Raw genomic sequence first — 43,886 nt, forward strand, 5'->3', positions numbered from 1 at the left:
CGCATCTGGCCAGCCACGTTCCACATCTGTGCGACCACGTCAATAGTTTTCGCCTCTTCAGCATCAGGGTGATACTCGGTCCGCACTTCCATCCCTGCTGCCGTGAGTTCGTCTGCAAGACGCTCGGCGCTATCAGTCACACTGCGAGCGTGGATAAGGAGGATCTTTGTGCAGGTTGGACGCAGGCCACCGAGAATATGAGCCGCCTGCACACCTGTGCTGATAATGACAGGGTAGGGTCGGTCGCCACCCACTTTAACGATTATTGGCACCGATGCACAGCGCGCAACAATGCGTTGCGCTACCTCAGTGGCTGGACCGTCATCTGATGCCTCAGTGTGGGTTGCCACCGCCTCGTAAAGGTCGCCGCGTTCAGCACGTAGGCGCCTGAGTGCCCCATCGGGGTCGTCACGTAACAGTGGGCGGTGGTTCTTTTGTGTCACGCGACGCAACAACTCGTCGTGCTCAACATCTATATAGACCACGCTGTGGTGGGCAAGGAGCTCACGTACCCGAGCCGACGTGACGGCTCCCCCACCAAGGGATATGACGCCGCCGCTACGCAGTGCGCATTCCACAGCGTCTGCTTCGGCCTGACGAAATACTGCTTCACCGTCGTGCGCAAAAATATCACTGACGCTGCGACCAGTACGCACTTCAACAAGTGCATCCGTGTCAATATGTCCAACGCCCAGTGCCTGGGCCACTAGGCGCCCCACTTTGGTTTTACCGCTTCCAGGCATGCCAACGAAAACTAGTGGCAGTGTCAACGTCATAGCTACCTCCCTAAACGGCTGCCAACATAGGCATTGTATGCGTGAAGGTTACGGCGCATTTCGTCGACGGAAGCACCCCCAGCGTGCACGAATAGCGCGTCAGCCAGGACCAAGGCAACCTCAGCCTCGGCAATGACTGCACCCGGTACCACGTGACACGTGTCCGAACGCTGGTGCAGGGCTGTGGCTGCTTCACCACTGTCAAGGTCAATGGTGCGCAGCGCGTGGGGGATTGTCGAAATAGGTTTGAATGCCGCCCGGGCAACGATCGGTTGCCCATTGGAGGTCCCACCCTCGATACCACCAGCGTGGTTTGCTGCTCGCGTAACGTTCCCCGCCTCGTCACGCAGCAATTCGTCGTGGGCGCAGCTTCCGGGCAAGGCAGCCTGGGCGAAACCGTCACCGATTTCAACACCTTTGACCGATTGAATCGACATCAGTGCTGCAGCAATACGCGCGTCGAGGCGCCGATCAGCTTGAACGTGGCTGCCCAGACCGATGGGAACATGCCAGGCGATCACCTCGGCAACGCCACCGACCGTGTCGCCAGCAGCTTTCGCTTGTTCAATACGAGCAAGGAAACGTTTTTCAGCCTCTGCATCCAAGGTACGCACCGGCGAGGCATTCAATGCCTCTTCATCGCGAGGATGCGGCAGCATAGTGCTCCTGGCACGCTCCTGCCCTACTGCCACCACATGACTGACGAGGCGTATGCCCGCCACCTGCTCCAGCAGGGCTTGGGCGATGGCACCGAGAGCAACACGGGCAGCCGTTTCGCGGGCAGAGGCACGTTCGAGGATATTGCGGGCATCGTCGTGGTCGTAGGAGATCATACCTGGCAGGTCAGCATGGCCAGGTCGTGGCCGCGTGAGGCGCTTATTGCGCGCCACTTCGCGTTCGTCCCCGCTGCCAGCGTCAATCAGGAGCGCTTCAGGTGCCACGGGGTCTGCGGACATCACCACCTCCCATTTCGGCCACTCCGAGTTGCCAATCTCAACGGCAATGGGCGCGCCTGTACTACGTCCGTGGCGCACTCCTGCCAGGATTTTCACCTCGTCCTGTTCCCATTTCTGACGGGCACCTCGTCCAGCGCCAAGACGTCGCCGCTGCAAGGCGCACCGGAGTATATCGGTGGTGATTTCCAATCCGGAAGGCACACCATCAATGGTGGCAAGAAGTGACGGGCCATGTGATTCGCCTGCAGTGAGCCATCTGAGCATGGTCCAAGTTTTTCACAGGAAGTCACCCTTGGCTCACGCTGTCCGTGCCCAGACGACGAATAGCGCACAATAGTCGCTAAGGAGGCGGCACTGCTACTACACGTTGACGCGGAGCGGGCAACTGCTGCACTAAATGCGTCAATGACAGCATGACGGCTACTACCGTTACCCAAGGATGAACTTGCCCAAGGATAAACGCCTTGTTGTCAGAGCCGAACAGGCAGACCTGCCTGTGCCATTGCTGACTTCACTTCTCCAATGCTGAGCGATCCAAAATGAAATACGGATGCGGCCAGAACAGCGTCAGCTCCAGCTTGAGCTGCTTCAACAAAATGCTGGGCGCTACCAGCGCCACCTGAGGCAATCACTGGTACGTTCACGGCGCGACGCACCTGGGCGAGCATGTCAATGTCGAAACCTTCCTGCACACCGTCGGCATCCATCGAGTTCAACAGTATTTCCCCAGCACCCAGTGACGCTGCGCGAACAGCCCATTCGATGGCATCAATACCGGTGGACTTGCGTCCCCCGTGTGTGGTCACCTCAAAACCTGAATCGGTATGCACACCCTGGGGACATCGCCTAGCGTCCACAGAGAGAACAAGTACCTGGTCACCGAAACGGTCCGTTACCCGCGCAATCAGCTCCGGGTCTGCGATGGCTGCGGTATTGACCCCAACCTTGTCCGCACCATGTGCCAAAAGGCGCGCAACATCATCAACACTGCGCACACCACCACCAACCGTGAGTGGCACAAAGACCTGTTCAGCCGTGGCTGCCACTACCTCCAGCATGGTGGCACGTCCCTCAACGGAAGCTGACACGTCGAGGAAGGTAATTTCGTCGGCGCCTTCTTTCCCGTAGCGACCGGCAAGCTCCACGGGGTCACCAGCGTCTCGAAGATTGTCAAAATTCACGCCTTTGACGACCCGACCGCCGTCGACATCTAAACAGGGGATGACTCGAATTGCCACACTCATAGGTAGTTCCCTTCTACTGGGCAGGTGCCTGGGATGTATCAGTGCTCGTCGCTGCTTCATCCGCTGTTTGTTCTGGTGCCGGTTCAGTACCCAAAAGGTCCACTACTACGCACAATATGTCGTCGCCGGTTGCCTGATCGGCAGGTATGGTGATGGCTAGGCGCGAGCCAACCCGCTGATCAACAACAGCTTGACGTAGCCCCGGCATCGCTTGGTCAAGACGTAATACCATCGGTATGCCTGTGCGCCAGGTCGAATCTCGTTCAATCTGGTCGCTCCACCCTGTGACAATAAACTGCATCACGATACGGTCATCGGCTTTCACCTGCTGACCATCACCTCGTAACAGGGTTTGTACAGTGGTTTGGGTAGGCGCCTCGTCACCGTGGCGGATCACAGGGCCCTCCGCACCAAGCGTCACGTCAAGTGGCCCTGTACTGACATCAACGGCGGTACCACGTGCCACAGAATACAAAATGTCGACCACGTCGATTTCAATATTTGAGGTCGCACCTTCAGCACGAGCCTCTTGTGAGACGGGTCGCACATAAATGATGCGGCTACCTTCGGTATGGCCGATGACCGCCTCGGCAAGCTCAGGGCCAAGCCCTTCCGCGCTTGCCGTGCCCACCGTCAACTGAGGGCGTCCATCAGGCGACAAGATTGCACCGCTGCTGCCGTCAAAGGCAGTGACAGAAACCAACACCGGTGAGCCTTCAGTGATTTCACGCCCATCCCCCACAGTGTCCACGTGCCGTTTCACATCAGTGACATTCAGGGTTTGCGTAATATTGACCACCGGGATAGCCCCCACACGCCCAGAGACTTCCACGCCCAGCGGCGTGCTTTGGGTGGTGTCCTCTGCGGCAGTAGTCATCACCGCATTATTGCGGTATTTCTGGATGACAATCGCTGCGCCAATAATGAGCGCAATCACAATGAGGGTGACGAAAAGGGCGCGCGGCCAACGGCGACGCGCCTTGCGGCGACGTTTGTGGGCGTGGGTGGGGACTGTACTCATGCTGGTAACACCGGGCTTTGCGAGTGGATCAGGTCAAGGATGGCGTCGATACGTGGATCGTGTGACGCTAATGGATCTTGTAGTGCAAGGGGCGTCGCAGAGCCTATTTCGAGGCGAAGATGCACCCAGTCGGCAGCCAAATCAACACGCGCATCTTCGGCGGCGCCAATCACCATGCCCCGCAAATGCGCCCGCGTAGTTGCGGGCGGCACTGTGAGTGCGCGCAGTACTTGGGCGTCGGTTGTCAGGCGCCGCATGAGGCCGCTCGCTTCCATGCGTGGCGCGAGACCACCGTTAGTGATGTCGTGGTAGCTCAGGTCGAGGCGGGCCACCCTTGGGTCAGCAAAGGTGGTATTGGCACGCCTGCAGTAGGACGTGAGGAGCTTGTATTTAATGGCAAAATCGAGTTCAGTTTCGACCGTGTTCCACACGCCGCTGGCAAGGGCGTCAATACCGCGCCCCCACAGATCAGCAACATAACGGTGGAGCGGTGACAACGTATCCACGTCCAGTGCGTGAAGGACCCGTCTGCGAATTTCCCGCTGAATATCGGCAGCACTCATCTGGCGGCCGTCAGCCAGATCCAGCCGGTGGGTGCCACTCAGGTCCGTATTGAGTTCTCTGATGGAACGCATGGGGTCAGCCAGCGCGAGGTCTTCAATGTGCAAGCCGTCTTCGACGGCATCCAACAACATTTCGGTGGCGCCCACCTTTAAGGCGGTGGTCGCCTCGCAAATATTGGAATCACCCACGATGACGTGCATCCGCCTATACGACGTGGAATCCGCTAAGGGTTCGTCACGCGTATTAATAATGGGCCGTGATCGTGTGGTTGCGGAAGAGACAGCATCCCACATTTGATCGGCGCGCTGTGACAACCCGTATGACGGGCCACTGGGCGTATGACGAATATGTCCAGCCCCCACCAAAGCCTGCCGGGTAATAAAATAGGCGATCAGCGCATCAGCAACCTGACGGAAATCGCGTCGACGGTGCAGAAGATAGTTTTCGTGGCACCCATAGGAGTTACCCTGTGAATCGACGTTATTGCGAATCAGGTGCAGACGTTCGCCTTTGCCTTCACTTGCCAGGCGTTCATTTGCCTGGTGAGCAAGGTCGGCGAGCATATGGCGACCCGCACGGTCTTGGGCAAGGAGGTCGCTGAGCGTGTCACATTCAGCGGTGGCATATTCAGGGTGAGCGCCCACGTCAAGGTACAGTCGGCCACCATTACGCAAGAATACATTCGAAGAACGACCTCTATGCAGAAGCGGTGTGAATAATTCGCGCGCCGCAGCATCCGCATCCAACGTCGATGGCGTGCCATCTACTGTAGGAGCGGTGAGCCCATACTCTGTTTCAATGCCGACAACGCGTCGCTTCACGTTACTGGCCGCCTTTCTGAACAAAACCTTGGACGAAGGCGGCAGCGTTGGTTTCAAGGACGGCATCGATTTCGTCGAGGAGTGCGTCAATGGGTTGCACCTGGGCACTTACCTGGCCTGATGCGAAATCCTCGTCACCGTCACCGGTTGGTCCACCCGCGTAGATGTGCGTCTGGTCCATCGTGTCATCACCTTTCTTTAGCTTTTATGAGTCTGCCTGAATTGATGAGGCTTCGCATCTGCGGTGTCTCTTAATTGCCCGAAATAATGCGCTCAAGGAGCACGTGGTCGATGGTGTCGGCACTGGGCATAGGGATACGTACAAGGTCACCTGCACCCGGGTCAAAGATCACAGAAGTCCACGATGCTTTCACTAGGTCAGGGCGCGTAGAAACGGCAAGGCCACGCAGATAAGCACGCGTATTGGTCGGGGCGTTCCACGCTGCCTTTTCCACCTGCGTCGGCGTGAAAAGACGCTTGACGAGGCCAGCCGCATCGAGCCGGTCGACGAGCGATTTTTCCGGCCTTAAGTCAGCCCACTGCAGATCCATCGCTGCCAGGCGCGCATCAGTCCAGTCACATCCGAGCCGGTCCTTTTGGCGCATCAACAACTGATATTTGCCCACCCATTCCACTTCCGTAGCCACCGACCACAGGTCGCTTTTCATGCGGTCAAGGATGTCTTGCCACAGGAAAAGAACGTGGGCTGCGTCGCTGTCAGGTTCAATACCGAGCCTTGCATAAGTCTCGAGCACCAAGTCAAGGTAGTGCTGTTGCATATCGATGCCGCTCCATGAGGCACCTGCCACAGTGGTCACATGGTAGTCAAGGTCCGGGTGGTGGCTTATATTCCACGTTTCCCTTACCGGATCGTCCAACGCAAGTGCATCCCATTGCATGCCAATGCCCTGTTCAATAGCCCATAGCACCAAAGTCGTTGTGCCAAAACGTAGGTAGGCGGAGTAGTCAAACAGGTTGGCGTCACCACCGATGACGTGGAGTCGGCGCCAAGCGGAAGGATTCGCGTGGGGTTCATCGCGGGTGTTAATGATGGGCCGGTTGAAGGTCGTTTCCAAACCCACTTCGTTTTCAACGAAATCGGCGCGTTGCGAGATCTGGAAACCTGACACCTCGCTGCGTTGCCCTCGCCCGAGGCGGCCTGAGCCACACAATATGGGACGCGTCACGAAAAAAGGAGTGAGGCCGCGAATCAAATCGTCAAGGTCGACGCGACGGGCCACCTGATAGTTTTCGTGTGTCCCATAAGCGGCGCCTTTACCGTCGGTGTTATTTTTCACCAGCACAATGTCGCCACCTGGCGTGCCACGCAGGGCGTCCATGGCGCGCCGTGCGATCACGTCCCCAGCACGATCCCACAGCACCGCGTCAGATGGGCCTAGGGTTTCAGGGGCTGAATATTCTGGGTGAGCATGGTCAACGTAGACGCGCGCCCCGTTGGGCATTACTGCGGTCGTGGCGGCAGGTAAGGCAAGTTCTTCAGCTGTTGGTCGCCTCATACGTTCTTCGCCACCTGAGGGTGCCAAGTGGTACGGGTCGTCAGTCAGAAGTGACGGGTCCGCCGCCGCACGGGACATGCGCATACCACGCAGGTCGTTGAGCGGATCTTCACCAGTGTAGTCCCAACGCACCGGTGCCCCTACCTGAGCGGGGGTGGCGCTACGGGAAAACCCAGCGACCGCCTCGACAATTGTGGTGGACAGTGCAACAGGATTTGCCCACGTGTTACCGACCTGGTAGATGCCGAATTCCGTTTCGGTACCAATAATGCGCCGCACGCTCACGGTTGGCTCCTTATTGCCCGCACAGCAACAATTTCTTCAGCAAGGCCGATGGTACGCGCCCATTCTTGGGCAGAGGTGGATGCCGCCAGATCAACAGATTGGCGTTTTTCTTCTTCAACGCCAGCCAACAGGTGTGCTGTCGATAAGCCGTATTCGTCACCGACCAGAGCAGCTTTAATGGCATGTTTCTTTGCTCGTTCAACGATGCCTGCAATTAAGGCGCCTGACAGCACATCAGAGAGGTAAATGCGCGTGGTGGCGCCGCTGGTAAGGTCAGCATCAAGGAGGGCATCGGCATCTTCTCGCCGGTACAGCAAGTCCAGTGCCGCCTCAATCATGCGGCTACGGGCCTGCTCCGCTCCGCTCGCCTTACTCACTTCTTCACTGTGCAGGGGCACGGTAGGGCCAAGGTGCTTGTGGAATATTTCAGCGGCCCCTGCACGATCCGGCCGGTCGACCCGGATACGCACGTCCAGGCGCCCTGGACGCAGCACTGCTGGGTCAATCATGTCTGCGCGGTTGGATGCACCAATGATCATGACGTTATCTAAAGACTCCACGCCATCCATTTCCGCCAGAAGCTGCGGAACGATCATCGTTTCAACATCGGAGGATATTCCGGATCCGCGCGTGCGGAACAAAGCTTCCATTTCGTCGAAGAAAAGGACCACCGGCACATCATCTTGTGCCAATGCGCGGGCACGCGCAAAGATCGCGCGGATTTGTCGCTCGGTTTCACCAACAAATTTGTTGAGCAACTCGGGACCTTTAATGGACAGGAAGAAGGTTTTGGTCCCCGCCTTGCTAGATAGTGAATTAGCCACGGCCTTGGCGATAAGCGTTTTTCCTGACCCAGGAGGGCCGTATAGCAAAATACCTTTAGGTGGACGCAACCCAAAGTCACGGTACATATGCGGGTGCCGAAACGGCAGTTCCACAGCGTCACGTACCTGCCGGATCTGTTCACTCAAGCCACCGATGTCGTCATAGGTGACGTCAGGTATTTCTGGTGTGAGTAGCTGTTCGACGTCTGAGCGAACAAGACGTTCAAGGGCAAGCCCAGCTCTGAGGTCAACGACTACTGAGTCTCCAGGGCGAAGGTTACCGTGACGCAGTGGTCCTGCGAGTTGCAGCAAGTATTCGTAGCCGCCTTCACCGGTGACCAGTACTCGGTCAGGTTCCACCATTTCGCGAATCGAGGCCACGGTACCTGTCCGCGGCATTGTATCTGCCGCCACCGCAACCATTTTGTCGTCAACGCGCACCCACTGTCCGACACTCAGGTCACGCAGGTTAAGGTCAGGGGCGGCTGCCAAACGCATATGCCTGCCTGAGTAAACAACCTCAACCTGTCGTTCAGCAATATGTGCTGCAAGGAAAATGGCCATGGATTGCGGAGGACGGTTGATTTGTGTGAGTTGCTCTTGCATCTGGAGGAGCTGTGCGCGCGCTTGAGCCAGCGCGTTGGAAAGACGTTCGTTTTTTCCTTGAAGGGAGTCAACAAGTTTTTCCAGCTCCCTCATGCGGTGTGCTGCATAGTCGTCACTCATCAGCGGCGCTCTCTGCTTCGGCTTCCACCCATGCGCGTGATTTTGCGGCAAGGTCACGCTTGACTTTGCGTACCTTCTTGTCGCTACTGACACGCAGGCCAACAGTGCTTTCAGACCAGCCGTCTTCGTGGTCCCACATGCCTCCTTTACCGTCGGCTGACGGAGAAGGGCGCGTTGTACGATCCTGCGCACTCACCCCTGGGGCAAGACGCCGCGTGGTCACTAAGAAGCCTGTATGTGCCACCATACGGTGGTCTGGCCGCACCGCGAGGCCATCAAGGTGCCATCCGCGCGCCAATGTTTCCCACGCTTGTGGGTCGGTGAAGCCACCATAGCTGCGTAGATCTTCGACGAGACGCGACATTTGCGTCACCGTGGCCACATAGCAGATCATCACGCCGCCAGAGATCAATGCGCGTGCAACAGGCTCAATATTTTCCCAGGGTGCCAGCATGTCAAGGACAACCCGATCGACACTTGCCTCGTCAAGGGTTGCGAGGTGGTCAGCTAGGTCACCAACGCGCAGATCCCACGCGGGATGTGGTCGACCGAACCAGAGGTCGACATTCGCGCGGGCAATGTCAGCGAAATCGTCACGGCGTTCCACTGAAATAAGGCGCCCAGTGGTACCTACAGCGTCCAATAGCGCCAGGCTGAGTGCACCAGAACCAGCGCCTGCTTCAACGACAGTCGCGCCAGGAAATATGTCACCGTAGTGAATAATCGTGCCGGCGTCTTTGGGGTAAACCACAGCTGCACCTCGTGGCATGCCCATGACGTAGTCGTGACGAAGCGGACGCAATACTTGGAATTGGCGACCTTCCTGGGTGGTGATGACCTGCCCGTCGGGCCTGCCAATGAGGTCATCGTGGTGAATATCGCCTCTATTCGTTTGGAAGTAGCCTCCCTCAACCAAGGTAATCGTGTGGAGACGCCCTTTCGGATCTTTAATTTGGACGCGATCACCCACGCGCAAAAGACCGCGGCGCGTTTCTTGTCCTATAGGCCGCAGATGATCGGGCGTAGGCATAGTCTGGCTGTCAGTATTCATCACCGTTGAGTCTATCGCCCACGCTCACGTATGTGCCGCGATATTTCATGCCTGCGGCCCTATTTCACATGCGGATAACACCACTGGTTGCGCATGTGTCACCGGTGTCAACTTCGGCCAATGCCACCGTTGGAGGTTACGGTTAACCTATGACGAATCCAGCTCAGTGGGAACCGGCATTATCTGCGTCACGCGCGAAGGAATATCAGCGGTGTCCTCTGCAATATCGCCTCCACGTCGTTGACGGCATAAAGGAGCCTCCTACACGTGCCACAGCACTTGGCACAATGGTGCACGCCGCTTTAGAACATCTCTACGCCCTCCCACCCGAGCAGCGCACACCTGAGGCTACCCGGCGGCTGCTTGACGAGGCGTGGGCGGAGCTTTGCGAAAAAGATCCCCAGGTACGCGCGCTCTTTGCACCGTCATCCCACGACGACACTGAGCATCTGCAGGAAGCATACGAACTCATCAACTCCTATTTTGGTGTGGAAAATCCGCAGCGTCTCGCGCCATCGGCCTGCGAGCAGCTCACTGAAGCAACAACCCCTGGTGGGGTGCGACTACGTGGCATTATTGACCGCGTAGACCGTGCACCCTCGGGCGCTATCCGTGTGGTGGACTATAAAACAGGTAAGGCGCCCTCTCCCCGCTACATTGAGGATGCGCTGTATCAGATGCGTTTTTACGCGCTCCTCATGCTGTTAAAGGGTGAGCTGCCCGCCCGGCTCCAATTGCTGTACATGCGCTCCCAGCAAGTCCTCACCCTTGATCCGAAAGTTGAAGATATCGAGTCTTTTGGGCTCGGTGTTGAGCGTCTATGGGAACAGATTGAATCCGATGCCAGTCGAGGATATTTTGCACCGAGACGCAATCCACTCTGTCAGTGGTGCGGCGTGCAAGCATCGTGTCCCGTATTTGGTGGCACAATACCCCCGCTCCCCGAAAATGGTATTGCCCGCCTACTTCGTACCCGCGTCGCGCTTTAGGCGGTAGCCACTGTTGATGTGGCATCAATGACGCCGCTCAGCAGTAAAACCGCCAGGACCGCCGCCAATGCCAGGCGATACCACACAAAGAGCGCGTAGGACTTGGTGGACACCAACTTTAAAAACCAAATGATGACAATCCAGCCGACTGCGAAACACACCAACGTCGCCAAAATTGTTGGCCCTACGGGAACCGATTCACCGCCAGTGATGACTTTAGAGAGTTTATACAGGCCCGATGCGAAGACAGCTGGGAGGGCAAGGAGAAATGAGTATCGTGCGGCAGCCTCACGCGTATATCCAAGGGCACGCCCCATGGTGATCGTGCCACCTGAACGGGATACGCCGGGCACAAGTGCCATCGCCTGAGCGATGCCATAAGCAATGGCGTCGCGCCACGACAGGGTCGCCAAGGTTTTTTCTTTGGGGGCGAAGCGGTCGGCTGTACCAAGTAGTATGGCGAAAAAAGCGAGCATAAAGACGGTGACCCACAGGTTTCTGAAAGTCGTGTCAATCCAGTCTTCCAAAAGGAGCCCAAGGATGGCGATTGGCATGGAGCCAACGATGATCATCCATCCCATCCGCACGTCCGGGTCCGATTGCGACACGTCGCGCACCTTTTTGCCGAGAGGTAAAGCGGCAAACCATTTGGACAAGATCCGCACGATGTCTTTCCAAAAGACGATAAGTACTGCCGCTTCTGTCCCAATTTGAATGATGGCGGTAAAGCCTGCACCGGGATCTTGCATACCTGTCAGTTCCCCGACGATCCGCAGATGGGCAGATGACGATATGGGAAGAAATTCGGTGAGGCCTTGTACCAAGCCCATAATGAGTGCGTCGAGCCATGTCATAGTGCCCACTTTAGAGCCTCCAGTGGCACATGCCGTACACATGATCATGCGCGTACCCTGGTAACCATGGACATTCGCCGTTGTGGTACTTCTGGACTTCAGGTTTCTGCTCTAGGCCTCGGCACGCTCACGTGGGGTCGCGATACGCCGCCACACGAAGCTGTCGATATGGCTCGCATCTTCGTCGATGCTGGCGGGTCGCTTGTGGAATGTGCTCCCTGGTACGGCGACGGGCTTGCAGTGGACGTCATGGCTGAAACGCTTGCGAACGTTGGCCGTCATCATGTGCAGATTGCATGGCGAGGCGGCATGCGCCGACTGCCTGGGGACGTCGCGATGCCCAGTGCTGCCCGCGGTGCCCTACTCTATGCCCTTGATGAGGCGTTATCGCGTATGGGCACCGACTATGTTGATGTTTGTCTCGCAGTGCCAGATCAGACAGCACCAGTGGAGGAAACACTAGGCGCCTTGGAGTACATACTTTCTACTGGTCGTGCCCACTATGTAGGTTTGGATGGTTATTCATTGTGGGATACTGCACTGGCCGTAGGTGCTGCATCGCGCGGTCACATCCCAACGATCAGCGTGGTTGAGGCAGATTTTTCTTTGGCAACCACCCAGCGGATGAGTTCCTATGTCGACAAGGTACAGGGCGCCGGGGTTGGTGTTTTTGCCCGATCTCCGCTGGCTGCGGGGGTAATGACTGGCAAGTATCGGCACAGTACTCCCCCGGATTCGCGTGCTGCCTCAGAGCATCTTCAGCACACAGTGGCTCCATACCTTACCGCCAGCAGCACAATCGTTGAGGCCCTCGCTAAAGCAGCGCATGGTCTTGATCGGACGATGGCCGATGTCGCCCTCGCCTGGGTGCGTGACTACCCGGGCGTGACTTCGGCAATTATTGGACCGAGAACGCTACGCCAGGCGGAGCAGTTACTTGAGTTAGACGCTCCCCTGCCTGAGCCAATACGTGATGCGCTGACGGAGGTAAGCCTTAGTCCGTATCAATGACGACGACGTCAAGGTCATCGTCGTCAAAGTCGTCCTCATCAATGTCGTCGTCGTCATCCACGTACATATCGAAAGGCAGCTCAACTTCGAACTGTGTGAAGAGTTCATCGTCGTAGGTGAAAAAGGCATCACGTAACCTACGCTCAGCTGCCTCAAGGACCGACTCGTTAACGTCGGCGCGGCGCGCCACCTCAAGGTGGTACTCGAATGCTCCGATAAGCGTGTCTAGGGCCTGGCGTGGATCTGTGCTCATAGTCACCAGCCTACATTGCTTTGACCTGTTTTACGGCAGGTTGAGCTGAGCACGTATCACAGAAACCATGAGATCTGTGCCCTTAATTTCAGCAGTCTGGTCGGCTCCGAGGATCCGGGTATTACCGTCGGCGTCGAGAAGTTGGGATGCGCCCATCGTGGGGCCAAGCGGGAGGATGACCCATTCTTTGGTGGGGCGATACACCGTGTCTGCGGTTCCACCTTCGAGTTGGGCGGCGATATTTGCGATGACCACACGTGCTTGTTGGCGTGCAGCGTCTGCACGTTTTGATTCACGTACATCCGTAATGTCGCCGACAGCATAGATCCGGTCATAGCCGTTGACCTGCAGATTCGGAGCGACGGTGATGGTGCCATCTGGATGCAAGGCGGACTCGTATTCTGTACCTGCCAGGTAACCTGTATTGGCTCGTGCGCCGTGGCATTGGAACCACAGATCTGCTTCGATAGTGTCGCCTGCGGTTGTTTCTACGGTGAAGTGGCCCAGTTCTCCGACGTTGAATGGTGGCAGGTATGCGAGTTCTGAACCTGTGATCACGCGCACACCCAATTCGGCAAGTTGCGCGGAGATCTCTTCACGTAGTCGTGGCGAATAGCCGGGGGTGGACAGAATATCGGCGTCTTTTTCTACGATGGTGATGTCAAGTTCAGGGAAGGTGTGGGCGAGTTCACCAGTGAGCTCGATACCGACCGTGCCACCACCCACGAGGAGGACCGAACGTGCTGCCGCAAGGTTGTGATGGAGCTGTTCGAGGCGCGCCTTAGCAACGACCGCTTTGGAGGAGGAATATTTCGCTGGGAATGGGTAGGTGGAGCCGGACGCGAGAACCACATAATCGGCTTCAATGGGATCTTGGCCGTAGATGTGAACGGTCTGTCCTTCCACACGCGACACGGTACCTTGTATGAATCGGCCATTGGTCAGCAAGTTGCTGTAAGGCATGAAAATTGAGTGCTCCCATACCTCGTCAACGGCGGCGCGAAGGGCTGCAGCATGGTGAACGAATTGGTCTTTTTGTTCCACCAGTATGACCTCTGCCAGTGGGTCAAGTCCCTTGGCAACGGTTACCCCTCCGTAACCTCCACCGATAACAACGATGCGGGCCATGTGGTCCTCCTTATGTCAGTCGCTGACCTTATGGTCTCATTCTTCGCGATATCGCGCCAAGAGTGAGCATATTCATGAACCATACTTGACGAAGGTCACTGACCAGCGATGGTTGTCACTGGTCGAGGCACCCTGTCCGTCACGCTCATTGCTTACCTATGTCAGCATAGGATGATGCGCATTCTGGCCAAGCGCACGGGAAACGTCCCATCAGTGAGAGTCGTCTAAACCTAATGCACGACGCACATTTGGGGGGAAGAAATTGGGGCCTTTCAGTACTTTGCCGTCTTCACGCAGGCGGACGGTACCGTCTGGCATCAATTTCGACAGATTGGAAGCCTGGACCTCGGCGAGCACGGCGTCAAGGTTGATGCCGCATTCAAGTGCCATCCCGTAAATGACATAAATCATATCCGCCAGCGCATCTGCTGCCTCGACGACGTCACCACTGCCACTCTTGACGTCTCGCGATTTCACCAGCGATTCCTCGATGACGCCACGAGCAGCGTTCCCGTAGACGGCTCCAATAAGTTCAGCGAACTCTTCTGCAATCAGAGCAATACGCATGTCGATGCGATCAATGTCGAGGGTGGGTGCTGCGCCGTCAGCCAGGCGATTCGGCATGGAGTAAGTTGCGTGGAATTGCTCCACGAGGTCGCCGGGCTTTGCCGGGTCTACGGTGAGTCCCGCGGGATAAGGGGACGGGGTTTGTGTCATCGCGTTGTCCTCTACTGACGGTGCACGTGTTCCCACGCATTTGTGATGATATTGACCATTGCTGTGTATGTTTGCATACCTTGAACCAGTAGTTGATGTTCAATGAGCATGGTTGGTACAGCATTCATGCCCATATGTGCGGCCAGCTGGTATTCCGACCAAACGTCATCGCCACGCTGAGGATCCATTAATGCCGCCACCACATCGTGAGCATCAATGCCAATATCTTGGGCACAGCCCACGATGACATCGGGGTGTGAGATATCGAGTGCCATTTCGCATCGTGCCCGCATCAGCGCTTCGGTGAGTTTTAAGGTTGTTGAGTCAGGCCCGCGCGTCGTGTCGTTGGCCCAGTCAATGCTGCGCGCCTCAATGATTGCCCTGAATGCACGTGCACTTGGGGCAAGGATCATTTGATCCAAGTCGAACACTACCCCTTCGGCTTGCCCAAGTTTAATGAGTCGGTCTCGGATCTCTAGAGCTGCGTGCGGTTCAAGGTCATCAGTTTCGATGAGCCGCTGGAGCCAGGGCATATCGTGGGTGCTGTCTTGGTCTGGTTCAAGGAAGAAAGGGCGAATCGTGACGGTTATCTCCATCGCGTGAGGGGATGCTCCAAGTGCTCGCCTCAGATGCCTCAGAGTGAGGTAGGACCATGGACAGCCCAGGTCAATCCATATTTCAACCAGCATCCGTTATCTCATTTCCCCTCACAATTTGCAGTAGGCGCAACCCTCACGCACTTAGTCCACCACTTTATCCGTTGACTCAACGGAGGTCATCTTGTGCCGATGCACACGATGAGTCAGATGTCGATGAGGATACCTGAGTGTTAGCGACGAAAAGTGGTGAAATGGTCGTGGCATACGTGTCTGTCAACACAACCGTATTTCACCGCGAATAGTGCAACTTTCAGCTCACAGAGCGATGCGAAGTAACGCCGATTTGGCATTACTGCCCACAGTCGTGCTAAAGTCATTCCGCCCGAGGGTTGGAAGTCATTCCACATACCTCGTTCCATCCGCGCGGGTGGCGGAATAGGCAGACGCGCTAGCTTGAGGTGCTAGTCCTCGTATTAGAGGGTGGGGGTTCAAGTCCCCCTCCGCGCACAGTGCGATTCCCCGGCTCGTTGAGCCGGGGAATCCTTTTACCTGTTGGTCGTGAGCGAAGTGGCCAGTGGGGCCACAGGACAAAATCCGGGGAGTATAGGACAAAACGTGTTGGTTTCATCCTATTCACCCATAACTCCCAATCCAGCTGTGCCGATCCAACGGGTGCGCTCACGTGGCACCCGCACCGCGACGGCACACCTGTCACACGCGGGTGCCAGCGTCATTGGCAGATGGATATTCCAGGTTTGCAAAGAAGGATGCCAGACAGCTAATAATCTGCTCATTGGCGCCCGACAGTACCATTTCGCGGACCAGCTTTTGATGAATCTCCATCGCCTCTATGGCTTTAGCGAGACCCGCTCGGCTCAGGCGCGCAGTAAAGCCTCGAGCATCGTGTGGACTCAGTTCATGTTCGATCAGCTTTCGGTCAGCCAGCTGGCTCACCAAATAGGAGACGCGCGAAGGAGAATACGAGATTGCTGTGGCAATCTGCCCCATGCGTAAGGTGTGATTCGGGGCATCCCACAGTGCCATAAGGACGTGATAGTCAGCCAGCGTCAAGCTCAACTGTTGCTTCAGGCGGTCCGCAAAGGCTGTTTGAATGGCGGTCATCGTTCGAAAAAAGGCACGCCACGCAACCGCTTGTTCGTTGGTTGCTGCATCAGGGAGGTATTCTTCGCTGAAGTTCGTCATAGCATCTTCCTTTCAGCCCTTTTCAACATAATAGTTGCGTCCATCACGTTTTGTGCGTTTTTCTACAATTTTCTTGCAGTTTGGACATAATGTAATTTTTTGCTACGTATGCAATCAGTATTTATCACTTTTCCCTTCTCTCCCCTCCTTTACTTCCACGCATATTCCGCCGCATAAGCATTGGCCACACAGCTAGAATGAGCAGCATGGCACGCCCTTCCCAGTGGACCTGTGTACTTTTCGACATTGATGGCACCCTCGTTGACTCAGCAGATGTGGTCGTAGATGTTTTCGTCCAGACTTTGGCGCATTATGGCCGCACGATCCCGCCACGCTCAGATCTCCGTCAACATGTTGGCCCACCCCTGTGGGAATCAATGAAAGATCTGGGATTTGACGCCGCCACCATTGAAGATGCCATCGACTACTATCGTCGTCACTATAGTGAGCGTTTCCTTGAGCCACCGCTTTTCCCAGGCATCGCCTCGCTCCTGCGAAGGCTCCACGCGGCAGGCATCCCCCTCGCTACCGCCACGTCAAAGCAAGAAACCCTTGCCGTTGAGCAGATGAATTATCTTGGACTCACCCCCTATTTCACCGCAATTGCTGGCGCCGTAGCGGACCCTGGTTCCACGAAAGAAACCGTCATACGTGATGCCTTAGCCCGTCTGGAACGTCAGGGTGTAGATACGGGAGCACCACTACTTATTGGTGACCGTTGCTTCGATATCGAAGGTGGGCACGCAGCCGGTATCGCTGTAGCAGGTGTGCAATGGGGCTACGCCCAGCCAGGCGAACTCGACCAGGCTGTTGCCATCTTCGACACCCCAGATTCTGTAGAAGCGTATCTGCTCGATATCCGCCAAAGCACGCCATAGCCTCGGCAATTATTTAGCGAAAATCCCGCGAGCGCGTATCGACAGGTAAACGATACCCGCTCAGGTGATGTGCTTTGACGCTATAGGAATCCTCATCGCGTTCGATGCGTCCACGTATATGCACGCATTGTGTTGTCAACCCAACGCGTCGGTATCGTCTCCACATATTGGCGCTGCATGTAACGTTCACAAGGCCACTTTCATCTTCAATGGATAAAAATGTCAGACCCGCCGCGGTCGGAGGGCTTTGTCGGTGCGTGATCACGCCGACAACACTGACCATTTCACCAGCGGGCAGTGTCTTCAGTTGTGCGATGGTGAGGATATGCGGCGGCAGATGTGGACGCAATAAAGTGATGGGATGCGCTCGGGTACTCAACCCCATCACACGGTGTTCAATGACAACAGCATCTGATTCCTCAAGGTCAGGTAAGGGTGGCGCTTGCGCGCTCACCTCTATGCCGGGGATATACGGCTGGTATTCCTCGTGTTGCACTGGGATATTTGGCGATGCCAGTGGTCCGCTGGCCCAGATACCTTCACGTAGCCCCATATTGAGACTGGCGAGCGCTCCTGCCTGTGCCAGCAACGCGAGTTCTTTTTCATTGAGACAGGCACGGCGAGCCAGGTCTGCAGGACTTGTAAAAGGTGCCTCCTCGCGGGCTGCGACGATACGTTGTGCGCCTTTCCCAAGGCCTTTAATGTTGTCCAGGCCGAGGCGTATTTCCCGCTGTGGGTTCACATCAAGCGACACAATGGTGCGTTCAGTTTCCTTTTCGACGGGGAGCGCGTAGGCATTATCAGATACGCGCACATGTGCTGTGATGTGCGAGTAGGACACGTCCGGCCCTTCTACGGCTACACCGTGCCTGCGCGCGTCGTGCACAAGGGATGATGGCGAATAAAAGCCCATGGGTTGATGTGCCAGGATGGCCGCGTAGAAATATTCGGGGTAGCGGATTTTTAGCCAAGCGGAGGCATAGACAATATGCGCGAAAGAAAAGGCGTGTGATTCGGGGAAACCGAAGTCCGCAAATGCGCATAATTTGTCGTAGATCTGTGTGGCCGTAGACTCGTCGATCCCCTGAGCAGCCATACCGCTCATCAGCAAAGGGCGGAGTTTTTCCATACGTTCGGGTGAACGTTTTGACCCCATCGCACGACGTAATTCGTCGGCCTGCGTGGGCGTAAATCCTGCTACATCGACAGCAATTTGCATTAGTTGCTCTTGGAAAAGGGGAACACCCAGGGTCTTTTCTAAAGCATTTTCTAAAAGAGGATGAAGGTAGGTGACCTTTTCTTTTCCTTGGCGGCGTCTCAGATAGGGGTTCACTGATCCGCCTTGTATAGGTCCGGGGCGTATCAGTGCTACTTCGACAACAATGTCGTAGAAACACCGGGGTTTAAGGCGTGGAAGGGTATTCATTTGCGCCCGGGATTCCACTTGAAAGACCCCCACCGTATCCGCAGCACACAGGAGGTCATAGACAGCAGGGTCTTCCTGGGGCAGATTATGCAATCCCAATACTTGCCCATCAGGTGCAGCAATACCTGCGGCACGAAGACTACTAAATGCGGTGTTAAGCGCTGCGAGCATACCTAAACCGAGAAGATCAAATTTCACCAGGCCTGCGTCTGCACAGTCGTCTTTATCCCATTGCAGAACACTTCGGTTTTTTGTGCTCCCCCAGTTCAGTGGACATACGTCAGCCACAGGTGTGCGTGTAAGAACCATACCTCCGGGGTGTATGCCCATGTGTCGGGGAAGTTTTCGCAAGGATGAGGCGATACTGGTCACCATTGGTGGGATCTCGTCGCTGTGATCACGCAGGCCTTTGCTCCATTGGGTGGCAAGCTGTGCCGAGTACCCTAGGGCTCGAGCTGCGTCACGTATCGCAGATTTTGGGCGGTAGCTGATGACGTTGGCAACTTGGGCAGCGTGTTGGCGCCCGTAGTGTGCATAAACGTGTTGGATCACTTCTTCACGTCTATCTGATTGGATATCAAGGTCAATATCAGGCGGTCCTGAGCGCCCTTGAGACAGAAAACGTTCAAAAAGAAGTCGGTGCGCGACGGCGTCAACTGCGGTGATGCCCAGGGCATAGCAGACAGCGGAGTTAGCTGCTGATCCCCGTCCTTGGCATAGGATGCCCCGTTCGAGGCAAAAGTCAACGATTTCCTTCACGATGAGGAAATATCCTGAAAAATCCAAGGCAGTAATGATTGCGAGTTCATGGTCGATAATCTGCCACGCCTGTGGGTTACTTTCCCGCGCGCCGTAGATACGCTCGGCAGCTTCGATGGTGAGCTTTTTTAGCCACGTGTCGCTGCTATGTCCTTCTGGGACATGTGGGTGAGGAAGGCCGGGCGGATCTTGTGCGAGGTCGTAGGCAGCGTGGCGTGCGATGTCAGCCGCGGTTGAGACGGCCTCGGGGTGTCGGTGGTGGATACGGAGCATTTCGTCGCCGCTGCGCAGGAAAGCAGCCATTGCTGGAAGATGATGTTGAATATCGTGTAATCCACTGCGAAAGCGTGTCGCGGTCAAAACATCGCTAAGAGCTTGACTCTGCTCGGTAGCACAGCGCGCACCCGTGGTGGCCACCAATGGCAGACGGTATTTATGTGCCATTTCAGCCAGGCTATCGGCTAGCTGAGTCGGCTCGTGAGGGCCAAGTGTGCTTTCAACAGCAAGGTGGTCACGCCCGAAGAGCTTCACCATATGTCCTAAGAGACGGTCAGCCTGCACGTGTCCACCACTGGCCAGGGCGCGTCGTAGCGGGCCGCGAGCGCTGCCGGTGAGGATCATCCAGTCGTGGGCATCTTGGGCCAGCGTTTCGAGGCGATGGCGGGGTTTTTCTCCTTGTGGGTGCGACAGGGTGTGGGCGCTCATCACCCGGCATAGGTGTTGTCGCCCCTGTGGTGACAGGGTGAGGATGGGCAGGCGTATCCCCGGATCTTCGGCTCCACGTTTTAAACCCCAGCCGTATTGTTGGGGGTCTGCTTTGAGAATACGAGCGAAACTGGAGGCTTCAAGGCTTAATTCACTACCGTGCACGATTGGCATACCGGCGTCACGTCCTGCACTTTGGGTTTGTATAGCCGAGTACATGCCGTCGACGTCAAGTACTGCAAGGGCTTCAAGCCGTAGTGCGCAGGCGGCGTCAACAAGTTGCGCTGGGGTATTTGCTCCGTCAAGGAAGGTATAAACCGAGTGAGCATGGAGTTCTGCGTATCGCACAAAGCCATCATATAGAACATATGTTCCATCTTCCCTTAATGACAAAAACTCTCATTAAATAAACATATTGCAATATGTTTATATCTATGGTGGAATAACCATATGAGTACACGTGAAGGAACCGAGGCCGTTGCCAAATTATTTAAAGCCCTTGGCAATGAAACGCGCCTGACAATTCTTTGCGCACTCGATGGTCGCGATCTTACTGTCACGCAAATCAGCGACATGACAGGAATATCTCAACCACTTGCGTCTCAGCACCTGCGCGCACTGCGCGAGGTCCACCTCGTGACAGGCACACGCAGCGGCAAGGAAGTCGTATATTCCCTTGCCGACCATCACGTCGCCCACGTCGTGGGAGATGCTTACACCCATGTCATCGAAGGAGAACACCATGTCTGATATTCACGCTGAACACACCCTCGAAGAGCATACGCACGGCGAAGGCTGCGGGCATGAAGCCGTCGCTCACGGCGACCACATTGACTATGTACACGGTACACATCACCACGCACTCCACGGCGATCACTATGACGAACACGGTGAGGTTGCCGAACATACCCGCGCTGAACATGAACACGGTGAAGGCTGCGGGCATGAAGCCGTTGCACATGATGATCACGTGGATTATCTCCACGATGGCCACCGCCACGCTGTCCACGGTGAACACTACGACGAACACTGATCCGCATAGGGTAAGGCCCGCCCCATGTGCCGGGGCGGGCCTTACCCTATGTCTCTGATACGTACCTACCGTGTCCGTCGCTGCCGGAGGAGCACTGCTCCTCCACCAACAAGCGCCACAAGAAGAGCGAGCGGCACGACGCTCGCAATATCAGCGCCGGTCTTTGCCAGCGAGCACTCTTTCCCCGTTGGGGTACGTCCCACAACTTCACTCACCATCGGCAAGCCGTTGGGGCCCTTTTCCCCTGTTGGTGTCAGACGCCCAGCTGCACCACCAGAACCTTTGAGATCCTCGCCCGTAGGTGTCACCTTCATTGAGATTGTCATTGTGTAGGTACCAGCCTCAGTAAAGACCCAGTTGTAGTGCGCATGGGTATTTGCGGGAAGTACATAGGATGAACCCACCCCGTTGAACACCTTCTCCCCTACACCCGAGCCAAGACTGCCTGAGGCAAATACGGCGACTTTTCCTGGTCCAGTCATCGCATCGAGCGTGAAGGTTACGCCACCGCGGGTGCCATTGACAATCTCTTCACGCTGAGAGTTCATCCCCAGCCACGGTACACCGGCGATCTGAGTAGCAGGAATCATCCACACCTGGGATCCGGTGGGCGCAATGAAGGACAAGGCTTCGGGAGCGCTCAGTTTCGCAGCGTCACCAAGAGCAAAGGTTAAACTGCTTGGGTCCACCCATGATGCAGGCTGGCGACGATCGTCTTTCACACGCGCAACCAGAGTGCCATTGTCAATTGCTGGACCAAGATCGAAGTGTCCATCAGTAGCATTGCCTGCACCTTGACCTACGTTGAATGTCAGCGTGGTCGTCGCCGTATTTGCGCCAGCACTGCCGGTAAGGCCTTTTGCTTCCTCAGCCGTGGCTTCGCGCGTGATCGTTGTCGGCAAACAGATTTCTGTACCATTTCGCTGCCCTGCCACACCACTAGTGGGCGCTGTCGGGCTTGCGCCACCAGCAGAGCTCGGTGTGTTCGCCCCGCCGGAATGGTCAATGGTCATATGCGCATTCGGTGCAGTATTTGCCGGAAGCACTTCGATTGAGGCCGACAGTTCTGGGTGCCCTTGGACCTTAATGTGATGAGTCCCCAAAGGGAAGTTAGCAGGGACCTGCCACCGTGTGCGAGCATTGCCGTCAGCATCAGCCGTTATGCCCGGAAGTGTCACAACGTCTGAATGGACTTCAAAGACTACCTGCGATGCTGGTGTTAGGTTTTTCGCTTCAATGTCGATGCTATTTCCGCGTTCAACGGTACGGGCAGCAACTGCCACGGTTGGGCATTGCACCTTCCCCACGTCAATGGTGTACGTCACCGGCTCACTGTGAACCTGTGTGGCGCCATCAGATGAGCTTGCAGTGGCACGCACTGTCAGGGTGTAGCGGCCAGCATGGGAAAAAGCCCAGTTGACGTGTGTGTGCGCAGGGAAGCTCTGTACAATTTGCGACCCTTGTGGGTTCAGTGTGTACCCACCGTCCGCCAGACGGGATTCAAAGCCTGTGAATGCCCCCGCGAGCCACATTGAGATGCGTCCATCCTTTGGTCCGGTATAGCTGACATCGAAGGTAGTCTTCTCCAAGCCGGCGCTGCGCGCTTCCATCGTGTCCCACCCTGGCCAGACGAGGCCTCGGACATTGTCTTGTGCTTGAGGCAGGAAATATGCCTGCGTAGGCACGCCCTGGGGAAGAACTGCGGCATCAAGCGTCTGCCACGCAGACTCTTTCACACGCAACAACACAGCGGAAGGATCCCGTACCACACGTTGGCCCGTGACATCCTCGGTCACTTTGAGGCTGATTGACTTATCTGCACCTGCTTTCAGGGTAAAAAGGTCAACATGGCCGCTATCAAGTACCGTGTCAACGCCTGCGGGCACACATGACTTCCCGCTTGGAACACCGTCCGCGGCCCCATTATTTGTTCCAGGCGTGGACGTATGTGGGGGAACAATGGGAAGGGTGAGATCAGGCGTACCACCGGGAGGGGTACTGTTGTCGGCACCTCCAGGCGGGGTATTGTTATCCGCATCTCCTGGCGTTTCACCGTTATTACTTCCTCCGTCAATCCCCGCAAGCCCGTGTTGCGCAAGATACCCTGGACAGTGTTTCTCAATAGAAGCATTGCCAACGGCAAAGTAGGTGTCGAAGAACCGGTAAGCGCGACCAAAACCTGATTCCTTGGTGTAATTCGGTGTAAACCCATACGAAATGGAATACAGGCCTGGTTGATTGAAACTCATGGCAACGTGCCGGTGACTTGCCTGAGTAAATGGAATACGCAGATCATAATTTGCGCTATCTAAAAGGATTTTCGCTGGCGAGATAGTGCCGCCATCCCAGTGGATAATCCGCCCAGGTCCTTCATGGTTTTGCAGGGAAACGCGCACACCCGCAGGCGAAATCTTTGTGTAATCTACGTCAGCAGTGTTGAAACCTAACCATGGTAGGCGCTTGTCTTGAACCTCTGGCAGGGTCCAGATACGTGCGCCGTCGCGCCCAAGTGCTGCCAGTGCTTGACGGTTACCAGAGGTATCCAGCAGCGTCGATGCAGCATCGGGAACGGGAACAATCACACTGTAGGAGGTGCGATCCACGGCAGGCGTCACACTATCATCGCGAAGAACAACACCAACTTTTCCTGCCGAGTCGGTTGAGGCTCGGTAGTCGTAGTGTCCGGGAGCGGCGCAGACGTAGCTTCCGACTTGAGGGGCCTGTGCTTCTTCTTCAACCTCTTCCTCACCTGAAGGCAGTGGGATGCTCGGTGTGTTATTTGGACGATCCTCGTCAGCTGGCACACTAATCGTTGCCGAAGGGGTCGTTCCGGCGTCAAGGCCAAGGTTTTCGTCGTGACCAACCAGCCACAACACCTCGTAGATATCAGAGGTCAGCGGCGCCCCCTCTACTGTTGTCGCCTTGGCCCGCCACTTGGTGACATAGCGTCCTTGGGCACTAAAAGACCAGTTAATGTGCCCATGCCCCCCTGGAACCATTCCGGTGACGCGCTTAGTGGCTGATGCCGAGTTAAAGTCTTCAGCCACAAAATCTCCACCTGAGCGCCACACGATCATGTCGCCAGGCCCTTCAACACCCACCAATTCGAGTTGAAGTGAATCTTTGTCCAGGTGTTCAGGCATAAACCCTGCACCGTATCCGGCCCACACAGGTCGCCATCCTTGGAAGAACTGAGCTGGCGCATTCCACAGGATGCGGCCCGGCTGCCCCAGGAAGGCAAAACGTTTGCCCTCAGGGACTTTGAAACGAGAAACTTCATTTCCTTCCTCGTCAGCATCAGGCCCCAGGCGCACTGCTACGCGGTCAGCAGGACGGAGTGTTTTGCCGTCAATGACACCAATTTTGAGCTGCTGCGTCTCTTTGTCCCAGTAGACATGTGTGGCGTCAACGTGTGTGCGGAAGAGCATTTCACGTCCACTCACTGGATCCACCGGGTGTTTCTCTGGACCAACAAGCTGTGCGGTATCACCAGTAAATGGGCCGGTTTGCCCGGGGGTGCCATCCTCTTGCTGGGCCGGCACCTGAGGGCGATTCGGTGCAGCATCACCCTCACCCTCTTCCTCACTGGCGTCTTCGTCGTCGCCCCAGTTGTCATCATCGTCGCTATCGGGTACCGATGGAGTGCCAGGAGTGTCAGCATCGGGCGCTGCAGGGCCGTCACCGTTCAATAGATGCAGTCCAGCGGTATTTGCGCTCCCCTCCCCCACGTGGATTGTGTAGGTTTTGAGGCTTCGGCTAGAAAAAATACTATTTTCTGAGTCTTTTGCCAGGGCAGATACTTCGAAGGTATAGGTGCCCGCTCTCGTAAATACCCAGGTAGTATCCTGCGCTCTCAAGTCACTGATATCAATACGTGAAGCTGCTGACAGATCCAGTGTGCCAGCCTCTGTCACCGCCGTCGCGCGCCCTTGGCCATCGCGCGTGAAGACAAGAACTCTTGCTCCTTGGGGACCTTTACCTTCGATTTTGATATGGGCACCCGTGTAGCGATTTTTAGCCAGGGCCGAAAGATCCCACCCCAATTCGATGGCCTTTGGGTCTTCCTTGTGGGCACCTGCCGCCACAACATATCCGTCAACTGGTGGTGTTAGACCCGGCACCGACATACGTGTCGATGCCGATACCTCTATCAGGGTTTTTTCGGGCTCGTAGCGTTGTCCGTCAACACTTAAGGCCAATGAAGAGGCACCCTCAGGGGTGGCATCGAGATCGAAAATATTGATCTTGCCACTCTTGAGCACTGTTGGCCAGGCATCTTGCGCATAGGCCGTTGGCCCGGCAAAGATGCAGGCCGTGGCGGTTAGCAGCGCAGCAGTGAGGAAAGCTACTAGGCGCATGGGGGCGAAGCACGTGCGACGTCGCGGTGCGGGTAACATGAAAGACCCTTCTAGCTAATGGGAATCATTTTCATGTCATAGTATGACACTTTCCGGGTATCCCTCTCAAGTCCATATATCACCGCAGGCAGCAAGGACACCCCCACACAATGTGCCCAGCCCCACGCCCATAAACCCCCTCTTGGCGACGATACGGACGACAAAGAAGGCACAATAAATAACTGAACAACTGTCAACGTGAGGATCCCAGTGCCTAGCTCTGCCACACCTATCACCCACAAGAGTCAAGAACCGAAGGCATATGACGTCATCGCCGTCATCTTCGTCGCATTCTTACTCATCTCGAATATCGCAGCCACGAAAATCATTGCCTTCGACTGGCAATTCATTCACCTGGTCTTCGACGGAGGCGCACTGCTATTCCCACTGACCTATATCCTTGGCGATGTGCTGGCCGAAGTGTATGGATTTGCGCGAGCCAAACGCGTCGTCATACTGGGTTTTGCCACCTCAATACTGGCCTCCCTTGCTTTCTGGCTGGTCCAAATTGCACCTGTTGGACCTGGCTATGACAATCAAAACGCCTTCGAAGCCGTTCTCGGCTTCGTCCCACGTATCGTGATTGCCTCAGTCGTCGGCTACCTCATTGGCCAGCTCGTCAACGCCTTTGTCCTGGTTCGTATACGCAACCGATGGGGCGCCAAGCACCTATGGGCAAGGCTTGTCGGCTCGACACTTGTCGGTGAAGCCGTTGATACCGCGCTTTTTTGCACGATCGCCTTTGCGGGCATCATTCCCGGAAACGACTTTATTAACTACCTCATCACCGGCTACATCTATAAGGTGGCTGTCGAGATCATTCTTCTTCCCATCACCTACCGAGTGATCGCAACCGTGCGCACAATCGAAGGATGCGCCCCAAACGAAGTGGTGGCCTCGTGAATTCCCATTGGCTCAGCGCCCCCCTAGGAGTGGAACAAAGCGGTAACACGTTCCCGCAATCGGATAAAGATCGCGGATTCGACATCACGCAACGTCTCAGCGCTGGCCCAGGACTGGGCCGCACCGGCATACTCCATACAGCCCACGGCACCATACGCACCCCTGCGTTTATTCCGGTAGGCACCAAGGCAACCGTTAAAGCGGTGCTACCCGAGATGATCCGCGCGGTCGGCGCGCAGGCAGTACTTGCCAATGCCTATCACCTGTACCTTCAGCCCGGCGCAGAACTCATTGACGAGGCGGGGGGGCTTGGTGCTTTCATGAACTGGGGCGGACCAACGTACACCGACTCGGGCGGTTTCCAGGTGCTCTCGCTCGGTTCAGGTTTTAAGAAAGTGCTATCTCAGGAGTTTTCCGGTTCGGCAAATATAGACGACCCGCGCGTCCACGCGCAGGCGGTGAAGGCCTCACGTGCAGTAGTTGATGATAACTCCGTGACATTTAGAAGCCACATTGACGGCGCAAAACACCGTTTCACCCCTGAGGTGTCAATGCGGATTCAGCACCACCTTGGGTCAGATATTATGTTCGCCTTTGACGAACTCACCTCATTGCTCCACCCCTACCACTACCAAGTCGAATCCTTGGAGCGCACACATGCGTGGGCCCACCGCTGCCTAGTTGAGCATCAGCGGCTGACCCAGGAACGCGCTGACAAGCCTTACCAACAGCTATGGGGTGTCATCCAAGGCGCTCAGTTCGAAGATCTTCGGCGCCACGCCGCCCGTACCATGTCGCAGATGGAAGCCAACGGGCAACGTTTTGATGGTTTTGGCCTTGGTGGCGCATTAGAAAAAGAAAACCTTGGTACGATCCTTACCTGGGTATGCCAAGAGCTTGACGACGAGCGTCCTCGGCACCTGTTGGGTATCTCCGAGCCTGACGACTTTTTCCGAGGTGTCGAGGCCGGCGCAGACACCTTCGACTGCGTCAATCCCTCACGCGTTGCACGCAATGCCGCGATCTACACCCCAGACGGCAGATACAACATCACGAACGCCCGTTTCCGTTCTGATTTCACCCCACTGGTGGATGGATGCGGCTGTTACACATGTCAACATTACACACGCGCCTATATCCATCACCTGTTTAAGGCGAAAGAAATCCTATCTTCCACCTTGGCGACCATCCACAATGAGTGGTTTACTGTGCGTCTAGTTGACGCCATCCGCACCTCCATTGACGATGGATGCTACGAGGCATTCAAAGACGAAATGTTGGGACGTTTCACTGCAGGAGGTAAACGATGACCTTTCATGAGGGCGTACGTTCGGACTCTGGGCGCGTCAAAACCTCTCGAGGCGGTCGTGGCGTTGCCGTCGGCGGCGGCTCAATCCTGCTGCTCGTGGCATTATTTGTCGTGTCACAGTACACAGGTATCGACCTAGTCTCGATGTTTTCTGGCACGCAGTCGACTTCGCAGACCTCCAGCGGCGGTGTTGACCTCTCACACTGCACGTCTGGTGCCGCTGCCAATGAGTACACCGAGTGTCGGATGGTGACCACAGCAGATTCCCTTGACGCTGTCTGGCACGAACAGCTTGGAGCCCAAAACGCTGGTGTGGATTATGTGATGCCCGGATTCACGCTTTTCACTAGTGGGGTATCAACCGGATGCGGCTCGGCAACGTCTGCCACTGGCCCGTTTTATTGCCCGGCAGACCAAGGTGTGTATTTAGATCTGTCATTCTTTACCCAGATGGAGCGTGATTTCGGTGCGAAAGATGCACCGTTAGCGCAAGAATATGTCGTCGCACACGAGTGGGGCCATCACATCCAGAACCTGATGGGTACCTTCCAGGTTTATAACGCCCACGAGCAGGGGGAAAGCGGTGAAGGCGTCCGTATGGAATTGCAGGCCGACTGCTACGCTGGCATCTGGATGCATTGGGCATCTCGCACCCTTGATCCCGACACTGGGGTCCCTTTCCTGGTTGAACCCACGTCATCCCAAATATCTGACGCATTAGCCACGGCTGCCGCCATCGGCGACGACCGCATTCAAGAACGTTACCAAGGGACAGCTAACTCTGACACGTGGACGCACGGCTCCGCAGAGCAACGACAGCGCTGGTTGATGCAGGGGCTCAGCACTGGCTCCGTTGCCGCATGCGACACGTTCTCGGCCGCCTCGCTCTAGTGTCTACGAGGCGTACGCTGAGTAAGTCCGCGACGGTAAGCAACCTCTTGGCGCTAAGTAGGCCATAATAGGCCGGTGGCGCCAAGTCACCCTGCGAAAGCGCTCAGACATTAAATCCAATAGCGCGCAGCTGATCACGCCCATCTGGCGTAATGCGGTCAGGTCCCCATGGTGGCATCCAGACCCAATTAATGGCCACATCCGGTGTCATCGTCGCCAGTACCATCTGGGCTTGACGCTCAATGACGTCGGTCAAAGGACATGCAGCTGAAGTTAGCGTCATATTGAGAACAATGGAGTCATCGGCATTGACTGTCACGCCGTAAAGCAGGCCAAGATCGACAATATTGATACCAAGTTCAGGGTCGATCACATCGCGCAGCGCTTCCATAATGTCTTCGCCAGCGAAGGTACCATTTTCAATAAGGTCGGTGCCGTCCACAGTGCGCACCGCCTCGTCATGTTCCACCGGCGCCACTGGAGCGAAACGTTGCTCCACCGGGTCGGATTGCGCCATTGGATTATTCATTGAGTCCTCCACCAGTTGTCTCTGCTCCAGCAATATCGGTTCCAAGTTTGGTCATCACATCTCGCAATGCATACCAACCAAGTAACGCACATTTCACGCGGTTGGGGAATTTCGATGTGCCCTCTAGTGCCGCTGCATCTTCAAGGAGATCAAGCACCGTATCGTCGACGCCCCTACCCCGAGAATGCATCATCGTTTCCATGGCGTGATACAGGACGGCGACCTCTTGAGGGTTCTTCCCTTCGACCATATCGGTCATCATGGACAAGGACGCTTGAGAAATGGAGCAACCATCCCCATCCCACGCCAATGACTCGATACTGCCATCCGCATCCAAGACCACTCCCAACGTCACTTCATCACCACAGGTGGGGTTCACCTGATGCGACGTTGCCGGATAGGCATCAACGCTGCCGCTGCCGTGACGTTGACGCGAATGATCCAAAATCACCTGCTGGTACAGCTGATCGAGACTACTCATCCTTGACCTCCAAAATACGCGCGCACCCGCGCAAGGGACTCAACACACCGATCAATATCATGTGCCGACGTCATCGGCCCAACAGATGCACGCGTCGACGAGCGGACACCAAAGAATGTGTGAAGCGGAATAGCACAGTGGTGCCCAACGCGAACCGCCACGTCGTCAGCGTCAAGGATCTGCCCCACATCATGCGGGTGCACCCCCTCAACGCTAAAGGCCACAACACCAATACGGCTCCGCGTCGATTGTGGGCCAAGGATGCGCACCCCCTCAATGCCACTAACGCCTTCTAAAAGCCTGTGCGTGAGTACGTCTTCATGGGCAGCAATCCGATCCATACCGATCGCAGCAAGGTACTCTAAAGCAGCCGACCACCCGGCGATCTGGGCAACGGGTTGGGACCCCGCCTCGAAACGCTCCGGTGGCGGCATATATTCCGCACCCTCCATCGTTACCCACGCCACCATCGAACCACCGGTAAGGACCGGAGGGAGGAGCTCAAGGAGTTGCCGACGTCCCCATAGCGCACCCGCACCGGTGGGCCCGAGCATCTTATGCGAGGAAAAGACCGCAAAATCAACACCGAGTTGCGCAATATTGATGGGCATATGGGCGCTGGATTGACATGTATCCAGCAAAACGAAGGCACCCACAGCGCGCGCAGCAGCAACAATGTCAGCCACCGGTGAAATAGCACCGGTCACATTTGACACGTGGGTGAAGGCCACAAGTTTCGTCCGCTCATCAATCACATTCAATGTCTGCGGGTCGAGGCGCCCATCAGGAAGAAGGTCAATCCACTCCAACTGTGCGCCTGTACGCGCACATAACTCCTGCCATGGAACAAGATTCGCATGGTGTTCCGCACGCGTGACAACTATGCGGTCACCACGACCCACACTCAACAATTGTGAGTGGGCACCGCCACGGCCCAGCGACGCATGCCCCATCGCAAGCGCAACGAGGTTAATCGCCTCGGTGGCGTTTTTCGTCCACACGATTTCGTCCGGTGCCCCGCCAATGAAGCGGGCCAAGACAGCGCGCCCATCTTCAAAGGCTTGGGTAGCTTCGTCTCCGAGCAGGTGGGTACCACGGTGGACAGCAGCATTTGAACGACTATAGAACGCAGCCTCTGCTTCGATCACGCGCGACGGCTTTTGTGAGGTTGCGGACGCGTCAAGGTAAGCAATCGGCTGACCTCCCCTTCCGCGACGAAGCAGAATGGGGAAGTCAGCGCGGATTGCCTCAAGTTCAGCGTCACTGAAGGCTTGTGCTGCAGTCGTTGCCATAGTGTTACTTCACGGTGAGGTACTCGTCGTAACCGTTTTCTTCAAGTTTGTCGGCCAGCTCTGGGCCACCTTCAGCTGCAACGCGCCCATCAACGAAGACGTGCACGTGGCTGGGCCGAATATAACGCAGGATCCGGGTGTAGTGCGTAATCAGCATGACGCCGCAGCCGGTGTCACCGTGCACGCGATTCACCCCTTCTGAAACGACACGCAGCGCGTCAACATCCAAACCAGAGTCTGTTTCATCCAGGACCGCAAACGACGGTTTAAGCAGTTCCATTTGGAGGATTTCGAGGCGTTTCTTTTCGCCGCCAGAAAAGCCAACGTTAACGTCACGCTCAGCAAAGGTCGGGTCCATGCGGAGGTTATCCATCGCAGCTTTGACGTCCTTAATCCATTGACGAATCGCTGGTGCTTCACCATCAATAGCCGTTTTTGCGGAGCGCAGGAAGTTGGAGACGGATACGCCTGAAACTTCCACGGGGTACTGCATGGCTAGGAAAAGGCCTGCCTTCGCGCGTTCGTCCACACCCATGTCGGTGATGAGCTGGTCGTCGAGCCAGGCTTCACCTGAAGTGATTTCGTAGGCGGGGTGGCCTGCGAGGGCGTAGGCAAGGGTGGATTTTCCTGAGCCGTTTGGGCCCATGATGGCGTGGATTTCACCGGAGTTAATGGTGAGGTTCACGCCTTTGAGGATTTCTTTCGGACCGTCGGCTGTTTCGACGGTGACGTGAAGGTCTTTAATCTTCAAAGTCGACATGTGGTGCCTCCTTGACAGTGGGTTCTGTCAGTTTGTTCGTGCGCAGTGCGCGGTGGTCGATGTGTCACTGCGCCGAAAGCGCAAGTTCCTTTTCGATGGCGGCCATCAGGTGATCCTGAACGGAAGGCACACCGATTTGGTTAATCAGTTCAGCGAAGAAGCCGCGTACGACGAGGCGACGTGCTTCAATTTCGCTGATACCGCGGCTCATCAGGTAGAAGAGCTGTTCATCGTCGAAACGTCCGGTAGCTGATGCGTGTCCAGCTCCCTCGATTTCGCCGTTTTCAATCTCCAAGTTCGGCACTGAATCAGCCTTCGCCCCCTCGGTGAGCACGAGGTTACGGTTGAGTTCGTAGGTGTCGGTGCCGTCAGCGGCTTCCCGGATGAGGCAGTCGCCGATCCACACTGAATGGGCATCCTTACCTTGAAGGGCACCCTTGTAGGTAACACGGGAATAGCAATGCGGTTGCGAATGGTCCACAAAGGGACGATGTTCCAAATGTTGCCCCGCATCAACGAAGTACAGGCCCAACATATTGAGGTTACCGCCCGGTCCCCTGAAATCGGTTTCCGCGTTGATACGCACCAAGTCGCCACCGAGGGTAACGACGACGTGGCGAACTTCGGCATCGCGTCCGATGGCAATGCGGTGGCTACCTACATGAAGCATGTCGTCTGCCCACTCATGGACAGCCACCACGGTGAGTTTCGAGGCGTTACCAGCCTCCACTTCAACGGTCTGCGCTAAGGCTGCACCGTCACCACCTGTGTGGGTGAGGATAACGGTACCTTCGGCCTGTTCTTCGCAACGCACCAGGATGTGCTGTGCGCGAACAGCATCGATGTCATCGACAGTGATCATCACGGGTTCATCAAGCTGAATGCCCGCTGGAATGGTGATCACCGTAGCCGCGGTGTAACGATCCCACGCTACTGCTGCACCACGGTCGGTGGGGGCCATTACTGTGCCCAAACGCGGATCTGTGCGGTCAACGGTTTCGATACTCACCGATGTGGGTGCCTCAACGCGCAGCGGCGCGTCAGCGTCAGCGAAGTTGTTGATGTCAAGGACGCGTTCAACGCGACGCATTGGGGTGAAACGCCATTCTTCCTCGTGTCCGCTTGGCATGCCAAAGTCGGCAAGGTTGAAGCTGGCGAGGCGGTCTGCGCGTGTCACGCTGGACGGGTGAAGTCCGTGGGAATGAGGTTTTTCGGTCATCAGCCGACGGATCCTTCCATCTGCAGTTCGATGAGGCGGTTAAGCTCAAGGGCGTATTCCATGGGAAGTTCCTTGGCAATAGGTTCAACGAAGCCTCTGACGATCATTGCCATGGCTTCTGCTTCGTCAAGGCCGCGGCTCATCAGGTAGAAAAGCTGGTCTTCTGACACTTTGGTCACGGTTGCTTCGTGTCCCATTTCCACATCGTCGGTGCGCACATCCACATAAGGGTAGGTGTCTGTGCGTGACACTTTGTCAACGAGCAGCGCGTCGCATAGCACATTCGATTTAGAGTGCCGAGCGCGAGCATTTACTTGCACAAGGCCACGGTAGGAGGTGCGGCCACCGCCTCGGGACACTGATTTTGCTGTGATCGACGAGGAGGTATGTGGCGCCATATGCACCATCTTGGCACCGGTGTCTTGGTGTTGACCTGGACCAGCGAAGCCGATCGACAGCGTTTCACCACGAGCATGTTCACCCATGAGGAAACATGCTGGATACTTCATGGTGATAGCAGACCCCATATTGCCATCGACCCATTCCATAGTGCCGCCTTCTTCGACGATGGCGCGCTGGGTGACGAGGTTATATACGTTGGTCGACCAGTTTTGGATGGTCGTGTACCGCACGCGGGCATCCTTTTTCACGAAGATTTCGATCACACCGGAGTGGAGGGAGTTTTCGTCGTAGATGGGCGCCGTGCACCCTTCAACATAGTGAACGTAAGAGCCTTCGTCCGCAATAATGAGCGTGCGTTCAAATTGGCCCAGGGCTTCGGTATTGATACGGAAATACGCTTGGAGTGGGATTTCCACATGGACCCCTGGCGGCACGTACACGAAGGAACCGCCCGACCATGCGGCAGTATTGAGGGCTGCAAATTTGTTGTCACCTGCGGGCACGCAACGACCGAAGTATTCTTCGAATATCTCTGGGTATTCACGCAGACCTGTGTCGGTATCGACGAAGATAACGCCTTGTTTTTCAAGGTCTTCCTGGATTTGGTGATAGACCACTTCGGATTCGTATTGTGCAGCGACACCAGCGACAAGGCGTTTCTTTTCCGCATCGGGAATGCCCAGACGGTCATAGGTGGTGCGGATATCTTCCGGAAGATCTTCCCAGCTTTTTGCCGCACGCTCCGAAGCGCTCACGTAGTACTTGAAATCGTCAAAGTTGATAGACGACAAGTCAGGTCCCCAGGTCGGCATGGGCTTACGATCAAAGATCTCCAGCGCTTTGAGTCTGCGTTGGAGCATCCAGTCAGATTCACCCTTGCGGCGGGAAATATCGCGCACGACGTCGGCATTGATACCGTAGGCGGCATCTTTTGAGTAGTCGTCGTTATCGCGCCACCCGTATTCGTAGGCACCAATGGAGCTAATGATCTCTTCGTCGCTCATTGGCTGATCTACGACGTCGGCCTGTGGCGTTGGCTGCGTCATACGTTATCCTTCTGTATTTCTTCTGGTAACAATTCAACTGGGCACAAATTGAGCCAGGTCTTACTTCCGTAGCGGCGAACGTACGCGAATAGGGGGCACCGCAACGGGAATATGCGTGGTGCACACGTGTTCACCACCAGCTAAGGTGGCGAGCCGTTGGACGTGTACGTCAAGAAGCCTGGAGAATGCTTGGGTTTCTGCTTCACACAGCTGCGGGAAGTCACCCGCAACCTGTTGGATCGGGCAGTGTCCTTGGCATAGTTGGACTGCGAAACCTCCACCGCCAATCTCCCTGACTGTGGCGGCATATCCGTCCGCAGTGAGGGCATCAGCAAGTGCTTGGGCGCGGATACGCGGATCGTTGCCCGCTTCACGCACGATTGGCGCATATCTGCGCTCAAGTTCACGTGAGCGTGCCGCCGCGAAGGCGTCAATCGCTTCTTCACCACCCACTTGCCCCAGGTATCCCAGAGCTTTAAGGGCGATTTCTCCGTAGCCATCTGCGAGGCGCTGGTGTGCGCGTTCTGTGGCGACATAATGGCGAGCAGGTCGTCCTCTTCCACGTTTGCCGTGTTGCACAGAATCGTGGTCGGCAACCTCTCCCCCATCGACAAGGATCGTGATGTGGCGACGTACAGCCGCTGTCGTCAGCCCAAGGACACGGGCAATTGTCGAGGCGGTCACGGGTCCTTTTTCGACGATAAGGTCGAGGACTTGTTCTCTAGTGCACGCGTCACTGTGCTCAGGCATCTTTCCTCTCCTCACCGTAGGGGCTTAAAGATTCTACGTCTTTTTTGTCCCATTGGTGTTGCGAAAATGCCGAGGGTGTCCAAGGTCGCAGACGTAAGTCCTATCTGAACCATGGACTTTCTGCTGCCCGCAGCGTCGAAAAGCCACTTCTACGGGCTTCAGCAGCCGCTAAAATCCCACTTACTGCGGATGGATTGTGAATTGCACCGCGCATGACCGCCGCCACTGCCTCGTCAAGACTGACCCAGCACAACTCAATCTCAGCCTCTTCGTCGAGGCGCTGATAGCGTTGCGGGGTTGGGCTGAGGTCGCGCGCCAGAAAGACGCGTACCGACTCGTTGGAACATCCCGGCGAATTGAAATAGTCCACGAGGACATCCCATCGCTTGGCCTGTAAGTCAGCTTCTTCAGCAAGTTCCCGTTGCGCTGCAATCAGAGGATCTTCCCCGTCGATGTCAAGTAAGCCTGCCGGGATTTCCCAAAGGTATGCCCCCACGGGATGTCGATACTGTCGTTCCAGCAGCACTTCTTCATTGCCCTCTTGGCCGCGAAGAGCAAGGATTGCTACCGCACCCCGGTGCGTCATATACGAGCGCTTGACAGTAGTACCGCTAGGAAGTGGCACTACGTCTTCAACGATGTCAAAAATATGACTGCGCAGAATGTCCTTACGTGCCGTTGGCTCAATCGGCGCTGCGAGATCAACGATGTCATTCACTGGGTTGCTCCTGTCTGGGGTGGAAGGACGGAACGGGCGCCGTCTTCAACACCATAGTGCGACGTCGTTGACGGTGATTGTGCAAGTGCGAGGATGGTGGCCACAGTCGAAATCTGTGTGCCTACAGCATCGACTGTGGTTGCAGGTGTGCCCATCTGACGCAATTGTGCCAGCGGCGTCGCAGATGTTGATGCGTCACCAACAACGACTACGCCCTGCGGTGCACGTGTAAAGGTCGACGCCAAACCGGCCCAGGCCGATAAAGCCAAGGGCGGTGCGTCATCTGATGCGTGTGGACCGATGATAACGAAGGATGTCGGCAATTCCGTGCCTGATTCTACGTGGGTCATCAGCGGTGTTTGTTCATCGGTGAGTATTTCATCCAGGAGCACTGCATTGGGATCCTGCGAGGTTAACGACGTGTAGATTGCAGCAGCGATTATCCCATCAGCAGTGGCATCTGCTGGCACGGTATCACTCAGATGGGTTTCAATGGAGGTGGCAAGTGTTTGCCGATAGGTGCTCATGGCTTCGCTATGCCAGTTGTCACCTAACTGTGCCACGTTGACCACGCTCGCCCCTGCTGCCTCAAGCGCCTCACGCGTGAGGGTGATATCGTCCGCATTTGCTCCTGGCAGCAGAATAAGTCCTACACGGTATTGGTCAAGCCGGCCAGCGATCTGTTGTGTCGCAAGCGCCTCCACGCCGACACGTTCAGCTTCAAGGCGACGACTCAGCTCTTCCACAGTACTTTGGCTGATCGTCGACCCCGCATCGGAGGCACCCACGCGGGCAATACGTGTCTGAAGGGGACCTGCACCAAGGACGACGCCGACGGCAAGTGCAGCAAAGACTGCGATAAGTGAGACAAGGTGATACCTAAAATTAATCATCATTTCTGCTTTCACTGTCGCAAGGCGGCTGCGGGCGCTGATGATGGCCACATTGACGTGATGCTTTCCCCGATCCCGCGCCAAAACTGGCCAAGGAGGTCATTACCCCATGGTGTCACAGACACTGCGGTGATGAAGGTAATGGCAACGACAAGGGCAAGAGCAAGAATATGGAGCATCGGTAAATGGGGTCGATACGCTGCGGCAGCCGCGTGGGCGCCGACACATTTTTCTTGGGTGACCATACGTGCGAAGAAGGCTGGGAGCACGCGTCCTTTACCTTGTTCAAACAGGTCATCGATACCATTGGGGATGCCGACGGTCACGATCGCAGCAGCGTCATTGTAGTAGCAGGCAAGTAATGCCACATCATCGGCGGTGCCTGAGTAGGTGATGGTCTCATAGGCGATCCCCATGCGCTGCAGGCGTTCTTTCCCTGGGGACTGTCCATCATGTCCTGCACGAAGGATCCGATGGGCGCTACGTCGTAGTGTTTCTTCAGCAACAAGGTCCATATTGCCGATCACCGCATGAGGACGCAGTTTCATATCCGCGGCGAGCGCTCCACCTGCGTCAGTGACCACAATAATTGGGTCCGTGTCCCGTATCCAACGTTTCAAGCGTTGCACATCGTTTTTTGCCTGCGGCGCACCACCGATAAGCAACACCGTCTTGCCTGCAATATCAGGCAACAGTGCGCGTGCGCCTTCACCGCGCAACAATAAGGCTTCGTCTTGCGTCAAGGCGGCATAGGCGGACGTCGCCACCGGCTGCAAGTGTGTATGTAGGTCAAGGGCAGGTTGCAGTGCCGCTATGTCCGCGGCATTCAGACGTCGCCCGGTGGCAATTGTGAAGCCGTCGCGTATCACGTGGCGATCTTCGATCTCAACGTCGTCACCATTGTCAAGGGTCATCACATCAGGGCCGAGGTCGTCCAGCACCGCAATGCCTGCGTCTACTAGGATCTGCGCACCTCGGGCAGGATGCCTGCCGCTGAGCATCGGGGAGGCGTTAAGTACTGCTCGCGGTTTCTTCTGGGCGATATGCTGTGCACTGGTCTGATCAAGGTCTGCGTGGTCAATGACCACGATATCGCCTTCGGTGATACGCAGTGTAAGCTGCTGTGTATTTTCGTCAATACACACGCTACCTGATAGCGGCGGCGCAGCTGGTGGCTTTTGGTCGTTACTCATCTCAATGATTGTCACACGCTTTTACGCAGTAGCTCAGCAGCGTGTTCGCGCGCCGCTTCAGAGTCACGTTCTGCACCCATCATTCGAGCAATTTCGTCGACGCGGGCCTGCGCATCAAGTGGACGCACCGTCGTGAGCCCATCGTTTTTTTCGACGAGGAGGTGGGTAGTCGCGTAGGCAGCGACCTGCGGCAGGTGGGTGACCACCACCACTTGCTGGTTGTGCGCTAATTGGGCGAGGCGTTGGCCAACCGCACTGGCTGTACGTCCCCCGATGCCTGCGTCCACCTCGTCAAAAATATATGTGGCGCTGCCAGAATGGGTACCAAGCGCCACCTCAATGGCCAGCATCACACGCGATAGTTCACCACCTGAGGCACCTTGTCCTAGCGGACGTGCTGGCGCTGAGGGGTGGGGCTGAAGGAGCATCTGAACGTCTTCCATCCCATGTGGCATTGGTTTGGTTGGCTCCAGGTGGATACTGAAGTGCGCATCGGGCATCGATAAGGCATGCAGTTCCTTATTGACCGCTTCGCTCAGCCAGTCAGCCAAGCGCAGCCTTGAATGACGCAGAGCCTCACCAGCCGTCAGCACCTGTTGCTGCGCTGCGGCAAGCTCGTCAGCGAGGATCTGTGGGTCGGTGGCGGCTGCGGTCAGTTCAGCCAGTTCACTTAATGCCTTTTCCTGCCAGACGATGAGTTCGTCAACATCGCTGGCACGCCCGTGCATCAGTGCCCGTAGCGCAGCGCGCCGCTCGTGGATATAGGCGAGCCTGGCAGGGTCGTCGTTGAGTTGGACCAAATACGCTGACAAATCGTCGATATGCGCTTCCACATCAAAGGCAACGGGACGCAGCCGATCCGCGATAGCTGCAAGTGCAGGGTCCAGGCGCGTCGCCTCATCAAGTTCTTTCACGGCAGCGCGAATCAGGTCAAGAACGCCCCCGTCAGCCTCTCCCCCCGACAGGACAGCGTGGGCATACCCCAGGTGACGCCGCAGTTCTTCAACATTTGTGAGGCGTTCAGCTTCCGCGCGCAGCAATTCGTCTTCGCCAGCTTGTGGATCTAATTCGGCGATACGGTTCGTGAGTTCTTCCAACAACAGGATGCGGGCAGTACGTTCGTCGCCACTATCCCTGGCTGCGTCAAGGCGTTTTTTTGCCTGGACTGCACTCATCCAGGCGTACTGGTAAGCGTCAATACGTGCGCGATGCTCATCGTCACCACAATCGTCCAGCGTCTGGCGTTGAGCGGCAGGCGAACGCAACGCCATCTGGTCGGCTTGCCCATGGATTGTGACGAGTGTCGAGGTGACTTCCGAAAGCATCGATGCGGGTACGGCGCGTCCCCCAAGGTGTGCACGGGAGCGTCCGTGTGCAGCGATCACACGGGAAATAATGACTTCGTTATCCTCGACGATGCCACCAATGTCGTCGACACGGCTTTCCAGCGCCGTGTCAGCATGAAAAACGCCATCGACTTCTGCCTGTCGTGCACCTTGCCGCACCCACGCGGGGTCTGCTCTCCGTCCCAGAAGCATCTGCAATGACGTCAACACCATCGTTTTACCCGCGCCAGTCTCACCGGTCAGCACTGTCAGACCTGGACCAAAGTCAAGATGAGCTTCGTCAATCACCCCGAGGCCGCGGATGTCAAGGGAGAGGATCATTGCTCGTCTCCTTGATGGGCGCCTTTCCATCCTTGAAGTGGCAGGTGGAATTTGTGGACGAGGCGGGTCGAAAACGGTGTGTCATCCAGCCTGACGAGGCGCACCGGCCTTTCGCTGACAGTGGCCACTACGGTGGAGCCAGTGGGGACTGTCATCATGCGGAGGCCGTCGCACCACACCTGAGCGTCGCTACGTCCAGCGTCAAGGACTGTCACACCGAGTTTTGAGGAGGGGCCAACGACCATCGGTCTAGTAAATAGGCCGTGTGCCGCCAGGGGCGCCATCACAATGGCTTCGGTATCAGGCCATACGACCGGACCTCCTGCAGAAAATGAGTATGCAGTCGAACCGGTGGGGGTGGCGAGAATCATGCCATCGGCACCGTAGGTTGACACGTCTTGGCCATCAACAGCGAGGTTCAGTTGGATGGGGTGGGCAACGTCCGTGTGCATCAGAACAGCCTCGTTGAGGGCCCAGTCATGCACGATTGCGCCGTCCGGTCGTTGAAGGGTGACAGCTAACGTCATGCGCGTATCGACTCGGTAGCACCCGCTGGCAATATGATCGATCAGATCGGCAGGGGCGGCCGTGGAGTCTTCGGCAAGAAAACCGAGATGTCCCATATTCAGACCGAGCAGCGGCACGTCGAATTGTCGGGCCTTTGTGGCGGCCGACAGGATTGTGCCGTCACCACCCATCGCGAGGACAAGATCGACCGGCTCCGTCGAGGTGGTGTCGACGACCGTATATCCGCGCTGCTGCAAGTCCTTCTGCGCTTTGCTGGCTGCCAACTGCGCCGAGTGACGACGGGTATGTCGAACCAGCATGATCCGTTTGATCGTCACCCCTGGCCTCCTCTTTGTGCTGGACCACGCTCCACCGCGTCGCCCACATACGTAGTAATAGTATCTGGAGTGATCACCCCGTGCCGTCCTGCGTGCATATACAGAAAATACTCAACGTTACCTGCAGGACCAGGCAATGGAGAAGCCTCTACGGCTGAGATACCCAAGCCCAATGCATAAGCGGTGGTGGCAACAGCGCACACGGTTTCAACATGATGGCGCGGATCGCGGACAACGCCACCTGAGCCCAAGCGTTCCTTCCCGATTTCAAACTGTGGTTTGACCATCAGCAGAAAATCCGCCGTTGGGGTGGCGACGTCAACGAGTGCAGGAAGTACCAGGTTCAGCGAGATAAATGACAAATCACCCACGACGAGCTGCGGCGGCGGACTAACGTCGCCAGCCTTTAGCGTCCGAACATTCGTCCGGTCCATCACTTCAACCCGGTCGTCGCTTTGTAGGCGCCAAGCCAGTTGCCCATAGCCGACATCTACCGCGACCACGCTGGCTGCGCCTCGGCGCAACAGTACGTCGGTGAAGCCGCCAGTTGACGCACCCGCGTCAAGGCAACGCCGCCCTTTCACCCGCGGACCCGCCTCACCGAGGGCGTCAAGGGCACCCGCAAGCTTGTGAGCACCACGCGAAACGTAGTCGACTTTTTCGGCGTCACGTACAACGATCGCCTGCGCAGGATTGACCTGTCGTGCGGATTTTAGAACCAACTGACCGTCGACGTAGATCCGCCCAGCTTGCAGGAGTTCCTGGGCATGGGTACGGGAACGCACCAAGCCGCGCCTGACCAATTCGGAGTCTATCCGCCTGAGCTTCACGTCAGTCTCCGTTGGTGGACAGGCTTGCTCGTAACTGGGCATCCAGGCCTTCAAGGAGGGCGATGGCGTCGGCAAGCGGCGCCTCGTCAATATCGACGAGCGAGGACACGACGTCGGAGGCAGTTGTCCCCACGCCACTGCCAGCTGAGCCTTGTGTGTGGATCACAGATCCTCGTCTTCAAGCTCTGCTTCGTCGATTTCACCCAAAAGATCGGCAAGTTCTTCTTCACCCGGCAGGAACATTGGGGTGTTGTTGGCTTCGTTCGAGGTCACCACAGAGGTCATCGCAGTGGCCATGGCGTGGTCTGCGTCCGTCTCGATGGCGCCACTCTCGTCCCCGTCGCCCCTGTCCTCAGCCTCCGCATCGCCCGCACCAATCACCTCGGCAGCGGCAATAGCATTACTGTCGCCACCATCGTCGCTGTCCACCTCCGATGCATCGACTTCAACGTCAGCCGTATCGTCGCCAACCTTGTCGTCCGCCACTTGGTCGATCGTCTCATCCATTTCGGTGGACGAATCATCAGTGGGCTCGGGCGCTTCGACGAGTCCAGCTGGATCGTCGTTCGGCACCACGGTCAGTTGTGGGCAGCGCACCTCGCGCCCTTCACTGGCATAGTCCCAGGCTGCGGCAGCCAGCGCACGGTAGGAGTCGAGGGTAACGGTGTATTCAGCCTCGGGTAGCAGTGCAATGCCGTCCAGGCTGAGGTTACCGTAACGGTCGGCCTGAGCTACTTGGGATACCCCGCAGGTCCACGTGCCGTCAACGTGATGCTTCGCTTCGGGATGTGCCTCATTAAGGCCGCGCATGTCGAGTGCAAGGAAGGACGGTCGTTGCCCTTTTGCCGCTGTAATCACTGCTTTGGCGTCGTGCACACCCGTGAGCACATGCAGCGAAGGAATGCCTGCCTCAACCGCACCAAGGATATCCGTCTCAAGGCGGTCGCCCACTGCAATCGGTGTCTTGGCTTCCACCTTGGCCGCTGCGCGCAGATAAATCCCAGGCTGGGGCTTACCTGCTGAAATTGGCCGTTGACGAGTGGCGTGCTGCACGGCCTTGACCAGAGCGCCGTTACCAAGGGCTTGGCCCCGTTCAACAGGCAGGGATGCGTCAAGGTTGGTGGCAAAGAATAGCGCACCGTTCTCAATTGCGAATGCGGCCTCGTTAAGACGATCCCATGTGATCGTCTTGTCAAGTCCCTGAACGACAGCTGCAGGCTCATCGTCGGCAGACTCAACGATCGCGTAACCGGCATCAGCTACCGGCTGGCGTAGACCGTCGGTGCCGATAACCAAGATTTTCGCTCCGTCGTCAAGATGTTCTTTGAGGATGGCGACAACATCCATGGAGGACGTCATCACCATGTCCTCAGTTGCTTCGTGGCCAAGGTCAACGAGGTGTGCGGCAACATCGGCGGCTGTACGGGAGGCATTATTTGTCACGAAGACTGTTTTCATCCCGCCGTTACGTGCCGCAACGACACCCTCAGCAGCATGTGCAATTGGCTCGTTTCCACTGTAGGCGGTGCCATCAAGGTCGATAAGAGCGCAGTCGAATATCTGGGAAAGCGGTGTGTCGCTTCCTCGGAGCGCTGTGCGTTTACCGTCAACATCCGCATCTGCGATCAGACCAATATCGATAATTGCTGGTTCCTCATCGACCTCAGGTATCGACGCCTCAACCTCGTCGGCCTCGCTGTCGCGCCCCAATTCACGCAGACGGTCAGCCTTCACAGACATCAGGCGGGCAATAAAGAAAGGATCCGTATCGGCAGGCAAGGCGGCCAGTGCATCATCAACGAGGACAAGGCCAACTTCAAACTGTCCGAGGTCGGCTCGGGCACCAGAGGAAACCAGAACAAGTTCGACTTGTTCGGCCAAATCCATGCCTTTTGTTTCGGTGGCGTCGATGATCTCAACGGCTTTGTCGGGACGACCAAGGGCGCGTTCAATATCCGCTTCAACTGCGCGAAGTGAATTGTCGCCCCGCATCCGCCGCAACGCACGCACTTCACGCATCGCTTCTTCGTAACGTCCCGACGCATAGGCGGTGAGCGCTGCGGCCTCGCGAACTACATCTACACGGCCCGCCCGGGCAGATGCCGCCATGGCATGCTGGTGGGCTTGCTCCGGGTCAACGTCGATGAGCTGGCCGGCCATGACAAGGTGGCGAGCAACAATGTCTTTATTGGGTCCCGAGAGGGTACCTAGTGCCAGCAGGGCCTCGTGGTCCAGTTCGTCTGCTGATACACCTGCCGGAATAATCGGCTCGTTGGGGTTTGGAGAGTCATAGCGATCGGTGCTGGACCAAGGCTTGTCGCTTGGTTGCGTTCCGCGGCGTGCCTGCCCGCGTCCGCCGCGATCGTCACGGTCAAAACTGCGTTGGCCTCCACGGTCATCACGCTTAAAGGAACGCTGCCC

Annotated in this window: 40 protein-coding genes and 1 tRNA gene (1 of these 41 cut by a window edge); 9 read left to right on the top strand and 32 right to left on the bottom strand. The window is 56.5% G+C overall.

Annotated elements, in window-relative coordinates; translation table 11 throughout:
- The 9 genes from aroB to G438_RS0109840 all read right to left on the bottom strand — a co-directional run.
- A protein-coding gene (gene aroB / locus G438_RS0109800; protein WP_034285800.1) for a 3-dehydroquinate synthase crosses the window boundary here: on the bottom strand, positions 1-776 show its 5' portion. 808 nt of this gene lie to the left of the window's left edge; the window shows 776 of its 1,584 coding nt (coding positions 1-776); the start codon lies at positions 774-776; its stop codon lies off the left edge, out of view.
- A gap of 2 nt (positions 777-778) precedes the next feature.
- Positions 779-1,996, bottom strand: coding sequence for a chorismate synthase (gene aroC / locus G438_RS0109805; RefSeq protein ID WP_026461163.1), 1,218 nt, complete (start codon positions 1,994-1,996; stop codon positions 779-781).
- A 206-nt stretch (positions 1,997-2,202) separates the two neighbouring features.
- Positions 2,203-2,976, bottom strand: a complete 774-nt coding sequence (hisF, locus tag G438_RS0109810) for an imidazole glycerol phosphate synthase subunit HisF (protein ID WP_026461164.1) — start codon at positions 2,974-2,976, stop codon at positions 2,203-2,205.
- A 13-nt stretch (positions 2,977-2,989) separates the two neighbouring features.
- Positions 2,990-3,997, bottom strand: coding sequence for an FKBP-type peptidyl-prolyl cis-trans isomerase (locus tag G438_RS11735; protein ID WP_240471061.1), 1,008 nt, complete (start codon positions 3,995-3,997; stop codon positions 2,990-2,992).
- Positions 3,994-5,382: a Pup--protein ligase gene (gene pafA / locus G438_RS0109820; RefSeq protein ID WP_026461165.1), complete on the bottom strand. Its 1,389-nt coding sequence runs from the start codon at positions 5,380-5,382 to the stop codon at positions 3,994-3,996. The genes G438_RS11735 and pafA overlap by 4 nt, the downstream gene beginning before the upstream one ends.
- A 1-nt stretch (position 5,383) precedes the next feature.
- Positions 5,384-5,563 carry a ubiquitin-like protein Pup gene (locus G438_RS0109825; RefSeq protein WP_026461166.1) on the bottom strand — a complete coding sequence of 60 codons (180 nt, stop codon included), beginning with the start codon at positions 5,561-5,563 and terminating at the stop codon, positions 5,384-5,386.
- Positions 5,564-5,633: 70 nt separating this feature from the next.
- Entirely contained in the window at positions 5,634-7,184 is a 1,551-nt protein-coding gene (gene dop / locus G438_RS0109830) for a depupylase/deamidase Dop (RefSeq protein ID WP_026461167.1), read from the bottom strand.
- Positions 7,181-8,734, bottom strand: a complete 1,554-nt coding sequence (arc, locus tag G438_RS0109835; RefSeq protein ID WP_026461168.1) for a proteasome ATPase — start codon at positions 8,732-8,734, stop codon at positions 7,181-7,183. The genes dop and arc overlap by 4 nt, the downstream gene beginning before the upstream one ends.
- Entirely contained in the window at positions 8,727-9,785 is a 1,059-nt protein-coding gene (locus tag G438_RS0109840) for a tRNA (adenine-N1)-methyltransferase (RefSeq protein WP_240471062.1), read from the bottom strand. The genes arc and G438_RS0109840 overlap by 8 nt, the downstream gene beginning before the upstream one ends.
- A 149-nt stretch (positions 9,786-9,934) precedes the next feature.
- On the opposite strand from G438_RS0109840, the gene G438_RS0109845 reads away from it, so the two are divergent.
- Positions 9,935-10,774: a RecB family exonuclease gene (locus G438_RS0109845; protein ID WP_026461170.1), complete on the top strand. Its 840-nt coding sequence runs from the start codon at positions 9,935-9,937 to the stop codon at positions 10,772-10,774.
- Here G438_RS0109845 and G438_RS0109850 read toward each other — a convergent pair.
- Entirely contained in the window at positions 10,771-11,628 is an 858-nt protein-coding gene (locus tag G438_RS0109850; protein ID WP_026461171.1) for an undecaprenyl-diphosphate phosphatase, read from the bottom strand. The genes G438_RS0109845 and G438_RS0109850 overlap by 4 nt on opposite strands.
- A gap of 66 nt (positions 11,629-11,694) precedes the next feature.
- Between G438_RS0109850 and G438_RS0109855 the strand changes: the two genes are divergently transcribed.
- The gene (locus G438_RS0109855) at positions 11,695-12,639 is read left to right on the top strand and encodes an aldo/keto reductase (protein ID WP_026461172.1); all 945 of its coding nucleotides are present in this window, start codon (positions 11,695-11,697) and stop codon (positions 12,637-12,639) included.
- On the opposite strand, the gene G438_RS0109860 is transcribed toward G438_RS0109855, so the two are convergent.
- From G438_RS0109860 to G438_RS0109875, 4 genes are all read right to left on the bottom strand, one after another.
- Positions 12,623-12,892, bottom strand: coding sequence for a hypothetical protein (locus G438_RS0109860; protein ID WP_026461173.1), 270 nt, complete (start codon positions 12,890-12,892; stop codon positions 12,623-12,625). The genes G438_RS0109855 and G438_RS0109860 overlap by 17 nt on opposite strands.
- A 30-nt stretch (positions 12,893-12,922) precedes the next feature.
- Positions 12,923-14,020: an FAD-dependent oxidoreductase gene (locus G438_RS0109865; protein ID WP_026461174.1), complete on the bottom strand. Its 1,098-nt coding sequence runs from the start codon at positions 14,018-14,020 to the stop codon at positions 12,923-12,925.
- A gap of 210 nt (positions 14,021-14,230) precedes the next feature.
- Positions 14,231-14,737, bottom strand: a complete 507-nt coding sequence (locus tag G438_RS0109870) for a pyrophosphohydrolase domain-containing protein (protein ID WP_026461175.1) — start codon at positions 14,735-14,737, stop codon at positions 14,231-14,233.
- Between the two features lie 11 nt (positions 14,738-14,748).
- The gene (locus G438_RS0109875; protein ID WP_026461176.1) at positions 14,749-15,426 is read right to left on the bottom strand and encodes a DsbA family oxidoreductase; all 678 of its coding nucleotides are present in this window, start codon (positions 15,424-15,426) and stop codon (positions 14,749-14,751) included.
- A gap of 331 nt (positions 15,427-15,757) precedes the next feature.
- On the opposite strand from G438_RS0109875, the gene G438_RS0109880 reads away from it, so the two are divergent.
- Positions 15,758-15,843 (top strand) — tRNA-Leu (locus G438_RS0109880).
- 204 nt (positions 15,844-16,047) lie between these two features.
- Here G438_RS0109880 and G438_RS11740 read toward each other — a convergent pair.
- A complete protein-coding gene (locus tag G438_RS11740; RefSeq protein ID WP_051259475.1) occupies positions 16,048-16,539 on the bottom strand; it encodes a MarR family winged helix-turn-helix transcriptional regulator in 492 nt (163 codons plus the stop codon).
- Between the two features lie 206 nt (positions 16,540-16,745).
- On the opposite strand from G438_RS11740, the gene G438_RS11745 reads away from it, so the two are divergent.
- On the top strand, positions 16,746-17,417 hold the full coding sequence (locus G438_RS11745; protein WP_034285806.1) for an HAD hydrolase-like protein: 672 nt from the start codon (positions 16,746-16,748) through the stop codon (positions 17,415-17,417).
- A gap of 13 nt (positions 17,418-17,430) precedes the next feature.
- Here G438_RS11745 and G438_RS0109895 read toward each other — a convergent pair whose 3' ends face one another.
- Entirely contained in the window at positions 17,431-20,655 is a 3,225-nt protein-coding gene (locus tag G438_RS0109895) for an error-prone DNA polymerase (RefSeq protein ID WP_026461177.1), read from the bottom strand.
- A gap of 102 nt (positions 20,656-20,757) precedes the next feature.
- On the opposite strand from G438_RS0109895, the gene G438_RS0109900 reads away from it, so the two are divergent.
- Both G438_RS0109900 and G438_RS0109905 read left to right on the top strand, forming a co-directional pair.
- On the top strand, positions 20,758-21,057 hold the full coding sequence (locus tag G438_RS0109900) for an ArsR/SmtB family transcription factor (RefSeq protein WP_026461178.1): 300 nt from the start codon (positions 20,758-20,760) through the stop codon (positions 21,055-21,057).
- Positions 21,050-21,340: a hypothetical protein gene (locus G438_RS0109905; protein ID WP_026461179.1), complete on the top strand. Its 291-nt coding sequence runs from the start codon at positions 21,050-21,052 to the stop codon at positions 21,338-21,340. The genes G438_RS0109900 and G438_RS0109905 overlap by 8 nt, the downstream gene beginning before the upstream one ends.
- A gap of 65 nt (positions 21,341-21,405) precedes the next feature.
- Here G438_RS0109905 and G438_RS12120 read toward each other — a convergent pair whose 3' ends face one another.
- Positions 21,406-25,737 carry a TIGR03773 family transporter-associated surface protein gene (locus tag G438_RS12120; protein WP_051259476.1) on the bottom strand — a complete coding sequence of 1,444 codons (4,332 nt, stop codon included), beginning with the start codon at positions 25,735-25,737 and terminating at the stop codon, positions 21,406-21,408.
- A gap of 210 nt (positions 25,738-25,947) precedes the next feature.
- Between G438_RS12120 and G438_RS0109915 the strand changes: the two genes are divergently transcribed.
- From G438_RS0109915 to ypfJ, 3 genes are read left to right on the top strand one after another with little or no spacing between them, the layout of a single operon-like run.
- Complete coding sequence (locus tag G438_RS0109915) at positions 25,948-26,640, top strand: queuosine precursor transporter (RefSeq protein WP_051259477.1); 693 nt, start codon at positions 25,948-25,950, stop codon at positions 26,638-26,640.
- On the top strand, positions 26,637-27,950 hold the full coding sequence (gene tgt / locus G438_RS0109920) for a tRNA guanosine(34) transglycosylase Tgt (protein WP_026461181.1): 1,314 nt from the start codon (positions 26,637-26,639) through the stop codon (positions 27,948-27,950). Before G438_RS0109915 ends, tgt begins: the two co-directional genes overlap by 4 nt.
- Entirely contained in the window at positions 27,947-28,840 is an 894-nt protein-coding gene (ypfJ, locus tag G438_RS0109925) for a KPN_02809 family neutral zinc metallopeptidase (RefSeq protein ID WP_026461182.1), read from the top strand. The genes tgt and ypfJ overlap by 4 nt, the downstream gene beginning before the upstream one ends.
- A gap of 103 nt (positions 28,841-28,943) precedes the next feature.
- Here ypfJ and G438_RS0109930 read toward each other — a convergent pair whose 3' ends face one another.
- The 15 genes from G438_RS0109930 to G438_RS0110000 all read right to left on the bottom strand — a co-directional run.
- On the bottom strand, positions 28,944-29,369 hold the full coding sequence (locus tag G438_RS0109930) for a metal-sulfur cluster assembly factor (RefSeq protein WP_026461183.1): 426 nt from the start codon (positions 29,367-29,369) through the stop codon (positions 28,944-28,946).
- Positions 29,362-29,850, bottom strand: a complete 489-nt coding sequence (sufU, locus tag G438_RS0109935) for a Fe-S cluster assembly sulfur transfer protein SufU (RefSeq protein ID WP_026461184.1) — start codon at positions 29,848-29,850, stop codon at positions 29,362-29,364. Before sufU ends, G438_RS0109930 begins: the two co-directional genes overlap by 8 nt.
- Positions 29,847-31,142, bottom strand: coding sequence for an aminotransferase class V-fold PLP-dependent enzyme (locus G438_RS0109940; RefSeq protein ID WP_026461185.1), 1,296 nt, complete (start codon positions 31,140-31,142; stop codon positions 29,847-29,849). The genes sufU and G438_RS0109940 overlap by 4 nt, the downstream gene beginning before the upstream one ends.
- Before the next feature lie 4 nt (positions 31,143-31,146).
- Positions 31,147-31,902: a Fe-S cluster assembly ATPase SufC gene (sufC, locus tag G438_RS0109945; protein WP_026461186.1), complete on the bottom strand. Its 756-nt coding sequence runs from the start codon at positions 31,900-31,902 to the stop codon at positions 31,147-31,149.
- A gap of 64 nt (positions 31,903-31,966) precedes the next feature.
- Entirely contained in the window at positions 31,967-33,121 is a 1,155-nt protein-coding gene (sufD, locus tag G438_RS0109950; protein ID WP_026461187.1) for a Fe-S cluster assembly protein SufD, read from the bottom strand.
- On the bottom strand, positions 33,121-34,527 hold the full coding sequence (gene sufB, locus G438_RS0109955; protein WP_476707408.1) for a Fe-S cluster assembly protein SufB: 1,407 nt from the start codon (positions 34,525-34,527) through the stop codon (positions 33,121-33,123). The genes sufD and sufB overlap by 1 nt, the downstream gene beginning before the upstream one ends.
- A 102-nt stretch (positions 34,528-34,629) precedes the next feature.
- Positions 34,630-35,319 (bottom strand): helix-turn-helix transcriptional regulator, encoded by a 690-nt coding sequence (locus tag G438_RS0109960; RefSeq protein ID WP_026461189.1) that lies wholly within the window; start codon positions 35,317-35,319, stop codon positions 34,630-34,632.
- Between the two features lie 100 nt (positions 35,320-35,419).
- The gene (locus tag G438_RS0109965) at positions 35,420-36,037 is read right to left on the bottom strand and encodes an NUDIX domain-containing protein (protein WP_051259478.1); all 618 of its coding nucleotides are present in this window, start codon (positions 36,035-36,037) and stop codon (positions 35,420-35,422) included.
- On the bottom strand, positions 36,034-36,981 hold the full coding sequence (locus G438_RS0109970; RefSeq protein ID WP_051259479.1) for a copper transporter: 948 nt from the start codon (positions 36,979-36,981) through the stop codon (positions 36,034-36,036). The genes G438_RS0109965 and G438_RS0109970 overlap by 4 nt, the downstream gene beginning before the upstream one ends.
- Complete coding sequence (gene steA, locus G438_RS11755; RefSeq protein WP_131245887.1) at positions 36,942-38,123, bottom strand: putative cytokinetic ring protein SteA; 1,182 nt, start codon at positions 38,121-38,123, stop codon at positions 36,942-36,944. The genes G438_RS0109970 and steA overlap by 40 nt, the downstream gene beginning before the upstream one ends.
- Before the next feature lie 11 nt (positions 38,124-38,134).
- Entirely contained in the window at positions 38,135-39,790 is a 1,656-nt protein-coding gene (recN, locus tag G438_RS0109980) for a DNA repair protein RecN (protein WP_026461192.1), read from the bottom strand.
- The gene (locus G438_RS0109985) at positions 39,787-40,629 is read right to left on the bottom strand and encodes an NAD kinase (protein ID WP_026461193.1); all 843 of its coding nucleotides are present in this window, start codon (positions 40,627-40,629) and stop codon (positions 39,787-39,789) included. The genes recN and G438_RS0109985 overlap by 4 nt, the downstream gene beginning before the upstream one ends.
- A 2-nt stretch (positions 40,630-40,631) precedes the next feature.
- Positions 40,632-41,465, bottom strand: coding sequence for a TlyA family RNA methyltransferase (locus G438_RS0109990; protein WP_026461194.1), 834 nt, complete (start codon positions 41,463-41,465; stop codon positions 40,632-40,634).
- Position 41,466: 1 nt separating this feature from the next.
- On the bottom strand, positions 41,467-41,631 hold the full coding sequence (locus tag G438_RS12515; RefSeq protein ID WP_165569253.1) for a hypothetical protein: 165 nt from the start codon (positions 41,629-41,631) through the stop codon (positions 41,467-41,469).
- Positions 41,628-43,886: HAD-IIA family hydrolase (locus G438_RS0110000; RefSeq protein WP_084403241.1), on the bottom strand; the 2,259-nt coding region annotated here is incomplete at its 5' end. The genes G438_RS0110000 and G438_RS12515, both read right to left, overlap by 4 nt.

It is taken from the genome of Schaalia suimastitidis DSM 15538 (assembly GCF_000429105.1).
GTDB lineage: Bacteria > Actinomycetota > Actinomycetes > Actinomycetales > Actinomycetaceae > Pauljensenia > Pauljensenia suimastitidis.

Coding starts and splice junctions, on each gene's coding strand:
- aroC (WP_026461163.1), bottom strand. CDS start 1,996: ATGCTCAGATGGCTCACTGCAGGCGAATCACATGGCCCGTCACTTCTT.
- hisF (WP_026461164.1), bottom strand. CDS start 2,976: ATGAGTGTGGCAATTCGAGTCATCCCCTGTTTAGATGTCGACGGCGGT.
- G438_RS11735 (WP_240471061.1), bottom strand. CDS start 3,997: ATGAGTACAGTCCCCACCCACGCCCACAAACGTCGCCGCAAGGCGCGT.
- G438_RS0109825 (WP_026461166.1), bottom strand. CDS start 5,563: ATGGACCAGACGCACATCTACGCGGGTGGACCAACCGGTGACGGTGAC.
- arc (WP_026461168.1), bottom strand. CDS start 8,734: ATGAGTGACGACTATGCAGCACACCGCATGAGGGAGCTGGAAAAACTT.
- G438_RS0109840 (WP_240471062.1), bottom strand. CDS start 9,785: ATGAATACTGACAGCCAGACTATGCCTACGCCCGATCATCTGCGGCCT.
- G438_RS0109845 (WP_026461170.1), top strand. CDS start 9,935: ATGACGAATCCAGCTCAGTGGGAACCGGCATTATCTGCGTCACGCGCG.
- G438_RS0109850 (WP_026461171.1), bottom strand. CDS start 11,628: ATGACATGGCTCGACGCACTCATTATGGGCTTGGTACAAGGCCTCACC.
- G438_RS0109855 (WP_026461172.1), top strand. CDS start 11,695: ATGGACATTCGCCGTTGTGGTACTTCTGGACTTCAGGTTTCTGCTCTA.
- G438_RS0109860 (WP_026461173.1), bottom strand. CDS start 12,892: ATGAGCACAGATCCACGCCAGGCCCTAGACACGCTTATCGGAGCATTC.
- G438_RS0109865 (WP_026461174.1), bottom strand. CDS start 14,020: ATGGCCCGCATCGTTGTTATCGGTGGAGGTTACGGAGGGGTAACCGTT.
- G438_RS0109870 (WP_026461175.1), bottom strand. CDS start 14,737: ATGACACAAACCCCGTCCCCTTATCCCGCGGGACTCACCGTAGACCCG.
- G438_RS0109875 (WP_026461176.1), bottom strand. CDS start 15,426: ATGCTGGTTGAAATATGGATTGACCTGGGCTGTCCATGGTCCTACCTC.
- G438_RS11740 (WP_051259475.1), bottom strand. CDS start 16,539: ATGACGAACTTCAGCGAAGAATACCTCCCTGATGCAGCAACCAACGAA.
- G438_RS11745 (WP_034285806.1), top strand. CDS start 16,746: ATGGCACGCCCTTCCCAGTGGACCTGTGTACTTTTCGACATTGATGGC.
- G438_RS0109900 (WP_026461178.1), top strand. CDS start 20,758: ATGAGTACACGTGAAGGAACCGAGGCCGTTGCCAAATTATTTAAAGCC.
- G438_RS0109905 (WP_026461179.1), top strand. CDS start 21,050: ATGTCTGATATTCACGCTGAACACACCCTCGAAGAGCATACGCACGGC.
- G438_RS12120 (WP_051259476.1), bottom strand. CDS start 25,737: ATGTTACCCGCACCGCGACGTCGCACGTGCTTCGCCCCCATGCGCCTA.
- ypfJ (WP_026461182.1), top strand. CDS start 27,947: ATGACCTTTCATGAGGGCGTACGTTCGGACTCTGGGCGCGTCAAAACC.
- G438_RS0109930 (WP_026461183.1), bottom strand. CDS start 29,369: ATGAATAATCCAATGGCGCAATCCGACCCGGTGGAGCAACGTTTCGCT.
- sufU (WP_026461184.1), bottom strand. CDS start 29,850: ATGAGTAGTCTCGATCAGCTGTACCAGCAGGTGATTTTGGATCATTCG.
- G438_RS0109940 (WP_026461185.1), bottom strand. CDS start 31,142: ATGGCAACGACTGCAGCACAAGCCTTCAGTGACGCTGAACTTGAGGCA.
- sufC (WP_026461186.1), bottom strand. CDS start 31,902: ATGTCGACTTTGAAGATTAAAGACCTTCACGTCACCGTCGAAACAGCC.
- sufD (WP_026461187.1), bottom strand. CDS start 33,121: ATGACCGAAAAACCTCATTCCCACGGACTTCACCCGTCCAGCGTGACA.
- sufB (WP_476707408.1), bottom strand. CDS start 34,527: ATGAGCGACGAAGAGATCATTAGCTCCATTGGTGCCTACGAATACGGG.
- G438_RS0109960 (WP_026461189.1), bottom strand. CDS start 35,319: ATGCCTGAGCACAGTGACGCGTGCACTAGAGAACAAGTCCTCGACCTT.
- steA (WP_131245887.1), bottom strand. CDS start 38,123: ATGAGTAACGACCAAAAGCCACCAGCTGCGCCGCCGCTATCAGGTAGC.
- recN (WP_026461192.1), bottom strand. CDS start 39,790: ATGATCCTCTCCCTTGACATCCGCGGCCTCGGGGTGATTGACGAAGCT.